24 protein-coding genes (1 of these 24 running past the window's edge) are annotated in these 43,806 nt (G+C 71.8%); 20 read left to right on the top strand and 4 right to left on the bottom strand.

Annotated elements, in window-relative coordinates; all coding sequences use genetic code 11:
* Positions 1-358 precede the first annotated feature (358 nt).
* Genes EV186_RS28875 through EV186_RS28860 form a run of 4 tightly spaced genes read left to right on the top strand, consistent with a single transcriptional unit; the run spans position 359 to position 6,168 of the window.
* Positions 359-1,279: a 5-dehydro-4-deoxyglucarate dehydratase gene (locus tag EV186_RS28875; protein ID WP_133852589.1), complete on the top strand. Its 921-nt coding sequence runs from the start codon at positions 359-361 to the stop codon at positions 1,277-1,279.
* Entirely contained in the window at positions 1,276-3,603 is a 2,328-nt protein-coding gene (locus EV186_RS28870) for a polysaccharide lyase 8 family protein (RefSeq protein WP_133852588.1), read from the top strand. Before EV186_RS28875 ends, EV186_RS28870 begins: the two co-directional genes overlap by 4 nt.
* A gap of 43 nt (positions 3,604-3,646) precedes the next feature.
* On the top strand, positions 3,647-5,053 hold the full coding sequence (locus EV186_RS28865; RefSeq protein WP_133852587.1) for a sugar porter family MFS transporter: 1,407 nt from the start codon (positions 3,647-3,649) through the stop codon (positions 5,051-5,053).
* On the top strand, positions 5,053-6,168 hold the full coding sequence (locus tag EV186_RS28860) for an L-talarate/galactarate dehydratase (protein ID WP_133852586.1): 1,116 nt from the start codon (positions 5,053-5,055) through the stop codon (positions 6,166-6,168). Before EV186_RS28865 ends, EV186_RS28860 begins: the two co-directional genes overlap by 1 nt.
* Here the strand turns inward: EV186_RS28860 and EV186_RS28855 are convergent.
* The gene (locus EV186_RS28855; RefSeq protein ID WP_133852585.1) at positions 6,165-7,592 is read right to left on the bottom strand and encodes a carboxylesterase/lipase family protein; all 1,428 of its coding nucleotides are present in this window, start codon (positions 7,590-7,592) and stop codon (positions 6,165-6,167) included. The genes EV186_RS28860 and EV186_RS28855 overlap by 4 nt on opposite strands.
* 53 nt (positions 7,593-7,645) lie before the next feature.
* Here EV186_RS28855 and EV186_RS28850 point away from each other — a divergent pair, with 53 nt between their 5' ends.
* From EV186_RS28850 to EV186_RS28775, 16 genes are all read left to right on the top strand, one after another.
* Entirely contained in the window at positions 7,646-8,254 is a 609-nt protein-coding gene (locus EV186_RS28850) for a TetR/AcrR family transcriptional regulator (RefSeq protein ID WP_133852584.1), read from the top strand.
* A 145-nt stretch (positions 8,255-8,399) separates the two neighbouring features.
* Complete coding sequence (locus EV186_RS28845; protein WP_133852583.1) at positions 8,400-9,464, top strand: saccharopine dehydrogenase NADP-binding domain-containing protein; 1,065 nt, start codon at positions 8,400-8,402, stop codon at positions 9,462-9,464.
* 55 nt (positions 9,465-9,519) lie between these two features.
* Entirely contained in the window at positions 9,520-10,911 is a 1,392-nt protein-coding gene (locus EV186_RS28840; protein WP_133852582.1) for a DUF6002 family protein, read from the top strand.
* Positions 10,908-12,671, top strand: coding sequence for a non-ribosomal peptide synthetase (locus EV186_RS28835; RefSeq protein WP_133852581.1), 1,764 nt, complete (start codon positions 10,908-10,910; stop codon positions 12,669-12,671). Before EV186_RS28840 ends, EV186_RS28835 begins: the two co-directional genes overlap by 4 nt.
* Positions 12,668-14,356, top strand: a complete 1,689-nt coding sequence (locus EV186_RS28830) for a beta-ketoacyl synthase N-terminal-like domain-containing protein (protein WP_133852580.1) — start codon at positions 12,668-12,670, stop codon at positions 14,354-14,356. The genes EV186_RS28835 and EV186_RS28830 overlap by 4 nt, the downstream gene beginning before the upstream one ends.
* A 187-nt stretch (positions 14,357-14,543) precedes the next feature.
* Positions 14,544-16,880 (top strand): lantibiotic dehydratase, encoded by a 2,337-nt coding sequence (locus EV186_RS28825; RefSeq protein WP_133852579.1) that lies wholly within the window; start codon positions 14,544-14,546, stop codon positions 16,878-16,880.
* Complete coding sequence (locus EV186_RS28820) at positions 16,877-19,159, top strand: lantibiotic dehydratase (RefSeq protein WP_208115827.1); 2,283 nt, start codon at positions 16,877-16,879, stop codon at positions 19,157-19,159. Before EV186_RS28825 ends, EV186_RS28820 begins: the two co-directional genes overlap by 4 nt.
* A complete protein-coding gene (locus tag EV186_RS28815) occupies positions 19,156-22,593 on the top strand; it encodes an amino acid adenylation domain-containing protein (RefSeq protein ID WP_243754336.1) in 3,438 nt (1,145 codons plus the stop codon). The genes EV186_RS28820 and EV186_RS28815 overlap by 4 nt, the downstream gene beginning before the upstream one ends.
* Complete coding sequence (locus tag EV186_RS28810; protein WP_133852578.1) at positions 22,590-27,896, top strand: type I polyketide synthase; 5,307 nt, start codon at positions 22,590-22,592, stop codon at positions 27,894-27,896. The genes EV186_RS28815 and EV186_RS28810 overlap by 4 nt, the downstream gene beginning before the upstream one ends.
* 9 nt (positions 27,897-27,905) lie before the next feature.
* The gene (locus EV186_RS28805) at positions 27,906-28,094 is read left to right on the top strand and encodes an MbtH family protein (protein WP_133852577.1); all 189 of its coding nucleotides are present in this window, start codon (positions 27,906-27,908) and stop codon (positions 28,092-28,094) included.
* The gene (locus EV186_RS28800) at positions 28,094-31,777 is read left to right on the top strand and encodes a non-ribosomal peptide synthetase (RefSeq protein ID WP_133852576.1); all 3,684 of its coding nucleotides are present in this window, start codon (positions 28,094-28,096) and stop codon (positions 31,775-31,777) included. Before EV186_RS28805 ends, EV186_RS28800 begins: the two co-directional genes overlap by 1 nt.
* Positions 31,774-33,486 carry an acyl-CoA dehydrogenase family protein gene (locus EV186_RS28795; protein ID WP_133852575.1) on the top strand — a complete coding sequence of 571 codons (1,713 nt, stop codon included), beginning with the start codon at positions 31,774-31,776 and terminating at the stop codon, positions 33,484-33,486. Before EV186_RS28800 ends, EV186_RS28795 begins: the two co-directional genes overlap by 4 nt.
* Positions 33,483-33,746: a hypothetical protein gene (locus EV186_RS28790; RefSeq protein WP_133852574.1), complete on the top strand. Its 264-nt coding sequence runs from the start codon at positions 33,483-33,485 to the stop codon at positions 33,744-33,746. The genes EV186_RS28795 and EV186_RS28790 overlap by 4 nt, the downstream gene beginning before the upstream one ends.
* Positions 33,743-35,026 (top strand): MFS transporter, encoded by a 1,284-nt coding sequence (locus EV186_RS28785; protein WP_133852573.1) that lies wholly within the window; start codon positions 33,743-33,745, stop codon positions 35,024-35,026. The genes EV186_RS28790 and EV186_RS28785 overlap by 4 nt, the downstream gene beginning before the upstream one ends.
* Positions 35,026-41,058 (top strand): non-ribosomal peptide synthetase, encoded by a 6,033-nt coding sequence (locus EV186_RS28780; protein WP_133852572.1) that lies wholly within the window; start codon positions 35,026-35,028, stop codon positions 41,056-41,058. The genes EV186_RS28785 and EV186_RS28780 overlap by 1 nt, the downstream gene beginning before the upstream one ends.
* 11 nt (positions 41,059-41,069) lie before the next feature.
* Positions 41,070-42,104 (top strand): iron-containing redox enzyme family protein, encoded by a 1,035-nt coding sequence (locus EV186_RS28775; RefSeq protein WP_133852571.1) that lies wholly within the window; start codon positions 41,070-41,072, stop codon positions 42,102-42,104.
* A gap of 65 nt (positions 42,105-42,169) precedes the next feature.
* On the opposite strand, the gene EV186_RS28770 is transcribed toward EV186_RS28775, so the two are convergent.
* From EV186_RS28770 to EV186_RS28760, 3 genes are all read right to left on the bottom strand, one after another.
* Entirely contained in the window at positions 42,170-42,400 is a 231-nt protein-coding gene (locus EV186_RS28770; protein WP_133852570.1) for a hypothetical protein, read from the bottom strand.
* Positions 42,401-42,475: 75 nt separating this feature from the next.
* Positions 42,476-43,462, bottom strand: coding sequence for a Dyp-type peroxidase (locus EV186_RS28765; protein WP_133852569.1), 987 nt, complete (start codon positions 43,460-43,462; stop codon positions 42,476-42,478).
* A gap of 7 nt (positions 43,463-43,469) precedes the next feature.
* Positions 43,470-43,806 carry the 3' end of an NAD(+)/NADH kinase gene (locus EV186_RS28760; RefSeq protein ID WP_133852568.1) on the bottom strand. 668 nt of this gene lie beyond the right edge of the window, so only the last 337 of its 1,005 coding nucleotides appear in the window; its start codon lies off the right edge, out of view; it ends in the stop codon at positions 43,470-43,472.

Raw genomic sequence — 43,806 nt, 5'->3', positions numbered from 1 at the left:
CTCAAAACCCGCACCCACTACAACGAAACAACCGCATGGTCACACCACACCGACTCCGCCGCCGCTTGACTTCACAGCGCATGGGATGTCTCTTCTGACCCCGCGCGTCCCCTTGTCCGGACGGGTGTGTCCTCCGTTCCGGTCGTGCCGGAGGAGGGGACACACCGTGCGGGAGGAGGGGACACACCGGGTGGGAGGAGGGGACACGCGCGGGAAGGGGCGGTCCAGACCAACCGTTGACTTGTGACCCAGCCCGCATTAGCGTCTCCGAACAACCTTCCCGTACATGAACCGATCCGAACATTGAGGATGTGTTCATGTATGTGAACGAAATGGGACGAGAGGGCGGAACACTCCCATGGCGCGGATCGAGCTCGACGGTCTCCTGGCGTTTCCGCTGACAGCCTTCGCCGACGACCTCACGCTCGACCTCGACGCCTTCGCCAAGCACGTCGAAGTGCACATCGCGGCCGGTGCGGGCGCGTTGTTCGTGGCCTGCGGGACCGGCGAGTTCAGTTCCTTGAGCCCCGACGAGCTGGCCGACGTGCTGAAGACCGCGCGCGACGTGGCCAACCAAAGGGTGCCGATCTGGGTGGGCGCCGGTGGCGGTGCCGCTCAAGCACAAGCAGGGGTGAAGGCAGCCGAGCAAGGCGGCGCCGACGGCGTCCTGCTCATGCCGCCCTACCTGGTCACGGGCCCGCCGGCCGGTCTGGTCGAGCACGTTCGCTACGCCGTCGGCGACAGCGGCATCCCGGTGATCGTCTACCACCGGGCGCCAGGGGTGTTCACGGCGAACGCGGCCAAAGGGCTGGTCGGCATCCCGAACGTCGTCGGGCTCAAGGACGGGTTCGGCGACGTCGACCTGATGACCCGCATCGTCACCACGATCCGGGCCGAGAACCCGGACTTCCTGTTCTTCAACGGGTTGCCGACCGCCGAGGTGTCCGCGCAGGCGTACGCGGCGATCGGCGTGCGCCGGTACTCCTCGGCCGTGCACTGCTTCGCCCCGGCCATCGCGCACCGGTTCCACCGTGCCATCACCGAAAACGACCACGACACGGCGCAGGCCCTGCTGTCCGGGTTCTACCTGCCGCTGGTCGCCCTGCGCGATGAGTCGCCGGGGTTCGCCGTCTCGCTGGTCAAGGCGGCCGCGCGGCTGCGTGGCGACAAGGTCGGCCCGGTCCGGCCACCGCTGGCCGAGCCGACCCCGGACCAGCTCGACCGGCTCGCCCGCATCGTCGACGACGGCCACGCCGCATTGGAGGATCTACCGTCATGATCAACCGCAGGACGGTGTTACGTGGCGGTGCCGCGGCCGCGGTGCTGACCGGGATCTCGGTGCAGACAGCAGCAGTGGCGGCCGCGGCGGCACCCGGACCCGACGACTTCGCCAAGATCGTCGCCGGCTACCGGCAGCTGCAGGTCGGCATCGACCGGCCGTCGCCCGAGCGGACCGCGGCGTTGCGCAACCTCGGCCGGGTCGCCAAGTCCTACAACGACACCATGTCCCTCGATGGGCCACTGTGGACGGACCTGCCGTTCGGCCCGGGCAGCGACTACACCACCTCGATGTACGGGCGGCTGCGGGCGATCGCGGTCGACTGGGGCACGACTGGTGCGCAGCTCGGCGGCGACCCAGCCGTCCTGCAAAGGGTCAAGCAAGCCCTGGAACTGTTGTACGCCAACCAGTACAACGAGAACACCGCCGAGCTCGGCAATTGGTACACCTATGAGATCGGCATCCCGTACTACCTGCTGCACACGCTCGTCACCGTCGCCGACCAGCTCGATCCCGCCGACCTGCAGCGCTTCGTACGCCCCATCAAGCGGTTCGTCGGCGACCCGAACCGCCGGGCCAACAACCCGGGCACCGTCGAGACCGGCGCGAACCGGGCCGACAAGGCGCTGATCTCCATCGTGGCCGGCGCGCTCACCGGTGACGCGGCGTGGATCCAGAAGGGCATCGACGCGATCACCGACGTCGAGGGCGGCGGCAAGGACAGCGTCCTGGCCAAGCTCGACAAGGCCGCGGGCGACGGGTTCCACACCGACGGCTCGTTCCTCCAGCACGGCACCATCCCGTACCCCGGCCACTACGGAATTGTCCTGCTCACCGCGCTGGCCGGCGCCATCCACGTTACCGAGGGCACCAGCTTCGCGTTCCCGGCCGAGCGCAAGGACCAGGTCCACGCGCTGGTGCCGGACACGTTCGCCCCGTTCGTCGTCGGCGGCGCGCTCATGGAACCGGTGCGCGGTCGCATGCTGTCGCGCCAAGGCGAAACCGGGCACGACATCGGGCACCAGCTCACCGTCGCCACCACCGTGCTGGCCCGCACCGCGACCGGCGACCGCAAGGCCGAGTTGAGCGGCCTGGTGGCCAAGTGGATCGGCGAAGGCACCTACGCGTCCTACTTCGAGATCCCCGACCCGGAGCGGTTCGCGCCCGGCCCGGATCTCGTCGCCACGCCCGGAATCGAGTTGGCACAAGAACTCCTGGCCGCCAAGCCGCGGCGCACGCCGACCGTGGCCACGCACCGGGTGTTCGGCCAGCAGGACCGGATGGTGCACACGACGCAGGACTGGTCGAGCTCGCTGGGGCTGGGCTCGACCAGGATCTCCCGCTACGAGTCGATCAACGGGATGAACCTGCACGGCTGGTACACCGGCGACGGCGTGCTCTACACCTTCCTCGCCAACGCACGCGGGCACTACTCCAACGCGTACTGGCCGACCGTGGATCCGTTGCTGTTGCCGGGAACCACGACGAAGACCGGTGACCCGGGTCCGCTCGCGGCCACGCCGATGGGCGCGACCCCGCACAGCGGCGGCGTCCGCCACGACGACCGGCACGGCGCGTACGCCCTGGACTTCGTGTCGGCGGACGGCACGCTGTCGGCCAAGAAGTCGTGGTTCTTCACCCCGCACGGCATCGTCTGCCTGGGCGCCGGGATCACCGACGCGTCCGGCGAACGCGTGCGCACGACCATCGAGAACCGCAACCTCGGCGAGGACGGCAACCCGACCCTGCGGGCCGACGGCTTCCCGGTCGCGGCCACGGGTACGTTGCGGCGCAAGCGATGGCTGCACCTCGACGGGGTCGGCGGCTACCGCGTGCTCGACCACGCCGACGTCGTGGCCGTCCGCGAGGACCGCACGGGTGCGTGGCGCGACGTCGACACCGGCGCGAACACCAAGGGCACCACCGTGCCCTACACGCGCCGTTACCAGAAGCTGCTCATCGACCACGGCGTGCGGCCGACGAACGAGAGCTACGCCTACGCCGTGCTCCCGGCAGCGTCTGTTGTGGACACGGCAATAGTCCAATTAGGCCTGATCCGGGCCAACACCCCGGCGGTGCAAGCGTTCCGGCTGCCGGACGGCACGCTGCTCGCCAACTTCTTCGCGGCGGGCTCCGTCGACGGCGTCTCGGTGTCCGGGCCGGCGTCGATCGCCCTGTCGTACGAGCACGGCGGAAGACGGCTCGACATCGCCGATCCCACCCAGCTCCAGGACTCCGTCCGGGTGAGCGTGCGCGGGCACACCGTGTCCGTCCCGCTGGCCGGCACCTGCGGTGCCACCCAGACGGTTTTGCTCGGCCGGTGACCCCCACCCATCCCAACGAGTCCCAGGAAGAGGCGACACGGCAATGACGCAGGCGGCGCCGCCCAAGCGGAGCATCAACAGAACAACGCTGTACTTCTTCGGTGCCCTAGGCGGCATCCTGTTCGGCTACGACCTCGGGGTCATCTCCGGGGTCCTGCCGTTCATCACCAAGCTGTGGACGCTCACCAGCTGGGACAAGGGGGTCATCACCGCGAGCATCTCGGTCGGCGCGGTGCTCGGCGCGATCTTCTCCCCGCGGGTCAATGAATGGCTCGGCCGGCGCAGCACGATCATGGTGGCCTCGGTGGTCGTCGTGATCGGCACGATCGGCGCCGTGGCGGCCCAGTCGTTCACCATGCTGGTGATCTTCCGGCTGGTCATCGGCATCGGCATCGGCTTCTCGTCGTCCACCGTGCCGACGTACATGGCCGAGCTGGCGCCGGCGAAGTGGCGCGGCGCGATGGGTGCGCTGAACCAGATCTTCATCGTGCTGGGCATCCTGATCGCGTTCCTGGTCAGCTACGGCCTGGGCTCGTCGTCGAACTGGCGGCTGATGTTCGCCGGCGCGATCGTGCCCGCGGTGGTCCTCTTCTTCGGCCTGATGCTGCTGCCCGAGACGCCGCGGTGGCTGCTGAAGAACGGCCGCGAGGAGGAAGCACGCGCGGTGCTGCAGAGCACCCACCGCGCGGGCGACGTCGAGGGCGAGATCACCCAGATCCGCGAGGTCATCCGCCTCGACACCGAGCAGAAGGGCCGCGTGCGCGACCTGTGGGCGCCGTGGGTGCGCCCGATGCTGATCGTGGCTATCCTGCTGGCCGTCGGTCAGCAGTTCAGCGGCGTCAACGCGGTCAACGCGTACTTCCCGACCATGCTGATCGGCCTCGGCTTCGCCACCCAGGCGGCGCTGCTGTCCGGTGTGCTGCTGGGCGTGACGAAGTTCCTGTTCACCGCGTGGGTGGTCTTCGTGGTGGACCGGTGGGGCCGCAAGCCGCTGCTGCTGATCGGCAACGCGATCATGGTGGTCACGCTGGTCGGTGCCGCGCTCGTGGTGCTCAACGTGGACGACACCACCACCAAGGGCGTGCTGATGCTCGTCATGATGATCCTCTACCTGGTCGGCTACGAGCTGGGCTGGGGCGCGGTCGTGTGGGTCATGATGGCCGAGGTGTTCCCGCTGCGGGAGCGCGCCGCGGGCATGGGCGTCGCGAGCGTCGTGCTCTGGGCGTCCACCGGTCTCATCACCGCGATCTTCCCGCTCATGTCGGACAAGAACGCGCTCGGCCTCGGCGGCTCGATGCTCGTCTTCGCCGGGGTCAACGTGGTGCTGTTCGGCCTGACCAAGTGGCTGGTGCCGGAGACCAAGGGCCGCAGCCTCGAGCAGATCGAGCTGGACCTGCGCAACCGCACGGGTGTCGGGTCCAAAGGCATCGGGGCGAAGGCCGAAGTCTGATGGATCGAATCGAGCGGGTGACGATCTCGTCGGTCACCCTCCCGTTGTCCGTGCCGGTCAGCGACGCCAAGGTGCTGACCGGCCGGCAGCGGCCGATGACCGAGGTCGCCGTGCTGTTCGCGGAGGTCACCGACGCGGGCGGCGCGAGCGGCTTCGGGTTCAGCTATTCGAAGCGGGCGGGCGGGCCCGGTCAGTACGCGCACGCGTGCGAGATCGCGCCCGCCCTGCTCGGCGAGGATCCCAGCGACATCGGGCGGTTGTGGGACAAGCTCGCATGGGCCGGTGCCTCGGTCGGTCGCTCCGGCCTTGCGGTGCAAGCGATCGCGGCGTTCGACATCGCCTTGTGGGACATGAAGGCCAAGCGGGCCGGGCTGCCGCTGGCCAAGTTGCTCGGCGCGCACCGGGATTCGGTGCGCTGCTACAACACCTCCGGCGGTTTCCTGCACGCGCCGGTGTCGTCGATCCTGGAGCGGGCGGCGGAGTCGCTGGCCGCCGGGATCGGCGGGATCAAGCTCAAGGTCGGCCAGCCTTCGACGTCGGTCGACCTCACCCGGGTGACGGCGGTCCGGGAGAAGCTCGGCGACGACGTGCCCCTGATGGTCGACGCCAACCAGCAGTGGGACCGGCCGACCGCGCGCCGGATGTGCCGCGCGTTCGAGCCGATGAACCTGGTGTGGATCGAGGAACCGCTCGACGCCTACGACTTCGACGGCCACGCCGCGTTGTCGCGGGCCTTCGACACCCCGATCGCGACCGGCGAGATGCTGGCCAGCGCGGCGGAGCACATGGCCTTGATCGACGCCGGGGTCGACATCGTGCAGCCCGACGCGCCCCGGGTCGGTGGCATCACCCAGTTCCTGAAGGTGATGGCGGCGGCCGAGCGAGCGCACCTGCAGCTGGCGCCGCACTTCGCGCGGGAGATCCACGTGCACCTGGCGGCGGCCTACCCCTTGGAGCCGTGGGTCGAGCACTTCGAGTGGTTCGACCCGCTGTTCAACGAGCACCTCGAGATCGCCGACGGCCGGATGCACCTGTCGGCGCGGCCCGGGCTGGGCGTGACGGTCAGCGACCAGGCGCGCGCGTGGACCGTGGCCACGCACGAGGTGACCGCTTAACGCGACCAGATCCGCCGCGACGCCGACAGCGAGTCCTTGTCCAGCGCGGGTGGGGTGGCCCAGGTGCGCTGGATCCGCTCGGTGCTGTCGAACCGTGGCCAGCCGGGATCGCCGGTCGCGGCGAACGCGGCGAAGGCATCGCGCAGGGCGGTAGAGAGTGCGGCGAACTCCGGCGGGACCTGCGGGCCGATCAGGCCCGCGGCCAGCGGGCTGTGCGGGGTGTCGAAGGTGAAGGGCACGTCGAGGCCGTGGCAGGCCCGCAGCGCACCGCCGCGGGCCGGGCTGCGCCACGCGAACTCGTAGAGGTAGGTGTCGCGTCCCGCGTCGGCGCCGGCCTCGGCGCACCACAAGGCGGGGATGCGGAACAGGGCATCCGACAGGATGAGCGCGTGCAGGTCCTCGTCGGTGATGCCGGGGTTCGCGGCCCGGTAGTCCCGGACCGCGCTCGGAGCCAGGCCGCAGCCGCGTGCGGTGTCGGTGGGATCGGCGGTCGAGAAGTCCGCGTCCACGGTGAACATCCGCGCTTCGTCGGTGGTGAACCCGCAGATGAGTTCCCGGTCGGTGGCCCGCTGGTGCGTGCGGCTCCACGGTGGGGCGTCGAACAAGTCGTCGTCGATGACCAGCGAGTACGGCGCGTTCGGGTGCGTCCACCGGTCCGGTTCGGCCGCCATGACCGCCACCGGCGCCATCTGGACCGCGTGGATCTGCTCGGGCGGCACCGCGGCCAGGGCCTCGGCGCTCGGGCGGACACCGAGCCGTGAGGTGATCATCGCCGACACGGCGCGGGCCTCGTCGGCCGGGACGAAGATCTTGCCCGGGCTCTGTGCGATGCCCCGCCGGAAAAGCCCTTGCCCGCCACCGCTTGCGAGCAGTCCCACGATCGACGACGCGCCCGCGGACTGCCCGATCAAGGTCACCGCGTCCGGGTCCCCGCCGAAGGCGGCGATGTTGTCGTGCACCCAGCGCAGGGCGGCGAGCTGGTCGAGCACGCCGCGGTTGCCCGGCGCGTCCTCGACCCAGCCGAAACCCTCGTAGCCCACCCGGTAGTTCACCGTCACCAGGACGATGCCCGCGGCGGCGTAGGCCGTGCCGTCGAAGTCGTTGGTGGCGGCGGTGCCGCCCAGGCACGCGCCGCCGTGGATCCACACCAGCACCGGCAGCCCGGAGCGCGTGACGTCGGGGGTCCACACGTTGACCGTGAGGCACTCGGGGTCGTCGCCGGGGTGCCAGAGGAACGGTTGCGGCACCGAGGAACCGAACACCCGTGCGTCGCGTGCCCCGTCCCAGCGGGACGCCGGGACCGGCGCCTGGAACCGGCGGACGCCCGTCAGCGGTGCGGCATAAGGGATGGCGAAGAAGGTCGAGCACCCCGCGCGCGCCTCGCCACGCACTGCTCCGCCTTCTGTACGGACAACCACATCCATCGTGACCCCCAAATCTCTGATATAAGTCACTGTACCAAAAAGCGGGAGGGCCGATGCCGAAGATCGTCGATCCCGGGCAGCGACGCGACGAGGTGGCGGCGGCGCTGTGGCGCGTGGCGTACAAGGACGGCTGGGCCGCGGTGAGCCTGCGCCGGGTCGCCGCGGAGGCGGGGCTGTCGCTCGGTTCCGTCCAGCACTACTTCGACGGGATGGACGACGTCCTCGACCACGCCGTCGCCGGGGTGCTCGACGCCCTCGACGACCGGCTCGTCGGGCAGCTGACCGCGCTCGCCGACCCGCGCCACGCCCAGTCGACCGTGCGCCGGGTCCTGCAGAGCATGATCCCCGGGGCCACGGACGGTGCCGCGACGTCGGTGTGGCAGGTGCAGGTGATGGCCTGGCTGGCCGTGGTCGGCAAGGCCGCGCAGCACCCGGCGATGTCCGCGCGCCTGTCCGCCGGCTCCGACCGGCTCGCCCAGGCGATCGCCGCGGCCATCCGGCTGCACGCACCTCGTCGTGCCACCGCGGGTGCGCGCCGCGACGCGCGCGCGTTGCTCGCCCTCGTCGAGGGCCTGCTGCTCCAGCTCGCGCGGGGCGACACGCGTCCGGCCGAGGCCGCCGACGTCGTCGCACGCTTCGTGGCCGCCGTCTTCACGTCGTGACGACCACTGGATGAGGTTCGGTGAGTACCTCACCATTCGGGCTAATCGGACGTCGGTTACCTTCCAACCAAATACGCCTTCCCATTGGGGCCTTCGAGAGCTAGGGTCGCCTCGTGGGAACCGCGCATGATGGCGACCTGTCCGAATGGTGAACAGCACCACCATTCCTCGTGTGGTCGTTGTCGGCAGCGGCGCCTTCGCGCGATCGGTGCTTTATTCGATCGCCACCGAATTCACGGTCCCGGCACGAGTGATCATTCTTGCCAGGAACGCGGACAAAGCCGCCGAGGTGGCTTATGTGGCTGCCGCGCGAGCGGCGGTCAGCGCATGCCCGGTCGAGTTCGACCACCGGGTGGTCGACCTCGCCGACGGGGCGGCAATGACTGCTGCGCTTGAGGAATCGGCGCCGGACGTGCTCGTCCAGTGCGCGTCGTACCAGTCGCCCTGGGAGCGGATCGGCGCGCCGTCAGCCTGGACGGAATTGCTGCGGACCGCCGGTTTCGGCATTGCCCTGCCGCTGCAGGCGGTGCCGTTGCTCGATGTGGTCGAAACAATACGCAAAGTGGCACCGGATTGCCTTGTCGTCAATGGGTGCTTTCCCGATGCGGTCAATCCCGTGCTTGCCGCGGCCGGTTATCCCATCCTGTGCGGCATTGGCAACATCTCCACCATATCGGCCGCGATATTGGGCCAGTCGCACCAAAAGCGGTTACACCTTTTGGCCCATCACCTTCACCTGCACGCACCCGAAGATGCCGCCAACGAAGCGCGTATCTGGCTCGACGGCACCGAACAGGATCAGGTCGCCACCCTGCTCGCCGGGATGCGGGCCATCGACCGCGCCGAACTGAACGGGATCGGCGGGCACGCCGCCGCCGGGCTGCTCGACGCCTTGGTCACAGGCGCGACCCTAGACACCCACGTGCCCGGCCCGCTCGGCCTGCCCGGCGGTTACCCGGTGCGGGTGCGGGACCGGCGCATCGAGCTCCGCCTGCCCGACGGGCTCGACGCGATGACCGCCGTGGCGTGGAACCAGCGGATGAGCGTGCTGGACGGCGTCGAGCTCGACGGCGACCGGATCCGCCTGCCCGCCGCCATCAAGGAACACGCCCCTGAGCTGGCCGAAGGGTTCCCGGCCGCGGCGCTGCGGCAAGCCTGCGCGCGCCTGCTCGACGTACGAGAAGCACTGCGCGCCGGCCCGCCACCGTGACCCGGGGCGGTCCGCACCCCTCAACCCAGCGCCCGACCACGTGGAGGCACCACCGATGCCGAACGCCACCGCCACGATCAGCACCGCGATCAGCAGCCCGATCAGCACCGCCACACGCAACCTGATCCTGGACTACTACGACCGGCTGCCCGCGGTGATCGACCGCTACGTCCCGGACGTGGCCCCGGACGAACGGGTGGAGGCGTTCAACCCCGGCTTCGCGTTGCCCGAACTCGACGACGGCGTGCGCGACTACTTCGACGTCGCCGGGGCCGACCTGCACGAGCTCGGCGAGTACGGCGACACCAAGCTCATGCTGCTCGACCTGATGCGCAACCCCGGCACCAACACCACCAAGACCCTGCCCTCGCTGCTGATCGTGGCCCGCGCCGTGGAGTACATCCGGCGCACCGGTCACCCCGTCCTGATCTTCTCGCCCACGTCGGCGAACAAGGGCACGGCGCTGCGCGACGCCGTCTGGCGCGCCCTCGACGCCGGCCTGGTCACCCGCGAGCAGCTGCGCATCGTCACCCTCGCCCCCAAGTCCTGTGTGGACAAACTGCGGTCCGGCCCGCTGTCGGCCGACGAGGAGTTGCGCGCGCTCAACCCCGTGCTGGTCTACGACGGCCCGCAACCCGAGGACGTCAAGGTGCTCGGCAAGCAGTTCGCGCAGGAGCACGCCGCCTGGTTCGCCGGCCGGCACGGCAGTCGCATGTGGTTCTCCTTGGAACTGCGCAACTACGTGATCGCCGACGCCACGCGCGCCTTCCTGGAGCAGGATGTCTCACCCGCGCACCCGGCCCGCGTGCAGGCCCACGCCGTGTCCAGCGCGTTCGGCCTGCTCGGCTACTCGCTGGGCCGCGAGGTGCTGGAGGAGCAGAAGCTCGCGAAGGTCGATGACCGCGCCGGCTACCTGCTCGTGCAACACCTCGGCACCCCCGACATGGTGCTCAGCCTGCACCACGGCAGCCACGACCGCTCGACCCTGCCCGCGTACGCCCGCGACGACACGACCGGGCTCTACACGCAGCAGCAATCCCCGCACTTCCCGGCGGTCACGTTCGACCCGGGCGAGGTGCTCGACCCGACCTTCTACACCCGCGCGCCGGTCACCTCGGCGGAGATGAACCCGCTGATCGAGCGGTTCGGTGGGGCCGGAGTCGTGGTCTCGCTCGCCGAGTGCCTGCAGCGCTACCCGTTGCTGCGCCCCTGGTACGAGAACACGAGCAGGCCGCTGCCCAGCGACTTCCGCACGATGCGGGAGTGGTCGCTGGTCATGGCCACCACCGGGGTGCTCAACGCCCTGGACCGCGGCCTGATCCCCGGTGGCGGCGAGGTGGTCGTGCACGGCTCCGGCAGCTACACCACGGCCGACTACCAGCCGCTCGAGCGCGCGGCGATGACCACCGTGCGCACGGTCGACGACATCGTGGCGGCGCTGACGTGAGACCGGGTCTCGACCAGTCCATCCCGGCCCGGTTCCTCGCGGCGGCGCGGGCCGATCCGGACCGGCGCGCGGTGGTGGCCGACGACGGCGAGCTGACCTACCGGGAACTGCGGCGGCTCGCCGCCGGGATCGCGAGCGCGATCGAGGGCACCGGCGGGCACGTCGGGGTGATGCTGGGCCACGGCGTGCGCATCCCCGCCGCGATCATGGGCGTGCTGTTGTCGGGCAACGCCTACGTGCCGCTCGACCCGGGCTACCCGCCGGATCGCCTGCGGTACATGGCTTCGCACGCCCAGCTGACCAGCGTCTTGGTCGAGCCGGACACGGCGGCGCTGGCCACCGAGCTCACCGGGGTGCCCGCGCTCGACGTGACCAGGGTGGCGCCACGCGACAGCGACGATCCGGGACCGTCCACTGCGGACAGCCTCGCGTACGTGCTCTACACCTCCGGTTCCACCGGGCGGCCCAAGGGCGTGCTGCAGAACCACCGCAACGTCCAGTTCCAGGTCCGCCACCACGTCACCGAGCACGCCATCACGTGCGCGGACAAGGTGAGCGTGCTGTCGTCGTTCAGCTTCGACATGGCGGTCACCGACCTGTTCAGCGCGCTGCTGACCGGAGCGACCGCCGTGCTGGTGGACATCCGTACCCACGGCCTCGCGCACCTGTCCCGCCGCATCGCCGAGACCGGCGTGTCGGTCTACCACTCCACGCCCACCGTCTACCGCTACCTGATGGCGTCGCTCGGCACGGGGGAGCGGCTGACCAGCCTGCGGGTGATCCTGCTCGGCGGTGAGGAGCTGACCGCCCGCGACGTGCGGCTCTTCCAGGCCCACGCCGGGCCGGACTGCGTGTTCGTCAACGGTTACGGCGCCACCGAGGTGAGCTTCGCCTGCCAGAACCACGTGACGATGACCGACGAGGTGCCGGACTCGGTGCTGCCCATCGGGTTCCCGCTCGACGGCATCGAGATCGTCCTGGCGGACAACCCTGGTGAAATCGTCGTGCGCAGCGAGCACGTCTCGATCGGCTACTGGGACAACGACGAGGCGAACGCCGCGAAGTTCCTGACCATCGACGGCGTGCGCGCCTACCGCACCGGTGACGTGGGCAAGCGGTTGCCGGACGGGCGGATCGTGTTCGCCGGGCGCACCGACCGGCAGGTCAAGATCCGCGGCTACCGGGTGGAGCTGGGCGAGGTCGAGGCGGCGCTGGCCGACCAGCAGGGTGTCGGTCAGGTGGCGGCGGTCGCGCGGCCGAAGGACGACGGCACGAGCGAGCTGATCGCGTACGTCACCCCCGCGAGCCTCGACGGCGCGTTGGTGCGCAAGCGGGCGGGCGAGGTGTTGCCGCACTTCATGGTCCCGGCCGCGGTCGTGGTGCTGGACGCGTTGCCGTTGACGCCGACCGGCAAGGTCGACGTGCGGGCGTTGCCGGCACCGACCAGGGCCGTCACCACGGAGGACCCGCGCAACGACACGGAAAAGCTCGTCGCGGACATCTGGTGCGCGGTGCTCGGCGTCGAGTCCGTCGGCCTGGCGGAGAACTTCTTCGACGCGGGTGGTCACTCGTTGCTGATGGCGACCGTGGCGCAGCGGATCGAGGAGAAGACCGGCGCGAGCATCCCGCTGCACCAGATGTTCCAGTACCCGACGGTCGCCGCGCTGGCCGCCCACCTCGACCGGCGACCGGCCGACGGTGGTGGCCTCAACGCGGTGGCCGACCGGATGGCGCGGCGGCGCAAGGCAAGGCGGCGATGAGCGTGGACGATTACGAAGGCGACGAGATCGCCGTCATCGGGATCGCCGCGCGGGTGCCGGGCGCCCCGGACGCGGCGGCGTTCTGGCGCAACCTGCTCGACGGCGTGGACTCGATCCGCGACTACACCGCCGACGAACTCCGGGCCGCGGGGGTGCCGGAGAGCCTGCTGAGCCACCCCGACTACGTGCGATCCGCGGGTCACCTCGACGACCTCGACCGGTTCGACGCCGAGTTCTTCGGCTACCCGCCCGAGGAAGCCGCGCTGATCGACCCGCAGCACCGGCTGTTCCTGCAGACCGCGTGGACGGTGCTCGAGGACGGCGGCTACGACGTCACCCGGTGCGACGGGTCCGTCGGTGTGTTCGCCGGGGCCGCGGCCAACCAGTACTTGCTGCGCCATCTGCTGCCGGGCAGGCATTCACCGCTCGGACCGGACGGCCGGCTGGCCCCGGGGCACACGCCGGACTACCTGCCTGCTCGGGTGTCGTACAAGCTGGGGCTCACCGGGCCGAGCGTCGCGGTGCAGACGGCGTGTTCCAGCTCCCTGGTCGCCGTTGCCCTTGCCGCCCAAGCATTGCAGGACTTCCGGTGCGACCTGGCGATCGCCGGTGGGGTGGCGGTCACCGCGACCACGCCGTCGGGTTACCTGGCCACCGAGGCCGGGGTGCTCTCGCGTGACGGCCGGTGCCGCAGCTTCGACGCCGACGCGTCCGGCTCCGCCCCGGCCGGCGGGGCCGGCGCGGTGCTGCTCAAACGCCTTGCCGACGCGCAAGAAGACGGTGACCACGTCTACGCGGTGCTGCGTGGCTGGGCGGTCACCAACGAGGGCGCCGGGCGCGCCGGGTTCCTCACGCCGGGCGTCGACGGCCAGGCCGCCGCCGTCACCGAGGCGCTGGCCGCGGCCGAACTCGCGCCGGAAACGCTGGGGTTCCTGGAGATCAGCGGCGGTGGGACCGCGGTCGGCGACGCCATGGAGGTGGCCGGGCTGCACCGGGCGTTCGCCGCAGCGGGCGGCGAGCCGACGCACTGCGTGCTGGGCTGCGTGAAGGCCAACGTCGGCAACCTCGACGCGGCCTCGGGCATCGCCGGGCTGATCAAGGCGGTGCTGGCCGTGCATACCGGAACGATTCCGGCGAACCCGAATTTCGCTGTGCGGAATCCGGAGATCGATTTCACGCAGGGTGGCTTTTCGGTGGCCGAGAAGACCGCTCCGTGGCCGGAGGTGCACGCGATTCGGCGGGCCGGGGTCACGGCCATCAGCATGAACGGGACGAATGCACACGTGGTCGTGGAAGAACCGCCGCCACGACCTATAGTCGAATCCGACGGTACGCGGTGCGAACTGGTCGTCAGCGCCCGGACCCCGGAGCTGGTGACGGTGGCCGCGCGACGGCTCGCGGACCACTTGCGTGCGCACCCGGACCTCGCGCTGGCCGATGTGGCGTACACGTTGGGCGTGGGCCGGCGGGCGTTCGGCTATCACGCAATCGTCGATGCCGCAACGCTTTCCGAAGCCTGTTCGGCGCTTGACGGTGAGCTGGCGATCGAGCGAGCGGAGCCGGAACTCGTACCGGGGGCGGGGCGGCGGGTGCCGCTGCCCGGCTATCCGTTCGCGGGCGAACGCCACTGGGTCGAGCCGCCGCGGGAAGGAGGGGCGGATAGGCCGAATGGCCGAAATGAATAGTCCGTTCGCAATTCGACGTCTGTCTTGTATTCGTGCCTGACAAACGGATAGAGTCGGCGGGTCGACGGTAATTAACCAGCGATAACTGGATGATGTTGTCCGAGATGCGCAGCCATATCGGGCGCATTTGCGCTGACGCCTGCCCAAAAACAGTGCCGACGCTGGAGCAATACGGGGGTTGAGACATTTGTCGACGACTGGACGCGGTCACGCGACGCCGATTCCGGGGACCCCGTGGCTGGTCTGGCGGGCCGCGTTGCTGCGCTCGGCAGGCTTCGGGGCCGACGTGGTCGAGCGGTTCGCCGCGCCGGACCTGGCCGCGGCCGCCGACGCCCATCTCGACGGCGCGAGCGACCGGGCGGGTTTCGACGCGGCCTTCGACGCCGCGGCCGCCGACCTCGGGCGCGCCGTTTACGACGTCGTCGCCGACCCCCGCTTCCGCGAAGCCATGGCGTGGCAGAACCTGGGCGCGCTGAGCGCGCCGCTGGCCATCCTGCGCGACGGGCCGGACGCACCGCGCAACGCCAACCGGCGCCGACGCGAGGAGCTCGTCGCCAAGTACGCGCAGCGCTACGCGGCCAAGAACGACAGCATCGGCTTCTTCGGCCCGATGTGCTGGGTGAGCGTCGACGCCGACGCACCGGCCATGACCGGCGGGCACGGACCGTCGCTGACCCGCAAGCGCAAGGTCTTCTTCGAGTGGTGGGCGCTGGTCGCGCTCGCCGCCGCCATCGCGGCGGACGGTACGGATGGTGAAGTCAAGCCGTGGCTGCCGGTCACGTTGCAACCCCATCTCACCGTGCGCGGCCGCACCCTGCTCGCGCCGGGCCGCCCGCCCCGCGAGCTGTCCGGCGCCGAGGCCGCCGTGCTCGGTCGCTGCGACGGTCGCCGGGTGGCGGCCGAGCTCGCCGCCGAACTCGCGGCCCAGCCGGATTCGGGGTTCCGCAAAGCCGACGACGTGTACCCGATGCTCGACCGGTTCGTCGAGCAGGGCGTGCTGCGCTGGGAGTTCGTGCTGCCGATGAACCTCTCGGCCGAGGACGCGCTGCGCACGCAGGTGCGGCGGATCGAAGGCGCGGCAGGGGAGCGGGCGCGGGCCGCGGTCGACCGGGTGGTGGGCGCGCGCGACGCGCTGGCCGCCGCCGACGGGCCCGAGGCGGTCGCGAAAGCCATGGAGCAGCTCAACGCCGAGTTCGTCGACGTCACCGGCCGCGCCGCGCACCACCGCGACGGCCAGACCTACGCCGGGCGCACCGTGGTCCACCTCGACACCGCGCGCGACGCCACCTACACCTTCGGCGGGCCGGTGCTCGCCGCGCTCGCCCCGCTGGAGCCGCTGCTGCGCTCGACGCGCTGGCTGACCAGCGAGCTGGCCGCCGTCTACCGCGCCACGCTCGAACGGCTGCACCAGGACCTGGCCGCCGAGCTCGGCTCGAACGACGTGCCGTTCGACCAGTTGCTGTTCGTGGCCCAGACCTCGCTGTTCGGCGAGGACCTGCCGGCCAACGAAGTGGTCAAGGAGTTCGGCCTGCGCTGGACGCGGCTGCTCGGCGTCAACGACCTGCCCGACGGCACCGAGTGCCTGCGGATCACCACCGCCGAGCTGAACGCGTTGGTGGACAAGGAGTTCCCGGCGCCGCGCCCCGGCTGGCCGATGGCCCGGCTGCACTCGCCGGACGTGCACCTGTGCGCGCCCAGCGAGGAAGCGCTGGCCCGCGGCGAGTTCTCCGTGGTGCTCGGCGAACTGCACATCGGCATGCCCGCGCTGGACACCGACTTCTTCCGGGTGGGCGTCGAGGACGAGGCCGCGCTGGCCGCCGCGATGCGCGCGGACGTGCCCGAGGGCCGCGTGCACCCGCTGGTGCCCGAGGAGTGGCCGCGGCAGTGCGCGCGCAACGCGGACTGGATGTACGGCGAGGACGACATCGACCTCGGCTTCACCGCCGCGCCCGGCGCCGACCCCGACCGCCTGGTCCCGGTCACCGCCATCACGGTGTCCAAAGTGGACGGAGAGCTGGTCGTGCGGGTGCCCGGGCACCGCGACCGGCCGCTGCTCGACCTCGTCTCGGACTTCCTCGGCATCCACGCGTTCGACACGTGGAAGCTCACCGGCACCCACGGCCACACGCCGCGGGTGATGGTCGACGACCTCGTGCTGCTGCGCCGGTCGTGGCGGTGCACGGTGGCCGAGACCGGCCTCGCCGCGGTCACCGGCGAGCGCGAGCGCTACCTGGCCGCCCGCGCGTGGGCGCACCGGCTCGGGCTGCCCGAGCGCGTGTTCATCCGGGTGAGCACGGAGATCAAGCCGTGCTACATCGACTTCACCAGCCCCGTCTACGCCCGCGTGCTGTGCAACATGCTGCGTTCGGCCGGTCCCGACGCGGGCGTGACGATCAGCGAGATGCTGCCGACGCCCGACCAGGCGTGGCTCACCGGGCACGACGGCAAGCGGCACACTTCCGAGCTGCGCCTGCACATCGTCGATGCTGTCGATGCCGTCGACTCGGTGGGGCCTGGCCGATGACGGTGCCCGATCACCTCGTGGCGCTGCCGGGCACGTCCTGGCACGCGTGGCGGGACGCGCTCCTGCGCACCACCGGGTTCCCCGTCGACGGGCTGGACCGGTTCGCGGCGCCGTCGGCGGCGCGGGCGGCCGACGCGTTCCTCGACGGGCGTTCGGGCCGCGACGACTTCGACGCCGCGTTCGCCGAGGCGGCTGCCTCGGCCACCCGCACCGCCCACGACCTGGCCGGTGACCCGCTCTTCCGCGAGGCCGTCACCTGGCAGAACCCGGCGGCGCTGACCGCATTGGACGGTCTGCGCAAGGCCGGTCCCGCCCCGGATGCCGCGCGGCAGAACAAGAAGTCGCGCTACCGCCAACGCATCCGCGAGGAGCTGGTCGCGCGGTACTGGCAGCGGTACTGCGCCAAGAACGAGAGCGTCGGCTTCTTCGGCCCGGTCGCCTGGGTCGCGCTCGACCCGGACGGACCGGCCGCGCAGGTGAAGCCGGGGGCCGGGCTGGTGCGCGACCGCCGGGTCTGGTTCGAGCGGTGGGCGCTGGCGGCCTTCGCGACCCGGCTCGGCGAGAACCCTTCGCTGAAGCCGAAACTCCCAGTGCGGCTGAAGGCGCCACTGCTTCTGGACGGCCACCAGGTCCTGCGCCCGGCGCAGCCGCCGCTGACCGTCACGGCGACGGAGGCCGCCGCGCTCGCCTTGTGCGACGGGCGGTCCGCCGCCGCCGTGGCCGCCGAACTCGGCCTGCACAAGGCGGCCGACGCGTTCGTGTTGCTCGGCCAGCTGGCCGAGCGCGAGCTGATCACCTGGGGCATCGACCTGCCGCTCAGCCCGGACGCTGAGGACGTGCTGGTCGGCGTGCTCCGCGAGATCGGAGCCGAGGGGGAGTTCGAGCCGCTGCGGGCCGCGCGCGACGCGGTGGCCGCCGCCGCGGGCGACCCGGACCGGCTCGCCGCCGCCTTGTCCACTTTGGACTCCACATTCGTCGAAGCCGCGTCGGTGCCTGCCCGCCATCGCGACGGGGAGATGTACGCGGGCCGGTCGCTCTGCTACGAGGACACCGTGCGCGACCTCGACGTCGTGCTCGGCGCTCCGGTGCTCGAAGCCCTTGCCGCGCCGATGGAACTGCTGCTGCGCTCGGTGCGCTGGCTCTCCGCCGCCATCGCCGACGCCTACACCGCCGCGTTGCGCGAGCTCTACGACGACCTGGCCGCCGAGCTGGGCACGGCCACGATCCCGGCCGGTCCACTGTGGTACCTGGCGCAGGGCCCGCTCTTCGGCAGCGTCGAGCGGCCCGCCGACGCGGTGACCGCCGAGTTCGTCCGCCGCTGGGCCGCGGTGTTCGACGCCGACCCGTCGGCCGCGGCGGTCTCGTTCACCAGCGCCGCGCTGGCCGATGCGGTCGCCGAGCAGTTCCCGGCCGCGCGCCCGGGCTGGTCCGGCGCCCGGCTGCACAGCCCCGACCTGACCCTGTGCGCGCCGAGCGTGGACGCGCTCAACCGCGGCGAGTTCTCCGTGGTGCTGGGCGAGCTGCACGCGGCGTGGTCGACGTTCAACTGCGCGTTCTTCGTGCTGGCGCACGAGGACCCGGCGCGGTTGCGCAAAGCTTCGCGGGAAGACCTCGGCCCGGACCGCTCGCTGCTGTTGTACCCGCCGGACTTCCCGCGTCTGACCGGCCGGCTCGCCCGCTACCTGGACGACGACAGCGATATCCAACTGGTCTTCACCGACGCGCCCGGTGCGGTGGCGTCCCGGCTGATGCCCGTGACCGCTCTAACGGTGTCCGATGTGGACGGAGAGCTCGTCGCGGCGGCGCCGGACGGGCGGACGTGGCCGCTGATCGAGCTGTTCGGCGAACTGGTGGCCATGCACGCTGTCGACGCGTTCAAGCTGGTGGCCGCCGCCCCGCACACACCCCGCATCACCATCGACCGCCTGGTGGTCTCGCGGGAGACCTGGCGGTGCACGGTGGCCGAGAGCGGTCTTGCCGAGGCGCGCGAGTACGCCGACCGGTTCCTGGCGGCGCGGCGCTGGCGGGCCCGGCTCGGCCTGCCGGAGCGGGTGTTCGTCAAGATCGCCACCGAGACCAAGCCGGTCTACGTCGACTTCACCGCCCCGCGCTACGTGTCGTCGTTCTGCGCCATGGTCCGCGCTGCCGGCCCGGACGTGCTGCTGACCGTCACCGAGATGCTGCCGACGCCGGACCAGGCGTGGGTGCCCGACGCCGAGGGCCGCAAGTACTTCTCGGAACTGCGCCTGCAGGTCCGCGATCCGGAGCCGGCGTCATGAAGGGGGAGCCGATGCCCGAGGCCGTGCCCTCGGCGTGGATGGTCGCCGACCGGCCGGGAGTCCCGGTCACCACCGTGGCGGACCTGATCGCCCGCAACGCCGCCGAGCACCCCGACGTCGTCGCGGTGCGGCAGTGGGACACCACGCTCACCTACCGGGAACTGCTCGGCAGGGCCGCGCGGCTCGCCTTGACGTTGCGCGAGCAAGGGATCGAGCCGGAGGACCGGGTCGGGGTGTGCGTGGGCCGGCACCCCGGGCTGCTCGTGGCCCTGCTCGGCACGTTGCTCTCGGGCGCCGCCTACGTGCCGCTCGACCCGGACCTGCCCGAGCAACGCCTGATCGACACCGCCGCCGACGCGGGTGTGAAGTGCGTGGTCGGCAACGCTGTCTTCGCGGACGGCATACCGGTGCCCGACGAGGTGGCCGAAGTCCGCCCGTGCCCCGCGCTGCCGGGCAACGCCGCCTACGTCATCTACACCTCGGGCTCGACCGGCAGGCCCAAGGGCGTGGTCGTCTCGCACGCGAACGTCGCGGCGTTCATGACCAGCATCCACGAGCGCGGTCGCATCGAGCGCGGGGACAACGCCCTGGCCATCACCTCGATCGCGTTCGATGTATCGGTGTTGGAACTACTTGTCGGCCTGATGGTCGGCGCGTCGATCCAGCTGGCCGCCGAGTCCGACCGCGCCGACCCGGAACGCCTTCGCCGCTTCATGGTCGAGCACGAGGTGACGTGGGCCGAGGTTCCGCCCGCGCTGCTGCCGTTGCTCTCGCCCGACGACCTCCCGCTGGTCCGCAAGATCGTCACCGGCGCTGAGGCCCCCGGCCCGGAGCAGGTGGGCCGCTGGACCGCCGACGGCCGCAGGTTGATGAACGGCTACGGCCCCACCGAGACCACCGTCGCGGTGACCGGGTTCCCCGCGACGGGGCAGTGGTCGACCCCGATCCCCATCGGGCAGCCGATGCTGAACCACCGCGTGTACGTGGTGGACGAGAACTTCGCCCTGGTACCGCGAGGTGTGCCCGGCGAGCTGCTGATCGGTGGTCCCGGCGTGACCCGCGGCTACCTCGGCGCACCCGGTCTGACCGCCGGGGTGTTCGTGCCTGACCCGTTCGGCGACGAGCCGGGGGCGCGTCTCTACCGCTCCGGCGACCTGGTCAGCTGGGGCGAGGACGGGCAGCTGCGCTTCCACGGCCGGGTGGACCGGCAGGTCAAGGTGCGTGGCCAGCGGGTCGAGCTCGGCGAGATCGAGTCCGTCCTGCGTGGCCACCCCGGCGTGACGCACGCGGTGGTCGCCGCCGTCCCCGTGCGCGACGAGGTGAGCCTCGCCGCGTTCGTCACCCCCGCGACCGCGCCGGACGACCTCCGCGACTACCTGGGCGAGCGGCTGCCGGCGGTGATGGTGCCGTCGCGCATCGAGCGGCTGGACGCGTTGCCGCTCAACAGCTCCGACAAGGTGGACGTCGCCGCGCTGGTGGCCGGCCTGGCCCAGGACGACGGAGTCGTCGACCTCGAAGGCGTGCCCGGCGACCTCGCGGCGCTGTGGTCGGAGGTGCTCGGGGTGCCTGCGCGGTCGGCCGAAGACGACTTCTTCGTCCACGGTGGACACTCGCTGGCCGCCATGCGGCTGGTTGCCGCCGTCCGATTCCGGCTGCGCCGTGACATCGCGGTCGAGGACGTGTTCGCCGCCCGCACGCTCGGCGCCTTCGCCGAGCGGGTGGCCATGGCCGACGAGGTGACCGGCGCCGACATCGAGACCGGCCACCCGCCCGCGTTGTCCGCCGCGCAGCGCCGGCTCTGGTTCCTCGACCAGCTCGCGCCGGATGCCGCCGCCTACAACATCGCGCTGGCCCAGCGGTTGCGTGGCCCGCTCGACGTCGGGGCGTTGTCGCGTGCGCTCACGCAGGTGGTGGCCCGCCACGACGTCCTGCGCTGGCGGGTCCCGCACGACGGTGGCCGCCCCTACGCCGTGGTCGACCCGCCCGCGGACCTGCCGCTGCCGGTCGAGGACATCGAGCCCGGAGCGTTGGCGGACCGGTTGCACACCGAGGCGATCGGCCGCTTCGACCTCGCCACCGGCAACTTGTTGCGGGCGCGCCTGCTGCGCCTGGCCGAGGACGACCACGTGCTCGCGCTGACCGCGCACCACGCGGTGTTCGACGGCTGGTCCGAGCGGATCCTCTACCAGGACCTCGCCGCCGCCTACGCCGGCGACACCCTCGGACCGTTGCCCGCCGCGTTCGCCGACTACGTGGCCTGGCGCGACGAACGGGAATCCCGGCGCGGCAAGGACGACCTGTCCTGGTGGACCACCCACCTCGACGGCGCGCCGACGGTGCTGGACCTGCCGCGCGACCACCCGCGCCCGGCCGAGCAGAGCTACGCCGGCGCGTTCGCCGGCACCGAACTCAGCGCCGCGACCGATGCCGGCATCCGGTCGCTGGCCGCCGAACTCGGCGCCACACCGTCCACTGTGGTGCTCGCCGCGTTCGGCGACCTGTTGCGCCGGGTGGCCGGGCGCGACGAGGTGGTGATCGGCGCACCCGTGGCCGACCGCAGGCACGCGGCGTTCGCCGACCTGATCGGCTTCTTTGTTGACATCGTGCCGTTGCGGCTGGTCAGCGCCGACCCGCGCACGTTCGCCGAGCAGGTGGCCGCGTGCCGCGACGAGCTGTTCGACGCCCTGGCCCACCCGGACGCCCCGCTCGAGCGCGTGGTCGACGCCTTGTCGCTGCCGCGCGACCCGTCGCGTGGCGCCCTGGTCCAGGTGCTGTTCAACGTGTTCAACTTCGCCCAGTCCACTGTGGAACTTCCGGGCATCGAAGCGGAGATGGTGCCGGCCGGGCTGCCCGGATCGCCGTTCGACCTGACCACGTACCTGGTCGAGCGTGACGGCCGGATGCGCTTCGAGCTCGTCTACAACCCGGATCTCTACACGGCGTCGCGGGTGGAAGCGTTGCTCGAAGCCTTGGTCCACCTGCTCGACGAGGCGGTCGCCCGGCCGGGCGCCGCGCTGGGCACCTTCACACCGCCGAACCTGGACCTGCTGCGCGACGGCCTGGTCGAGGCGCAACCCGTGCCGCTGTCCGAACTGCCGGTCCACGTCGTCCCACCGGCCACCGACACCGAACGCACGGTCGCCGCGGCGTGGGCGGGCGTGCTGGGCAAGCCCTCGGTCGGCGTCACGCAGAACTTCTTCGACATGGGCGGCACGTCGATGGACCTGGTGTCCGTCGCCGAGCAGCTGCCCGGCAAACCCCGGGTGGTGGACCTGTTCCGCTTCCCGACCGTCCGCGCGCTCGCCGAGTTCCTCGACGGTCGTGACGGCACGAGCTCGGCTTTGACCAAGGCGGCGCAACGCGGCGCCGCCCGGCGGGAACGCGCACAACGCCGCACCGCCCGACAGCCCCGGCGGCAGGAGGGTCGATCATGACCAGCACGGAAACCACTCCGGATCTGGACCCCGTCGAGCCCATCGCGATCATCGGCATGGCGGCGCGGGTGCCCGGTGCCCGCGACGTGCGGCAGTTCTGGCGCAACCTGGCCGACGGCGTGGAGTCGGTGCGCCGGTTCAGCCGCGAGGAACAACTCGCCGCGGGCGTGCCCGAACACCTGGTGGACGACGAGAACTTCGTGCCTGCCGCGCCCGTGCTGGACGACGTGGAGTACTTCGACGCCGCGTTCTTCGGCATGACCTCGCGCGAGGCGCAGCTCTCCGACCCGCAGCAGCGGCTCTTCCTCGAACTCGCGCACACCGCGCTGGAGGACGGCGGCTACGACCCCGCCCGCTACGACGGCCAGATCGGCGTCTACGGCGGCATGGGCAACGAGGACTACCGCTGGCGCCACTTGCGCAACAACCCGAAGATCATGGCGTCCTCGGGTGCGCTCTCGGTGTCACTGGGCAGCAGTTCCGACTTCCTCGCCACGTTCACCTCCTACAAGCTGAACCTGCGTGGCCCGAGCTTCACCGTGCTGACCGCGTGCTCGACGTCGTTGGTGGCGTTGCACCTGGCGTGCGAGTCACTGCGCAACGGCGAGTGCGACATGGCTTTGGCCGGCGGCGTGTGCATCGAGCTGCCGCTGGGTGCCGGGTACCTGCCCGCCGAGGGCGGCGTGCTCGCCGCCGACGGGCACTGCCGCCCCTTCGACGCCGACGCCACCGGCACGCTGTGGGGCAGCGGCGGCGGTGTGCTGCTGGTCAAGCGCCTGTCCGAGGCGATCGAGGACGGCGACGACATCCGCGCGGTCATCCTCGGTGACGCCATCAACAACGACGGGTCCACCAAGGTCGGATTCACCGCGCCGAGCGTCGACGGCCAGGCCGAGGTGATCGCGCAGGCCCTGGGCATGGCCGACATCGACCCGCGCACGATCTCCTACGTCGAGGCGCACGGCACCGCGACCGCGCTCGGCGACCCGATCGAGGTGGCCGCGCTGACCAACGCGTTCCACTCCGGCACCGACGAAACCGGTTGGTGCGCCCTGGGTTCGGTGAAGTCCAACATCGGGCACCTCTCCCAAGGCGCCGGGGTGGCGGGCGTGATCAAGACGGTGCTGGCCATGCGGCACGGCCTGATCCCGCCGACCCTGCACTTCGAGAAGCCCAACCCGCAGCTCGACCTGCCCAGCACGCCGTTCTACGTCAACGCGACGCTGTCCAAATGGGACGCGAACGGCACGCCGCGGCGGGCGGGCGTGAGCTCGTTCGGCATGGGCGGGACCAACGCGCACATCCTGCTGGAGGAAGCACCGGCCCTCGACCTACGGCGCACCGATCGGCGCCCGGCCGCCCTGCTGCGGTTGTCCGCGCGCAGCCAGGCCGCGCTGAGCGCGATGCTCGACCAGCTCGCCACCCACCTCGGTGAGCACCCGGAACTCGACCTCGCCGACGTGGCGCACACGTTGCGGGTCGGTCGCGCCAAGCACCCACACCGCGCGGTGGTGGTGGCGGGCGACCCGGCCGACGCGGTGCTGGCCTTGCGCGACCGCAAGCGCCGCCAGGCCGGGATCGCTGGTGCGCAGCCGCCGAGCGTCGCGTTCCTGTTCTCCGGCCAGGGTTCGCAGTACCCGGGCATGGCCGCCGAGTTGTACGAGCACGAGCCGGTGTTCCGGACCGCCGTCGACGAGTGCGTTGACGCCTTCGGCGAGACGGGAGCGACCGTGCGGTCGGCCCTGCTGGACGCGAGCGCCGAGGAACCGTTGCGGGGCACGGACATCACGCAGCCTGCGTTGTTCGCCATCGAGTACGGGCTGGCCCAGCTGTGGCTGTCGTGGGGCGTGCGGCCCGGCGCGATGATCGGCCACTCGATCGGCGAGCTGGTCGCGGCGACGCTGGCCGGCGTGTTCACCCTCGCCGACGCGGCCCGGCTGGTGGTGACCAGGGGCAGGCTCATGCAGGCCATGCCGGCGGGCGCCATGCTGGCCGTGCGCGCGGACGAGTCGGAGATCGCCGCGCTGCTGCCCGAGGGCTTGTCCATCGCCACGGTCAACGGTCCCGGCACGTGCGTGGTCGCCGGGGCCACCGAGCTGGTGGACGCGTTCGCGCAAGCGTTGTCGGATAACGGCACGAGCTCCAAGCGGCTCAAGACCTCGCACGCGTTCCACTCGCCGACCATGGACCCGGTGCTCGACGAGTTCGCCGCCGCCGTGGCCGCTGTGCCGTTGCGGGCGCCCTCGATGCCGTTCCTGTCCAACGTGACCGGCACGTGGATCACCGGCGAGCAGGCCACCGACCCGCGGTACTGGGCCCGCCAGGTGCGTGAGACGGTCCGATTCGGACAGTGCGTCGCGACGGTGCTCGCCAAGGGTTCCTGGGCGTTCGTGGAGTGCGGACCGGGCAAGCAGCTGGCCGGGCTGGTCCGGATGCAGTTGCCGAAGGGCGACAAGGACGCGCTCCCGCCGCTGCCGAGCCTGCCCCCGCCGGGGGAGAAGGCCCGTCCGCTGGACCTGCTCTACGGCGCGGCTGGTCGCTTGTGGACGGTCGGCGTCGACCTGTCCGACGACTCGTGTGGTGCGTCGGGCCGCCGGGTCTCGCTGCCGACGTACCCCTACGAGCGCAAGTACTACTGGATCGACCCGGCACCGGTCGACGCGGCCGCCGCTGCGGTCGCGGCGCCGGTCCGGACCGGCGCGTTGCCGCTGGACGAGTGGTTCTCGGTGCCGACCTGGCGCCAGTCGGTGGCGTCCGCCCCGGCCTCGACGCCTGAGCGGTTCCTGGTGCTGGGCGAGGCACCTGACCTCGTCGCCGCGTTGCGCGACGCCGGTGCCGAGGTGGTCGAGGCCGGCGACCGGCGTGACTACCCGGCGCTGCTGGCCGACCGGCCGAGCCGCATCGTGCACGCTCGGGCGCTCACTGGTGACGGCGATGTGCTTGCGGCGCAGGACAACGGCTTCTTCGACCTGCTCGAGCTGGTCAAGGCGCTGGCCGCGACCGGGGTCGAGGACCCGGTGCACCTGGACGTGCTGACCTGCGGCGCGCAGGACGTCACCGGGCACGACCTGGTGTACCCCGAGCACGCGACCGTGGCCGGCATCGTCAAGGTGGTGCCGCTGGAGGTCCCGGCGTTGTCGGTGCGGCACATCGACGTCGACCCGGCCGGCGCCCGCGGGGTGGCCGCCGAGGTCCGGCGTGACCCGGACGAACTGGTGGTCGCGTTGCGCGGCGGTCGTCGCTGGGTGCCGGACACCGAATCCGTCTCGCTGCCACCTGCCGACACCATTCGTGCCTTCCGCGACGAGGGCGTCTACGTGATCACCGGCGGTCTCGGCGGCATCGGGATCACCCTCGCCGAGCACCTGGGCGCCCAGCACCGCGCCAAGCTGGTTCTGGTGTCCCGTTCGGGACTCCCGCCGCGCGAGGAGTGGGACGTGCAGGTCGGCCCGGATCGTGCCGGCCGGGCGATCGCCGCCATCCGCCGCGCCGAGCAGGCCGGTGCCGAGGTGCTGGTCGTCGCCGCGGATGTGACCGATGCGGACGCCATGCGTTCGGTGCGGGACCAAGCCTTGGCGCGGTTCGGTCGCGTCGACGGGATCGTGCACGCGGCCGGGCTGCCCGGCGGCGGCATGGCCGAGGTCAAGGACAAGGACGCGGCGCTGCGGGTGCTCGCGCCGAAACTCGCCGGGACCGTCGCGCTGCGCGCGGCGTTCGGCGATATCGACCTGGACTTCGTGGTGCTGTGCTCGTCGGTCACCGCGCTGTCGGGCGGCTTCGGCCAGGTGGATTACTGCGCGGCCAACGCGTTCCTCGACGCCACCGCGCGTGCGGCGGACACCTGGGGTCGCGTCGTGTCGGTCAACTGGGGCGGCTGGCTCGAGGTCGGCATGGCCGCGGAGTCGAGCGCGCCCGCCATCCTCGGCGGCCACGGCGGGGTGCCGATGACCCACCCCGTGCTGAAGACGGCCCACGAGACCTGGTGCGAGGGCGTCCTCGCCCCCGAGACGCACTGGGTGCTCGCCGAGCACCGGATCTCCGGGGTGCCGGTCCTGCCCGGCGCCGCCTACCTGGACCTGGCGCGGGCCGCGGCCGAACAGCTGATGCCCGGCTCCGGGGCGGTCGAACTGCGCGATGTGGCGTTCGTCGAGCCGCTCGCCGTGCCCGAGGGCACCACGGCCAGGCTGCGGGTGGACCTCGCGGGTGAGGAGTTCACCATCACCAGCACCGCGGGCGGACCGGTGCGCACGCACGTGCGCGGTACCGCGTCGCGGGTGACCGTCACCGAGTCCACAGTGGACATCGAGGCGATCCGCGCGCGCTGCGAGCGCCGGGACGTGCGGGGCAGCATGATGGACAGCGCCATCACCCCGGGTGCCCAGGGCCCCGCCCTGCTCGGCTTCGGCGACCGGTGGCGCAGCCTCGGCGAGCTGTACGTCGGCGCCACCGAGGAGCTGGCTGGACTGGCGGCGCCCGAGCAGGTCGCCGCCGAGCTGACCGAGTGGGTCCTGCACCCGGCGTTGCTGGACATGGCGACGTCGTTCGGCACGCCGGGGGAGGGCGCCTTCCTGCCACTGGCCTACGGCAAGGTCACCGTGCGCGGGCCGATCCCGGCGACCGCGTGGAGCCACCTGCGGTACCGGGATCGTCAGCCCGGCGCGGAAATCGTCACCGCCGACCTGTCCGTTGTGGACGACGAGGGTCGGAAGGTGTTGTCGGTCACCGACTTCGTGTTGCGACGGGTCGACATCGGTGCCATGAGCACGACCGTGCACGACGCACCGGCCGACCCCAAGACCGGCAAGATCGACGAGGTCGGCATCCGGCCGGCCGACGGCGTCGAGGCGCTGCGGCGCATTCTCGGCAGCGACGCCGGACCGCAGGTGGTGGTGTCCGTCCGGCCGCTGGCGGAGGTGTTCGCCCGCACCGAGAACCTGACAACGGAGTCACTCGAGTCCACTGAGGACGACGTTGCCGAGCGGCCGCAACGGATCGCGGGCAGCGACTACGTGCCGCCGTCGGGCGAGCTGGAGACCAAGCTCGCCGCGCTGTGGCAGGAGGTGCTCGGCGCCGGCCAGGTCGGCGCGGACGACGACTTCTTCGAACTGGGCGGCAACTCGCTGGTCGCGGTGCAGCTGATCGCGCAGGTGCGCAGCGTCCTGGGCGTCAAGCTGCCGATGCAGACCTTGTTCGAGGGCGCCACGGTGGCCCGGATGGCGGCGCGGGTGGAACAACTGCGAGCCACGCAGGAGGCCACCCCCGCCCCCGCCCAGACCATCAAGCGCCTGGCACGCAAGCAGTAGGGGGACGGCATGGCAGATCAGTTCGCGGTCGTGGTGAACGACGAGGAGCAGTACTCGATCTGGGCGTCGGACCAGGAGCCGCCCGCCGGCTGGCGGCGCACCGGGTTCACCGGCGCCAAGGACGACTGCCTCGCGCACATCGACACGGTGTGGACGGACATGCGGCCACGCTCGCTGCGTGAAGCGATGGGCGAGTGATGGACGAGGTTCTCAGCCATCCGGCGTCCCGGGCCCAGCAGCGGCTGTGGTTCGTCGAACAGCTGGTGCCCGGCGAGCCGGTGCACAACATCAGCTTCGAAGGCCGGTTCGACGGCCGGCTCGACGAGGCGGTGCTGCGTACCGCGGTGGCGGACGCCGTGGCTCGGCACGAGTCGTTGCGCACCAAACTGGAATCGCGGGAGAACGAGCTCTGGCAGGTGGTCCTCGCGCCGCCGGACGAGCCGCCGCTGACCTTCGTGGACCTCGCCGACGCCCCTGCGGAGGCATACCAGGAGCTGTGCGACCGGCTCGGCAAGGAGGTGTTCGACCTCGGCACGGCGCCACTGCTGCGGATGGCGCACGTCCGGCTGGCCGAGGTCGACGCGCTCGTGATCGTGGTGCACCACGCCGTGGCCGACGCCGTGTCGGCCGACATCCTGGTCGGTGACCTGATCGTCGCGTACAACGCCCGGCTCGACGGGAATCCCCCGGACTGGCCGGAACTCCCGGTGCAGTACGCGGACTTCACCGCGTGGCAGGAAGACCAGGCGTCAGGGCCGGCGGCCCAGCAGGACCTGGCCTACTGGCGCGAGCAGCTGGCCGATGTGTCCACCTTGGACTTGACGCACGGTCGGCCGCGACCCGCGCGGTTGAGCCAGCGCGGCAAGCGGATCGAGGTCGCGCTCGACCCGGAGACCGGTGCGGCGCTCGACGCCTTCGTGCGCGGTGAGCACGCCACCGCGTTCATGGGGGTGCTCGCCGCCTATGTGGCGGCGCTGGGCCGGGTGTTCGGTGCCGACGACGTGGCGGTCAGCAGCACCGTGGCCGGTCGTCCGTTGCCCGAGGTTCAGCAGGTCGTCGGCATGTTCGTCGACCGGGTGGTGCTGCGGCTCGACCTCTCGTCGGGCCCGACGTTCCGCGACCTGGTCCGCACCGCGCGTCGCGTGGTCGCCCAGGCGCACGACCACAGCTCGATCACCTTCGACCAGGTCGTGGAGGCGGTCGCCCCCGAGCGGGAAATGGGCGTGACGCCGTTGGCGCAGGCCGCGATCAACCTGCAGCCACCGGCGGCTGGGCGTGAGGGGCGCGCCGGTCGCATGCCGCGGATGACGACGGGGTCGCTGATCGACACCGGCGTCGTGGGCCACGACCTGTCCATCGACCTGGTGTCCGACGGCGGGTACACGGGCACGGTCCGGTACCGGTCGGACATCGTCAGCGACGACGCCGCCCAGCGGGTCGCGACGCTCTTCACGCGGTTCGTGCGCGATGGTCTCGCCGACCCCGACCGGCCACTGTGGACCATCGGCACCGAGGACGTGCCGGCCGTCGAGCCGGCCCCGACCGGCGGCCCCGAGCTGCTGCACTCGATGATCGCGCAGTGGGCCGAGCGCTCCCCGGACGCGCCCGCCCTGGTCTGGGCGGGCGGCAGCCTGTCCTTCGCCGAGTACGTCGCCGCCGCCAACCGCCTCGCCCACGAGTTGCGCGCGCACGGCGTCGAGCCGGAGGTGCCGGTGCTGGTCGCCGCCGACCGATCGCCCGAGTTGTTCGTCGGCATGTTCGCCGTCCTCACCGCGGGCGGCACGTACGTGCCGGTGGACCCCGCGGCGCCCGCCGCGCACCTGGCGACGGTGGTCGCGCAGACCGGCGCGACCCTCGCCCTCGGCCCGGTGCCGGGCTCGATCACGACGCTGCCGTTGTCCCTCGACACCGGTGCCGACCCCGGCCCGCCGGACGTCGTGGTGCGGCCGGCGAACGCCGCCTACATCTTGTTCACCTCAGGCTCGACCGGCGTGCCGAAGGGTGTCGTCGTCGAGCACCGCAACGTCGTCGCGTACCTGCGCAGCCTGCACACCCTCGTGCCCGGGCCCGCCAGCCACCTGACGCTGCAGCCGGCGACATTCGACTCGTCGATGACCTCGTCGCTCGGCGCCCTGGCCGGTGGTGGCGCCCTGCACATCGTGGACGACGACACAGCCCGCGATCCCGTGGCGCTGGCCGCTTTCCTCGCCACGCACCCGGTCGACTACTACAAGATCACCCCGTCACACCTGTCCGCGCTGGGCGCGGATGACGGGCTGCGGCCACGCAAGGCGGTCATCCTGGGTGGCGAGGCGGCGGGCGAGGCCTTGACCGGCCGCTTGCTGGACGCCGGGTGGGGCGTGATCGTCCACTACGGACCGACCGAGACGACGATCGGCGTGTGCGCCGCGAAACTCGACGGTGCCACCGGAGCGGCGCTGGGCCGCCCGTTGCCCGGTGCGGCGGTGTACCTGCTGGACCGCTGGGGCCGGCCGGTGCCGCCCGGCTGCCGCGGCGAGGTGTACGTCGGCGGACCGCAGGTCACCCGCGGCTACCTCGGTGGCGCCGACGTGCGCTACCTGCCGGATCCCTTCCACACCTTCCACAGTGGGCGGATGTATCGCACCGGCGACCTGGCCCGGCGGTTGCCGGACGGCACGCTGGTGTTCTGCGGCCGGGCCGACCGGCAGGTGAAGGTGCGCGGGTTCCGGGTGGAGCCGGGTTCGGTCGAGGCCGCGCTCGAATCGCACCCGTCGGTGCGCGCCAGTGCCGTGGTGCTGCGCGATTCGCGTCTCGTGGCCTACGTGACGCCGGCCGACGTGTCGCCCTCGGCGTTGGCCGAGTTCGCCGCGACGCTGTTGCCCGCCCATGCCGTACCGGCCGAGATCGTCGCGCTGGCCGAGCTGCCCATGACCCGCCACGGCAAACTCGACCTGGCGGCATTGCCTTCGCCCTCGGCGTCCGTGAGCGACGAGCAACCCGCGACGCCGGTGGAGGCGGAGTTGCTGGCGTGCTGGCAGGCGGCCATGCCGGGCCGCGACTTCGGCGTGACGGACGCGTTCTTCGACGTCGGTGGCGACTCGATCCGGGCGATCCACGTCGTCGCCGAGGCACAGCGCCGCAACCTGTCGCTCACCCTGCGCCAGCTGTTCGCGTTGCGCACCATCCGGGCCCTGGCGGGCGTGGTGTCCGTCGAGCAACCGGGCACCGCGCCCCTGGGACTCACCGGCCCGACTGCGCTGCGCGTGCCGCCCGACGCGTCGGTGACCACCCGTCCTGGCGTGACGGTCGCCGGCTCAACGGTAACCCTGGACCCGGCCCTGGTACCCGACGATGCGGTCGGCGACCTGATCTCGGCAGACGGCGCTGTGGCGGATGCTCCCGGGGTCTTGATCCCGCCGTCCACTGTGGACGCCCTGGTTGCCGGCGCCCATGAGGCCTACGCGACCACCACGCACGACCTGGTGGTCGCCGCGGCCGTGCGAGCCCTGGGACCGGTGGCGGTGCCCGGCGGCGTCGTCCGGGTGGCTTCCGGTTGCGACGACGAGGATCTGATCAGGTCGGTCAAGACCGCGTTGCGCGCGCCCGCCGAGGACGACCCCACCCTGCCTGCCGTGCGTTTCCTCGCCGTGCCGCCGTCGGTGGCCGTGACCGATCCCGGAGTCTCGGATCGGCTGATCGTCATGGTGGCCGGCGCCCGGGTCCTCGGCCCGGATGACGTGGCGGCACGCGTGCGTGACCACCTGGTCGAGTTGGTCGACCACTGCCTGAGCGCCGACACCACCTACCACGTCACCGACTTCCCCGACTCCGGCCTCGACGACGCCGCGATGGCCCGGCTGCTGTCCGGTTTGGACGCGGACTCGGAGGTGGCGCCGTGACCGAGGACGTGGTCGTCAAGGAGGTCGAGGCGGTGCTGGCCAGTCCGCGGGCGCGGGCGGCGTTCGCGGCCATGGCCGCCGAGCGGGAACCCGACCCGCGCCCGCTCTACCGGCTGCTCGGCGACCAGCGCCTGCTCGCGGTGAACTGGCCCACGGCCTACGGCGGACGCGACCTGTCCGGTCGCTGTGCCGCCGCCGTGGTCGGTGCGCTGATCGCGGGCGGCGTGCCCGAGGTGCTGCACACGTTGTCGGTGCAGATCTGCGGGAACTTCCTGCTGGCCGCGGGCAGCGCCGAGCAGCGGGCGGCGTTGTTGCCCGGGCTCGCGTCGGGCGCGATCACCATGACCGTGCTGTACTCCGAGCCCGACGTCGGGTCCGACCTGTCCGCGCTGGGCACCACGGCCGAACCGGACGGCACCGGCTGGCGCATCCGCGGCCGCAAGGTCTACAGCGTCAAGACGAGCATGGCCGACTACGGCCTGGTCGCCGCGCGCACCAGCGCCGAAGTGACGCAGTACCAAGGGATCTCGCTGTTCCTGGTGCCGCTGGACGCACCAGGCGTCACGGTCGAGGCGCTGGACTCCCTGGCCGACGAGGATTTCGCGGACGTGCGGCTTGACGAGGTGCACGTGCCCGCCGCCGCGGTGGTCGGCCCGGTCGGTGGCGCGTGGCCGTTGATCACCGAGGCGCTCGCGCTGGAACGCACCGGCGTCGACTACGTGGCGAAGGCCGACCTGTGGCTGCGCACGGCACCGGAATCCAATGGCCGCCTGCGCACCCGCGTCGCCGCGGCGCGAGCCCTGTCGATGCGGTGCGTCGACTCGATCGACGCGGGCCGGGTCGATCCGGTCGGCGCGGCCGCCACGAAGCACTGGACCAGCGAGACCGCCCGCGCCGTGGCCTGGTGGTGCACCGACATCGGCGCCGCGCGCGAACCGGGGCGGCTCGAGTCGGCCTACCGGGAGGCGCCCGGGTTGACGATCTCCGCGGGCACCTCGGAGATGATGCTGGAGCTGGTCGCGAACTCCGGGCTGCCGAGCCCCGAAGCCGACTTCCCGGCGGGGGAGGAGGCGCTGGCCGGCGAGCTGCGCAAGGCCGTCCGCGCGATCGCCACCGCCTACGACGAACGCGACCCGGCGCGGGCCTGCTGGCCCGACCTGGAGCGGCTCGGCGTGTTCGACCTGGCCGGTTCCCTCGGCCTGGGCCTGCGCGCCCAGGTGATCGCCTGCGCCGAACTGGGCCGCGAACTCCACGACGACGGCGTCCTGGACCACCTGGGCGGTGACGATTCCCAAGCGGTGCAGCGAATCCGGCGTGCGGCGTGGCTCACCGGCCTGGCCGCGAGCTGCCTGGCCCGAACCGTCCACCGGGCGCGGACCCGCGAACAGTTCGGCCGCCCGCTGATCACCAACCAGGACGTGGCCTTCCGCCTGGCCCGCCTCAAGATCCACCACGACGCTGTGTGGGCCCTCGTCACCGACCTGGCAGGCCGCCACGACGACGGCGCGCCCGACCCAGCCCTCGCCGCCGGTGCGCTGGCCGAAGCGGGCACGCTCGCCCTCGCCACCACCCGCGAAGCCGTGCAGCTGCACGGCGCCTTCGGCATGACGGCCGCGTCCCCCGTGCGCCGCCACTACCTGACCGCTCCGGTCGCGGTCGCCGCCGACGCTCCCATCGCCGAGCTCTACGCAGCGGCGGCCGGACCATGACCACCAAGTCCTCGTCGGTGGGCGCCGTGCGCCGCCACTGCCTGACGGCTCCGGTCGCGGTCGCCGCCGATGTGCCTGCCGGGCTCTACGCAGCGCGGGGCTGGGCGATGACCGCCAAGTCTTCGTGGGTGGGCGCCGGCCGCCGCTCTGGCGTGCCCGAGGTGGCGGGCTGCCGTTGTGGGCTGACGGTGGATCCACGGCGGGTGCTGCCGTTTGCCGCACCCGCGTCGGTCGTGGGCACGGAGGCGGTCACGACATGACCACGCAGACCACGAGGCGCCGCCCGTTCAGCGCGGGCGTCTGGCGCAACCGCAACTTCGTCCTGCTGTGGACCGGCCAGACGTTCTCGCAGTTCGGCGCCTACGTCAGCACCGTCGTCATCCCCCTGCTGGCCATCCAAACCCTGCACGCGGGCGCGACCGACCTCGGCGTCATCGGGCTCATGAGCAAGCTGCCCGCGCTGCTCTACATCGTCGCGGGGGTGTGGGTCGACCGCGTGCGCAAGCGCCCGCTGCTGGTCGGCGCCACCGCGGTGCGCGCCGTCCTGCTCCTGCTGATCCCGCTCGAAGTCCTCTTCGGCGTGCTCACCGTCGGGCTGCTGAGCGCCACCCTGTTCGTCTCCGCCGTGCTCACCGTCTGGTTCGACACCGCGTACATGAGCTACCTTCCGGCACTGGTCGGTCGCGAGCACCTCGTCGAGGGCAACAGCCGGATGGAGTCCGCACGCGCCACCGCGCAGGTCACCGGGCCGAGCATCGGCGGGCTGCTGGTCCAGGCGGTCACGGCGCCGGTCGCCGTGCTGCTCGACGGGCTCGCGCTGCTCGGCTCGGCCGCCACCCTCAGCCGGATCAAGCACGAGGAAGCCAAGCCGACCCCACGCCCGCGTGGCGTGCGTGCCATCCGCGACGACCTCGCCGAGGGCCTGCGGTTCCTCGCCCGCCACCCGGTGCTGCGCCCGCTCGCCGCCGCCATCGCGATCAACAACTTCGCCTGGGCCGCCGAGCTCACCCTCTACGTGATCTACCTGGTCGACACGTTGCACCTGCCCGCATCCCTGGTGGGTCTGACCCTGATCGGCAGCGGCCCGGGCGCCCTGGTCGGATCGCTGCTGGCCGCGGCCACCGCGCGGCGCCTGGGGCTGGCCGGGGCGATCACCGGCGGGCTCACCCTCTTCTTCCTGGCCACGCTGCTGATCCCGCTGGCCCCGCCGGCGCTCGACGCCGCGCTGCCGATGCTGATCGCCGCCGGGTTCCTGATGTCCGTCGGCGGCCAGGTCTGCGCGATCAACGTGCTCAGCCTGCGCCAGGGCGTCACGCCCGATCACCTGCACGGCCGGGTGAACGGCTCGTTCCGGTTCCTCTCGCTCGGTCTCGCCCCGCTCGGTGCGCTCGCCGGGGGCCTGCTCGGGTCGTGGCTGGGCACCCGGGCGGCGCTCTACCTCGCCGTCGCCGCGATGGCGCTCGGCCCCATCGCGGTGCAGTGCTCGGCCGCGCGCCGGATGCGCACCCTGCCCGAAGCCGATCCGGAAGGAGCAGCCTGATGGCCAAACGCCGGATCAAGGACATCTACCCGCTGACCGCGATGCAGCAGGGCATGCTCGTACAAGCCCTGCGCACGCCGGACCAGCCGGTCTACCGCCAGCAGTACGTCCTCGCGATCACCGGGGTCCCCGACGCCGACACCCTGCGCGGCGCCCTCGACGACCTCGTGGCCCGGCACACGGTGCTGCGCACCGGCTTCGCCTGGGAAGGCGTCGACACCCCGGTGCAGATCGTGTTCGCCGACGCCGCCGTCCCACTGACCATTGTGGACAGCGGCACGGATGCGGACGTGGCCGAGGCGCTGGCCGAGCACCGCCGCGCCGAGCTCGACCTGCGCAAGCCGCCTTTGCTGCGCGCGCACGCGATCCGGGTCGGCCCGCAGGAGTGGCGCCTGGTCACCACCGCGCACCACCTGGTCCTCGATGGCTGGAGCATGCCGACGATCCAGGCCGACCTCACCGAACTGCTGACCGCCCGGGTCGAGCACCGCGCGCCGAACCTCAAGCCCGCCGCGCCGTTCCGCGAGTTCGTGACCTGGTTGCGCGACAACCACGACGCCGGTGCCGCGCAAGCCCACTTCAAGCAGGTGCTCGGCGACCTGCGCCACCCGACGCCACTCGGGATCGACCGGGTGAGCCGGGTCAGCACGGACGCCGGCCCGGCCGGGCGCATCGTGCGGTTCCGGGAGGTTCCCGCCGACCGGCACCCGGAACCGTTGGCCCGCAAGCGCGGCCTGCTGCCGAGCACGATCGTGCACGCGGCGTGGGGATTCTTCCTCGCCACGTGCGCGGACCGGCCGGACGCGGTGTTCGGCACCACGGTGTCCGGCCGGCCCGCCGAGCTGCCCGGGGTCGCCGAGCGGGTCGGCATGTTCGTGAACACGGTGCCGGTGCGGATCTCGGCGGACGGTGACACGACAGTCGGCCCTTGGCTGGTTGGCGTGCAGGAGCAGTTGATCGCCGGACGTGAGTTCGAGCCGACGCCCGTGTCGGCGGCGCAGCGCTGCAGTGGCGTGCCCATGGGCGAACCGCTGTACGAGACCGTGCTCGGCTTCCAGAACTACTTCCGCGACGAACCGGCCGAGGACCCGGGCGCCGTGACGGTGCGCGCGGTGGAACAACAGGAGCAGACCGGCCTGCCGCTGGTCGTGTCGGTGGCCTTCCCACCGGACGCCGTGTGGATCCGCGTGGAGTACGACCGGTCCAGAGTGGACGACGCGGTGGCCGAGTGGATCGCCGAGTGCTACCCGGCGCTGATGAGCGAGATCGCCGCGGCAGCTGAGGAAACCCCGTTGGCGCAGTTGGGCCTGGGCGAAGCCGCCGCCACCGACGAGGACCGGTCGCTCGAGATCGACTTCGGCAAGCGGGTGGCCATCGCGCTGGCCGAGGACGACCCCGCGCGGGAGCGGCTCGTCCACGCGGCCACCGCCGCGGGCGCCGAGGTCGAGTTCCGCGATCCACTGCGCCCCGGCACCACCACGGCCGACACCATCGTCGGCTCGGCCGCGGCGGTCGTCGCCATGCGCACGGGCGACCAGACGGCTGTGGTGGTCGGTGCCCAGACCGTGCCCGACGCGATTCCGTTGCTGCCGAACAGAAACCGGGTGGATCGCCGCGGCCGTCCCGTGCCCGGACCGGTGCCGGGCGAGATCGTCCACACCGGACTCTGGGCCCGCGAGCAGGTCGACGGCCGCCTCGAATACCTCGGCCCCCGGCCCGGCAGCCACGACTGGTGGGTCGCCCGCGCCCTCGCCGCCGACCCCGCCGTCGCGGCCGCCGTGGTGGACAGCGACGGCGAGCCGGACGAGGTGCACGCCTGGGTGGTCTCCGCCGACGGCCGGGACCTCGACTTCGACGCCCTGGTCACCAGGCTGCGCAAGGTGGTGCCCGCCGCGTTGCTGCCCACCCGGTTCCACCAGGTGCTCCGCCTGCCCCACGACCTGACGGCGCTGCGGGGCGGCACGGTCGTCCGCCACCCGCAGCCGCGACCGCTCGCGGACCGCCTCGCCGCGCTGCCGGCCGAGCGGCGCGCCGCGTTCCTCAGCGGCTTGCGCACCGCGCAGACCGCGGTCCCGCCGATCCGCCCCGGCCGGTTCACCGGGCCGCCGCCGCGCTCGGTCCAGCAGGAGTTCTACGACGAGCACACCCCGTTGCGGCCACCACCGGCCGTCGGGAGCAGCACGGAACTGTCCTATGCGGACTACGCGGCCTGGCAGCAGGACGTCCGCCGGGCCGCCGACCGCGACCGGCAGGCCGGGTACTGGCGCACGGTGCTCACCGGTGCCCCCGCCTCCGGCATCCCGTCCGACCGCGTTCCACCCGACGCCCCGGAACGCGGCGAACTGACACTTTCCGTTGCCGTGCAAGGGTCTCGCGCGGAATGGCTCGCCGCCATCGCCACCACGCTGGCCCGCTGGGGCCGCGACGACGAGGTGGTGCTCGGCGTCGTGGCCGAGCCGCACCTGCCGGACGAGCTCTCCGGAGTCTGTGGGCCCTTCGCTCGCATGCTCCCGCTGCGGATCGCGGCCGGTGCCACGCCCGAGGTGGTCGAGCAGGCCCTGGACGAGGCCCGCCACAACGCCGACGTTCCCTGGTCGGTCCTGCGGTCGCTGCTCGCCGAGGACCCGCTGGTCAGCGTCGCCGTGCACGAAACCCCGGGCGCCCTCGCCCCGCACGCCGCCACCACGATCGGCATCGACATCACGGGTACCGAGCTCACCGCGGTGTACGACGGCACCCGGGTCGCCGAGCGCACGGTCGCCGATCTGCTGACCCGCGCCGCCGTGGTCCTCGCCGGCGGTCCGGACGTCGACCTGGTGACCGACGCCGAGCGCGCCGAACTGCTGGCCCTCGGCGACGGCGGCACCACCACGGACGAACCGTCCACCGTGCACGCGCTGATCGCCCGGCAGGCCCCCGGTGCCCTCGCGGTGACGGCGGTCGACGGCGACCTGACCTACGGCCAGTTGCTCGAGAAGGCCACCGCACTTGCGGGACACCTGGTCGAACTGGGCGTGCGCCCGGAGGACCGGGTGGCGATTGGCCTGCCCCGCACCACCGCGCTGGTCTGGGCGCCGCTCGCGGTCATGCTGGCCGGCGCCGCCTACGTGCCGGTCGACCCGCAGTACCCCGAGGCCCGCATCGCCGTGCTGTGCGAAGGCGTCCGCGCGGTGATCACCACGACGGAGCTGGCCGCCAAGTTCCCCGAGGGACTGACGAAAGTCGCGCCGGACGCCGCGGCCGACCACCCGTTGCCGCAGGTCCGGCCGGACACCGCCGCCTACGTCATCTTCACCTCGGGCAGCACCGGCAAGCCCAAGGGCGTCGTGGTCGAACACCGGTCCGTCGTGGACTTCGCGCGGCACATTGCCACCGCGTACGGCATCGACCGCGACACCCGCCTGCTCGGCTTCGCCGCCATCACCTTCGACGTCTCGGTGTTCGACCTGTGGGCGGCGTTGTGCGCGGGCGCGACGCTGGTGCTGGCCGGCGAGGAGGAACGCCTCTCGGTCGACAAGCTGCAGAAGTTGTTGCGGGACAAGCGGGTCACCGCGGCCGAGCTGCCCCCGAGCCTGATGCCGTTGCTCGACCCGGCGACGCTGCCCGACCTGCGCCTGGTCTCGGTCGGCGGCGAAGCACCCGCGGGCCGCCTGGTCGACGACTGGGCCACCCCGGACCGCGAGTTCTGGAACGGTTACGGCCCAGCCGAAACGACGGTCGCCGTCACGCTCATGCGCTGCACGCCACCGTCCGGCGGTCGCGTGCCGCCGATCGGCAGGCCCATGCCGAACCACCGCGCGTACGTGCTGGACGAGGCGCTGCGCCAAGTGCCGATGGGGGTGCCCGGCGAGCTGTGCATCGCCGGTGCCGGACTGGCCCGCGGCTACCTCGGCAAGCCCGGCCAGACCGCCGGCCGGTTCGTGCCCGACCCGTTCTCGCCGACGCCGGGGCAGCGGCTCTACCGGACCGGTGACCTGGTCCGCTGGGCGCCCGACGGCGTGCTGGAGTTCCTCGGCCGGGTGGACCGGCAGGTCAAGATCCGCGGCTTCCGGGTGGAACTGGGCGAGGTCGAAACGGTGCTCGCCGCCGACCCGTCGATCCGCCAGGTCGTCGTCGAGGTCTGGGACGACGGCGAAACGCGGCACCTGACCGCATATGTGGTGCCGGCCGGCGACCCGTCGGCGCTCTCGGACGTCCGCGCCATCGCCGCGGCCAAGCTGCCCGACTACATGACTCCGACCCGCATGGCCGTGCTCGACGCCTTGCCGCGCACGCCGAGCGGCAAGGTCGACCGCCGTGCCCTGCCCGCGCCGGCCGAGCCTGGCGGCAACGCCGTCGATGACAGCGATCGTGCCGCCTGGACACCACTGCAACGCACCATTGCCGCCGAGGTGATCGGCCCGCTGCTCCGGCTGTCCGATGTGGACCGCGAACAGGACTTCTTCGAGCTGGGCGGCAACTCGCTGCAGGCCACCCAGGTCACCTCCCGGGTGCGGGACCGGTTCGGCGTCGAGATCGGCCTCGCCGACTTCTTCGCCGAGCCCACGGTCGTGCGCCTCGCCGCGCTCGTCGAGCAGGAACAGGGCCGCGCGGCCGATCGCGAGCGTGAGGTCTACGGGGACGGCCCAAGCATGGAGTCGGGCACCATCCTGCCGCAGTCGTATCCGCAGATGGCGCTGTACCAAGCCGAGCAGGCGGGCGGCGCCAACGCCCGCTACAACGCGCCGTTCGCGTTGCGCATGCGAGGTCCGCTCGACTTCGACGCCCTGCGCAAGGCGTTCGCGTCCATGGTCCGCCGCCACCCCACCCTGCGGGTCTCGTTGCGCCGCGACGGCGACGAGTACATCCAGCAGGTGCGCGCGGACTGCGACGTCCCCTTCACGGTGTCCGATGTGGACGGTGAATCACCGGAAGCCAAGCTGGCCACCGTCCGCCGGTTGATCCGCGAGGAGGGTGCGGGCGGGTTCGACCTGGTCAACGGGCCGCTGATCCGGGTGCGCGTGCACCGCCTGGCCGAGGACGACCACGTGGTCCAGTGGACGGTGCACCACCTGGCCACCGACGGGTGGTCGGTGGGCATCCAGCTGCACGAGATCGGCACCGCGTACCACGGCTTCGTCGAGGGCAAGGAGCCCGAACTCGCGCCGCTGGAGGGCAACTACGCCGAATTCGTGGCCTGGCACCGCGAGTACGTGGCGAACTCGCAGTACCCGAAGGACGTCGCGTGGTGGCGCGAGGAGTTGCGTGGTGTCCCGGGCATCGGGCTGCCGGCCAAGACCGACCGCGCCGGGCACACGTTCCGCCCGGGCTACCTGAACCTGCGGATCGAACCGGAGCTCGCGGCCGGCCTCAACGCGCTGGGCAAGCAGGTCGGCACCTCGCTCTACATGACCACGTTCGCCGCCTACGCCACAGTGCTCTCGGCGTTCTCCGGCCGCGACGACATCGCCGTGGTCACGCCGAACGCCTTGCGCGTGCGGTCGGCGTGGGAGCGGCTCGTCGGCTGGTTCGTCAACCGGGTCGTCGTGCGGCTGAAGGTCGACGACGACGCCACGTTCGCCGACCTCCTGCGAGCCACCCGCAAGGCCAGCACCGCCGCCTTCGCCCACCAGGCCGTGCCGTTCGAGTCGCTGCGCGAGGAGCTCGCGCTGCCCGACGACGTGCTCGCGGCGTGCTTCTCGGTGCAGAACGCCCCAATGGCCGGGCGGGCGTTCCGCTCCGACGCGTTCGACATGGACGTGGTCGGCGACGACAGCGGCCTGGACTTCACCCCGATCGGGGAGGTGTACGCGCCGCTGCGGCTGCGCTACGAGAGCTCGGTCGTCCTGCGGCCCCGTGAAGACGGGGCGGTTGCGGGCGGCTGGGAGTACGACGCCGCGCTGTTCGACGAGGACACCGCGCGGCGCTGGAGTTCCGGGTTCCTCGCGGTGCTCGCGCGTGCGGCCCAGAACCCGGAAACCCCGGTGCGCGACCTGCGCGCCATCGCGGCGGCGACCCCGCCGCGGCAGAACGTCGGAATGGTCGATTCGTGAAGGAGCCGACGATGACCCAGATGGAAGTTGACCCCACCACAGCGCTCGACATGGCCGGGCTCGCCCGGGCGTGGGGCACCGGCTCGTCGGCCGAGAGCCTCGAGTTGCTCGATGCGCTCGCCGCCCGCGCCGACGAGCTCATCCCCCTGGCCTTCGAGCAGGGTGACGAAGCGGCCGAACTGGAGGCGCAGCGATTCCTCTACGAGGTGTTCGCCCACCGCATCCTGCCGCCGTGGTCGCCGCACTGGCGCGACTACGAACACCCGACGATCGTCGAGGCCCACCGCAAGGTCGGCGACGCGTGGCTGGCCAAGGACCGGGCCACCTACGGCGCCGGGCTCGAGGTGCCGACCTCGCCCAAGGGTTTCGGCGAGTGGGCGGTCGAGGTGTGCGAGAACCACGCGTCGGGGGTGACCCACCCGCTGTTCGACTTCCTCGCCGAGAAGGCCACCTACGACCAGCTGGTGACCTTCCAGGCCCAGGAGACGCCGTTCGACATCCACTTCGGCGACCTGGTGGCGTTGCTGCTGCCCGGCATCCACGGCGGCCGGAAGATCGAGCTGTCCCACAACTTCTGGGACGAGATGGGCAACGGCACGCTGGAGCGCACGCACCGGCAGTTGCGGCTGGACATGATGACCAGGGTCGGCATCCCAGGTGAGGCCTACCTGACCGATGTGGACTCGTACTGGGTCGAAGAGCTCCGCATGGCCAACATGTACTTCCAGACTTCGTCGCTGCGCAGCCTGGCGCCGCAGTCGGTCGGGATGCTGCAGGCCACCGAGCTGGTCGTCCCCGGTCGCCTCGACCGCCAGATCGAGGGCTGGCGCCGGGTCGGGCTCACCGACAAGGACATGGTCTACCTGCTGGAACACGTCGTGGTGGACGTGGAGCACGCGGAGGGCTGGCTCAACCACGTGATCGCGCCGCTGGCCGAGGAGCGGCCGGACATGCTGCTGGAGGTCGGCATCGGCATCATGCGCCGGCTCGACTGCGCGCTCGCGGTGTGCGACCGCGCCCACCGCGAGCTTGCGAGCGAACAATAGACACAGCGCGTGCGCGGAGCGCACGCCGAGCGCCAGCGAGGGGTGGGCTTCGCGAACTGCCGTAACTAGGCTGCGAGCAGTGCGCGTCCGGTCTCGGTGAGCGTCACCGAACCGGGCGCGCACGCGATCAGCCCCGCCGCGACCAGCCGGAGACCGGTGAACTGGTCGCAACAGCCGACGCCGTCGACGGTCAGGCACAGGCACGCGGTCGTGGAGGTCGGCGACACTGCGCAGCGGCCGGCGGCGACGGCACGCAGCACCGCCCGATCCCGGTAGCTGATCACGGTGGCGTTCATGACGATCTTCTTTCCCCTGGCGATCCCTTTGCTCCTGCTGTGTTCATCTCCGACGCTAGGGGAAGCGTTCCGGTTTCACGCGTCTTTCATGCCGCCGATGCCGAGTGATGATTCCCTTTTGCCAGTGGCCACAACTGGCATGTCCGGTGGATCTTCCAGGAAGTCGAAGCTGGGCACGAAGAACAAGGTGCCGGTGACGGCGGTGGAGAACTCGAGGATGCGGTCGGTGTTGCCGGGTGGATCACCCAGGAACATGTTGCGCAGCATGCGTTCGGTGATCGCCGGTGTCGCGCTGTAACCGATGAAGTAGGTGCCGAACTCCTCGGTGCCGACCTTGCCGAAGGGCATGTTGTCCCGGACGATCTGCAACTCGGTGCCGTCGGGCTCCTCGATGCTGGTGAGCGCCACGTGGGAATTCGCGGGTTTCACGTCGTCGGGCAGTTCCATGTTCGTCGGCTTGGTGCGCCCGATGATCCGTTCCTGCTCCTCGGTGGGCAGCTCGTTCCACGCCACCAGGTCGTGCAGGTACTTCTGCACGATCACGTAGCTGCCGCCCGCGAAGCCGGGGTCCTGGTCGGTGATCACCGCGACCCGCTCCGCCGACGGGCCCACCGGGTTCTCGGTCCCGTCGACGAAACCCATGAGGTCGCGCTCTTCGAAGTACTTGAAACCGTGCGTCTCGTCGACCACCGACGCGACCCCACGCAGCCGGTTCATCAGCTGGCTCGCCAGCTCGAAGCACAGGTCCATCTGCCGCGACCTGATGTGGAACAGCAGGTCGCCGGGCGTGCTCACCGCCGTGTGCACCGGCCCGGCGAGCTCGGGCAAGGGGTGCAGCTCGGCCGGACGCGGTCCGGTGAAGAGACGATCCCAGCAGTCCGAGCCGATCCCGACCACGCAGGACAATTCGCCTTCGGGCACGCGGAAGCCGACCGACCGCGTGATGCCGGGTACGTCGGAGAGCAGGTCGCGCACGGTCTGCTCGCCGCCCTCGTGCACGGTGACCACGAGGAAGATCGCGGACCGGGTGAGCGGCTTGAACACCGGCTGCGGCTCGGGCATGCGTTCCTCAGATCCTGTCGGGGGCCGTGCCGTCGGCGACCGCGGCCATGGCGTCGGCCAGGCCGAGCCGGGTGCGCATGCGGTCGAGGAAGTCGATGTCGGCCAGGCGGATCAACCGGGTCTTCGGCGCGCCCGCGTACACCGAGATCCAGTCGCCCGGCTCGAGCACGCCCCGCAGCGCGCCGTCCACGCTGACGGCCACCTGCCCGGAGCGCTCCAGCACCTGCACGGCCACCCGCTCGGTCGGCCCGAGCACGAGGCTGCGGTTGAAGCTCATGTGCGGCGCGACCGGCGTGAACACCAGGCCTTCCATCTTCGGCGAGAGGATCGGGCCGCCCGCGGCG

Source organism: Labedaea rhizosphaerae (assembly GCF_004362825.1).
In the GTDB taxonomy this organism is placed as follows: Bacteria; Actinomycetota; Actinomycetes; order Mycobacteriales; family Pseudonocardiaceae; genus Labedaea; species Labedaea rhizosphaerae.
The sequence above is the reverse complement of the archived record's forward strand: the minus strand, read 5'-3'. Positions and strand labels throughout refer to the sequence as shown.

Coding starts and splice junctions, on each gene's coding strand:
- EV186_RS28875 (WP_133852589.1), top strand. CDS start 359: ATGGCGCGGATCGAGCTCGACGGTCTCCTGGCGTTTCCGCTGACAGCC.
- EV186_RS28870 (WP_133852588.1), top strand. CDS start 1,276: ATGATCAACCGCAGGACGGTGTTACGTGGCGGTGCCGCGGCCGCGGTG.
- EV186_RS28865 (WP_133852587.1), top strand. CDS start 3,647: ATGACGCAGGCGGCGCCGCCCAAGCGGAGCATCAACAGAACAACGCTG.
- EV186_RS28860 (WP_133852586.1), top strand. CDS start 5,053: ATGGATCGAATCGAGCGGGTGACGATCTCGTCGGTCACCCTCCCGTTG.
- EV186_RS28855 (WP_133852585.1), bottom strand. CDS start 7,592: ATGGATGTGGTTGTCCGTACAGAAGGCGGAGCAGTGCGTGGCGAGGCG.
- EV186_RS28850 (WP_133852584.1), top strand. CDS start 7,646: ATGCCGAAGATCGTCGATCCCGGGCAGCGACGCGACGAGGTGGCGGCG.
- EV186_RS28845 (WP_133852583.1), top strand. CDS start 8,400: ATGGTGAACAGCACCACCATTCCTCGTGTGGTCGTTGTCGGCAGCGGC.
- EV186_RS28840 (WP_133852582.1), top strand. CDS start 9,520: ATGCCGAACGCCACCGCCACGATCAGCACCGCGATCAGCAGCCCGATC.
- EV186_RS28830 (WP_133852580.1), top strand. CDS start 12,668: ATGAGCGTGGACGATTACGAAGGCGACGAGATCGCCGTCATCGGGATC.
- EV186_RS28820 (WP_208115827.1), top strand. CDS start 16,877: ATGACGGTGCCCGATCACCTCGTGGCGCTGCCGGGCACGTCCTGGCAC.
- EV186_RS28815 (WP_243754336.1), top strand. CDS start 19,156: ATGAAGGGGGAGCCGATGCCCGAGGCCGTGCCCTCGGCGTGGATGGTC.
- EV186_RS28810 (WP_133852578.1), top strand. CDS start 22,590: ATGACCAGCACGGAAACCACTCCGGATCTGGACCCCGTCGAGCCCATC.
- EV186_RS28805 (WP_133852577.1), top strand. CDS start 27,906: ATGGCAGATCAGTTCGCGGTCGTGGTGAACGACGAGGAGCAGTACTCG.
- EV186_RS28800 (WP_133852576.1), top strand. CDS start 28,094: ATGGACGAGGTTCTCAGCCATCCGGCGTCCCGGGCCCAGCAGCGGCTG.
- EV186_RS28790 (WP_133852574.1), top strand. CDS start 33,483: ATGACCACCAAGTCCTCGTCGGTGGGCGCCGTGCGCCGCCACTGCCTG.
- EV186_RS28785 (WP_133852573.1), top strand. CDS start 33,743: ATGACCACGCAGACCACGAGGCGCCGCCCGTTCAGCGCGGGCGTCTGG.
- EV186_RS28780 (WP_133852572.1), top strand. CDS start 35,026: ATGGCCAAACGCCGGATCAAGGACATCTACCCGCTGACCGCGATGCAG.
- EV186_RS28775 (WP_133852571.1), top strand. CDS start 41,070: ATGACCCAGATGGAAGTTGACCCCACCACAGCGCTCGACATGGCCGGG.
- EV186_RS28770 (WP_133852570.1), bottom strand. CDS start 42,400: ATGAACGCCACCGTGATCAGCTACCGGGATCGGGCGGTGCTGCGTGCC.
- EV186_RS28765 (WP_133852569.1), bottom strand. CDS start 43,462: ATGCCCGAGCCGCAGCCGGTGTTCAAGCCGCTCACCCGGTCCGCGATC.